The 57,671-nt window shown below is 59.8% G+C and carries 58 protein-coding genes and 2 pseudogenes (1 of these 60 running past the window's edge); 31 read left to right on the top strand and 29 right to left on the bottom strand.

The window, feature by feature from the left end:
• A protein-coding gene (locus AC629_RS02090; RefSeq protein WP_143198849.1) for an ATP-grasp domain-containing protein crosses the window boundary here: on the bottom strand, positions 1–342 show its start. It extends 777 nt beyond the left edge of the window; only the first 342 of its 1,119 coding nucleotides appear in the window; it begins with the start codon at positions 340–342; its stop codon lies off the left edge, out of view.
• 879 nt (positions 343–1,221) lie between these two features.
• On the opposite strand from AC629_RS02090, the gene AC629_RS02085 reads away from it, so the two are divergent.
• The gene (locus tag AC629_RS02085; RefSeq protein WP_084803113.1) at positions 1,222–1,659 is read left to right on the top strand and encodes a hypothetical protein; all 438 of its coding nucleotides are present in this window, start codon (positions 1,222–1,224) and stop codon (positions 1,657–1,659) included.
• Here the strand turns inward: AC629_RS02085 and tnpC are convergent, their stop codons facing one another.
• From tnpC to AC629_RS02040, 6 genes are all read right to left on the bottom strand, one after another.
• The gene (tnpC, locus tag AC629_RS02080) at positions 1,660–3,243 is read right to left on the bottom strand and encodes an IS66 family transposase (RefSeq protein ID WP_084803112.1); all 1,584 of its coding nucleotides are present in this window, start codon (positions 3,241–3,243) and stop codon (positions 1,660–1,662) included.
• A 99-nt stretch (positions 3,244–3,342) separates the two neighbouring features.
• Entirely contained in the window at positions 3,343–3,693 is a 351-nt protein-coding gene (gene tnpB, locus AC629_RS02075; RefSeq protein WP_084803111.1) for an IS66 family insertion sequence element accessory protein TnpB, read from the bottom strand.
• Complete coding sequence (tnpA, locus tag AC629_RS50385; RefSeq protein WP_168195369.1) at positions 3,690–4,142, bottom strand: IS66-like element accessory protein TnpA; 453 nt, start codon at positions 4,140–4,142, stop codon at positions 3,690–3,692. Before tnpA ends, tnpB begins: the two co-directional genes overlap by 4 nt.
• Positions 4,143–4,792: 650 nt before the next feature.
• A complete protein-coding gene (locus AC629_RS50380; RefSeq protein WP_502692998.1) occupies positions 4,793–5,272 on the bottom strand; it encodes a helix-turn-helix domain-containing protein in 480 nt (159 codons plus the stop codon).
• 1,732 nt (positions 5,273–7,004) lie between these two features.
• A complete protein-coding gene (locus AC629_RS02045) occupies positions 7,005–7,328 on the bottom strand; it encodes a hypothetical protein (protein WP_084803106.1) in 324 nt (107 codons plus the stop codon).
• Between the two features lie 225 nt (positions 7,329–7,553).
• The gene (locus AC629_RS02040) at positions 7,554–7,892 is read right to left on the bottom strand and encodes a hypothetical protein (RefSeq protein WP_245331672.1); all 339 of its coding nucleotides are present in this window, start codon (positions 7,890–7,892) and stop codon (positions 7,554–7,556) included.
• A 142-nt stretch (positions 7,893–8,034) separates the two neighbouring features.
• Between AC629_RS02040 and AC629_RS46445 the strand changes: the two genes are divergently transcribed.
• Positions 8,035–8,181, top strand: a complete 147-nt coding sequence (locus tag AC629_RS46445) for a hypothetical protein (RefSeq protein ID WP_168195364.1) — start codon at positions 8,035–8,037, stop codon at positions 8,179–8,181.
• A 1,191-nt stretch (positions 8,182–9,372) separates the two neighbouring features.
• Here the strand turns inward: AC629_RS46445 and AC629_RS02030 are convergent.
• The 6 genes from AC629_RS02030 to AC629_RS02010 all read right to left on the bottom strand — a co-directional run bounded on the left by AC629_RS02030 (position 9,373) and on the right by AC629_RS02010 (position 11,784).
• On the bottom strand, positions 9,373–9,564 hold the full coding sequence (locus tag AC629_RS02030) for a hypothetical protein (protein ID WP_168195363.1): 192 nt from the start codon (positions 9,562–9,564) through the stop codon (positions 9,373–9,375).
• Positions 9,565–9,571: 7 nt separating this feature from the next.
• The gene (locus AC629_RS02025) at positions 9,572–9,742 is read right to left on the bottom strand and encodes a hypothetical protein (protein ID WP_245331678.1); all 171 of its coding nucleotides are present in this window, start codon (positions 9,740–9,742) and stop codon (positions 9,572–9,574) included.
• Positions 9,743–10,078: 336 nt separating this feature from the next.
• Positions 10,079–10,249 carry a hypothetical protein gene (locus AC629_RS02020; RefSeq protein WP_245331671.1) on the bottom strand — a complete coding sequence of 57 codons (171 nt, stop codon included), beginning with the start codon at positions 10,247–10,249 and terminating at the stop codon, positions 10,079–10,081.
• Between the two features lie 132 nt (positions 10,250–10,381).
• A complete protein-coding gene (locus AC629_RS46440; protein ID WP_168195367.1) occupies positions 10,382–10,540 on the bottom strand; it encodes a hypothetical protein in 159 nt (52 codons plus the stop codon).
• Positions 10,541–10,992: 452 nt separating this feature from the next.
• Positions 10,993–11,247 carry a hypothetical protein gene (locus tag AC629_RS46435; RefSeq protein WP_168195366.1) on the bottom strand — a complete coding sequence of 85 codons (255 nt, stop codon included), beginning with the start codon at positions 11,245–11,247 and terminating at the stop codon, positions 10,993–10,995.
• 84 nt (positions 11,248–11,331) lie between these two features.
• Positions 11,332–11,784 (bottom strand): Hsp20 family protein, encoded by a 453-nt coding sequence (locus AC629_RS02010; RefSeq protein WP_084803102.1) that lies wholly within the window; start codon positions 11,782–11,784, stop codon positions 11,332–11,334.
• 298 nt (positions 11,785–12,082) lie between these two features.
• Here AC629_RS02010 and AC629_RS02005 point away from each other — a divergent pair, with 298 nt between their 5' ends.
• Positions 12,083–12,289, top strand: a complete 207-nt coding sequence (locus AC629_RS02005) for a hypothetical protein (RefSeq protein ID WP_084803171.1) — start codon at positions 12,083–12,085, stop codon at positions 12,287–12,289.
• 9 nt (positions 12,290–12,298) lie between these two features.
• Positions 12,299–12,505, top strand: a complete 207-nt coding sequence (locus AC629_RS02000) for a hypothetical protein (RefSeq protein WP_084803101.1) — start codon at positions 12,299–12,301, stop codon at positions 12,503–12,505.
• A gap of 48 nt (positions 12,506–12,553) precedes the next feature.
• On the opposite strand, the pseudogene AC629_RS01995 reads toward AC629_RS02000, so the two are convergent.
• From AC629_RS01995 to AC629_RS44765, 3 genes and pseudogenes are all read right to left on the bottom strand, one after another.
• A pseudogene (locus AC629_RS01995) lies at positions 12,554–13,318 on the bottom strand (ISL3 family transposase); the annotation flags it as partial.
• 696 nt (positions 13,319–14,014) lie between these two features.
• The gene (locus AC629_RS44770) at positions 14,015–14,389 is read right to left on the bottom strand and encodes a hypothetical protein (RefSeq protein WP_143198847.1); all 375 of its coding nucleotides are present in this window, start codon (positions 14,387–14,389) and stop codon (positions 14,015–14,017) included.
• Between the two features lie 82 nt (positions 14,390–14,471).
• Positions 14,472–14,729, bottom strand: coding sequence for a hypothetical protein (locus AC629_RS44765; protein WP_143198846.1), 258 nt, complete (start codon positions 14,727–14,729; stop codon positions 14,472–14,474).
• Positions 14,730–15,000: 271 nt separating this feature from the next.
• Between AC629_RS44765 and AC629_RS01985 the strand changes: the two genes are divergently transcribed.
• Together AC629_RS01985 and AC629_RS01980 are read left to right on the top strand one after the other, a co-directional pair.
• Complete coding sequence (locus AC629_RS01985; protein ID WP_084803099.1) at positions 15,001–15,243, top strand: DUF6894 family protein; 243 nt, start codon at positions 15,001–15,003, stop codon at positions 15,241–15,243.
• A gap of 837 nt (positions 15,244–16,080) precedes the next feature.
• Entirely contained in the window at positions 16,081–17,010 is a 930-nt protein-coding gene (locus AC629_RS01980; RefSeq protein WP_245331674.1) for a catalase, read from the top strand.
• Positions 17,011–17,036: 26 nt separating this feature from the next.
• Here AC629_RS01980 and AC629_RS01975 read toward each other — a convergent pair whose 3' ends face one another.
• A complete protein-coding gene (locus AC629_RS01975; RefSeq protein ID WP_084803097.1) occupies positions 17,037–17,966 on the bottom strand; it encodes a helix-turn-helix domain-containing protein in 930 nt (309 codons plus the stop codon).
• A gap of 473 nt (positions 17,967–18,439) precedes the next feature.
• Here AC629_RS01975 and AC629_RS01970 point away from each other — a divergent pair, with 473 nt between their 5' ends.
• Complete coding sequence (locus tag AC629_RS01970; protein WP_084803096.1) at positions 18,440–20,329, top strand: PAS domain S-box protein; 1,890 nt, start codon at positions 18,440–18,442, stop codon at positions 20,327–20,329.
• A 37-nt stretch (positions 20,330–20,366) separates the two neighbouring features.
• Here the strand turns inward: AC629_RS01970 and AC629_RS01965 are convergent, their stop codons facing one another.
• Entirely contained in the window at positions 20,367–20,744 is a 378-nt protein-coding gene (locus AC629_RS01965) for a response regulator transcription factor (protein ID WP_084803095.1), read from the bottom strand.
• Positions 20,745–20,994: 250 nt separating this feature from the next.
• On the opposite strand from AC629_RS01965, the gene AC629_RS01960 reads away from it, so the two are divergent.
• From AC629_RS01960 to AC629_RS01910, 11 genes and pseudogenes are all read left to right on the top strand, one after another.
• Positions 20,995–21,633 carry a response regulator transcription factor gene (locus tag AC629_RS01960; protein ID WP_084803094.1) on the top strand — a complete coding sequence of 213 codons (639 nt, stop codon included), beginning with the start codon at positions 20,995–20,997 and terminating at the stop codon, positions 21,631–21,633.
• Between the two features lie 351 nt (positions 21,634–21,984).
• On the top strand, positions 21,985–22,935 hold the full coding sequence (locus AC629_RS01955) for a helix-turn-helix domain-containing protein (RefSeq protein WP_084803093.1): 951 nt from the start codon (positions 21,985–21,987) through the stop codon (positions 22,933–22,935).
• A gap of 74 nt (positions 22,936–23,009) precedes the next feature.
• Positions 23,010–23,783, top strand: coding sequence for an SDR family NAD(P)-dependent oxidoreductase (locus AC629_RS01950; RefSeq protein ID WP_245331670.1), 774 nt, complete (start codon positions 23,010–23,012; stop codon positions 23,781–23,783).
• Positions 23,784–24,108: 325 nt separating this feature from the next.
• Positions 24,109–25,133 (top strand): annotated as a pseudogene (locus AC629_RS01945) (IS110 family RNA-guided transposase).
• A gap of 431 nt (positions 25,134–25,564) precedes the next feature.
• A complete protein-coding gene (locus AC629_RS01940) occupies positions 25,565–25,846 on the top strand; it encodes a hypothetical protein (protein ID WP_084803092.1) in 282 nt (93 codons plus the stop codon).
• Positions 25,847–25,965: 119 nt separating this feature from the next.
• Positions 25,966–27,183 (top strand): NAD(P)/FAD-dependent oxidoreductase, encoded by a 1,218-nt coding sequence (locus tag AC629_RS01935; RefSeq protein ID WP_084803169.1) that lies wholly within the window; start codon positions 25,966–25,968, stop codon positions 27,181–27,183.
• A gap of 80 nt (positions 27,184–27,263) precedes the next feature.
• Positions 27,264–28,061, top strand: coding sequence for an acetoacetate decarboxylase (locus tag AC629_RS01930; protein ID WP_084803091.1), 798 nt, complete (start codon positions 27,264–27,266; stop codon positions 28,059–28,061).
• 32 nt (positions 28,062–28,093) lie between these two features.
• Positions 28,094–29,269, top strand: a complete 1,176-nt coding sequence (locus tag AC629_RS01925; RefSeq protein WP_084803090.1) for a DUF3734 domain-containing protein — start codon at positions 28,094–28,096, stop codon at positions 29,267–29,269.
• 42 nt (positions 29,270–29,311) lie between these two features.
• Positions 29,312–30,094, top strand: coding sequence for a 3-hydroxybutyrate dehydrogenase (locus tag AC629_RS01920; RefSeq protein WP_084803089.1), 783 nt, complete (start codon positions 29,312–29,314; stop codon positions 30,092–30,094).
• Positions 30,095–30,515: 421 nt separating this feature from the next.
• The gene (locus tag AC629_RS01915) at positions 30,516–31,436 is read left to right on the top strand and encodes an HlyD family secretion protein (RefSeq protein WP_502692997.1); all 921 of its coding nucleotides are present in this window, start codon (positions 30,516–30,518) and stop codon (positions 31,434–31,436) included.
• Positions 31,433–33,025 (top strand): MFS transporter, encoded by a 1,593-nt coding sequence (locus AC629_RS01910; protein WP_084803087.1) that lies wholly within the window; start codon positions 31,433–31,435, stop codon positions 33,023–33,025. The genes AC629_RS01915 and AC629_RS01910 overlap by 4 nt, the downstream gene beginning before the upstream one ends.
• A 217-nt stretch (positions 33,026–33,242) precedes the next feature.
• Here the strand turns inward: AC629_RS01910 and AC629_RS01905 are convergent, their stop codons facing one another.
• Positions 33,243–33,440, bottom strand: a complete 198-nt coding sequence (locus tag AC629_RS01905) for a hypothetical protein (RefSeq protein WP_143198845.1) — start codon at positions 33,438–33,440, stop codon at positions 33,243–33,245.
• A gap of 186 nt (positions 33,441–33,626) precedes the next feature.
• On the opposite strand from AC629_RS01905, the gene AC629_RS01900 reads away from it, so the two are divergent.
• From AC629_RS01900 to AC629_RS01875, 6 genes are all read left to right on the top strand, one after another.
• Positions 33,627–34,169 (top strand): hypothetical protein, encoded by a 543-nt coding sequence (locus tag AC629_RS01900; RefSeq protein ID WP_084803085.1) that lies wholly within the window; start codon positions 33,627–33,629, stop codon positions 34,167–34,169.
• Between the two features lies 1 nt (position 34,170).
• Positions 34,171–34,707 carry a hypothetical protein gene (locus AC629_RS01895; protein ID WP_084803084.1) on the top strand — a complete coding sequence of 179 codons (537 nt, stop codon included), beginning with the start codon at positions 34,171–34,173 and terminating at the stop codon, positions 34,705–34,707.
• A 4-nt stretch (positions 34,708–34,711) separates the two neighbouring features.
• Positions 34,712–34,906, top strand: a complete 195-nt coding sequence (locus AC629_RS01890; RefSeq protein ID WP_084803083.1) for a hypothetical protein — start codon at positions 34,712–34,714, stop codon at positions 34,904–34,906.
• A 3-nt stretch (positions 34,907–34,909) separates the two neighbouring features.
• Positions 34,910–35,734, top strand: coding sequence for a metallophosphoesterase (locus AC629_RS01885; RefSeq protein WP_084803082.1), 825 nt, complete (start codon positions 34,910–34,912; stop codon positions 35,732–35,734).
• Positions 35,735–35,745: 11 nt separating this feature from the next.
• Complete coding sequence (locus AC629_RS01880; protein ID WP_245331669.1) at positions 35,746–36,297, top strand: hypothetical protein; 552 nt, start codon at positions 35,746–35,748, stop codon at positions 36,295–36,297.
• 460 nt (positions 36,298–36,757) lie between these two features.
• Positions 36,758–38,467 carry an AAA family ATPase gene (locus tag AC629_RS01875; protein ID WP_245331668.1) on the top strand — a complete coding sequence of 570 codons (1,710 nt, stop codon included), beginning with the start codon at positions 36,758–36,760 and terminating at the stop codon, positions 38,465–38,467.
• A 2,081-nt stretch (positions 38,468–40,548) separates the two neighbouring features.
• On the opposite strand, the gene AC629_RS01860 is transcribed toward AC629_RS01875, so the two are convergent.
• Entirely contained in the window at positions 40,549–41,298 is a 750-nt protein-coding gene (locus tag AC629_RS01860; protein WP_084803078.1) for an SDR family NAD(P)-dependent oxidoreductase, read from the bottom strand.
• A 123-nt stretch (positions 41,299–41,421) separates the two neighbouring features.
• Here AC629_RS01860 and AC629_RS01855 point away from each other — a divergent pair, with 123 nt between their 5' ends.
• The 6 genes from AC629_RS01855 to AC629_RS01835 all read left to right on the top strand — a co-directional run bounded on the left by AC629_RS01855 (position 41,422) and on the right by AC629_RS01835 (position 46,632).
• Positions 41,422–42,312 carry a LysR family transcriptional regulator gene (locus AC629_RS01855; RefSeq protein ID WP_084803077.1) on the top strand — a complete coding sequence of 297 codons (891 nt, stop codon included), beginning with the start codon at positions 41,422–41,424 and terminating at the stop codon, positions 42,310–42,312.
• Positions 42,313–42,353: 41 nt separating this feature from the next.
• Positions 42,354–42,479 (top strand): hypothetical protein, encoded by a 126-nt coding sequence (locus tag AC629_RS49705; RefSeq protein ID WP_283845214.1) that lies wholly within the window; start codon positions 42,354–42,356, stop codon positions 42,477–42,479.
• Positions 42,480–42,616: 137 nt separating this feature from the next.
• Positions 42,617–44,266 carry an amidohydrolase gene (locus tag AC629_RS01850; protein WP_084803076.1) on the top strand — a complete coding sequence of 550 codons (1,650 nt, stop codon included), beginning with the start codon at positions 42,617–42,619 and terminating at the stop codon, positions 44,264–44,266.
• A 574-nt stretch (positions 44,267–44,840) separates the two neighbouring features.
• A complete protein-coding gene (locus tag AC629_RS01845) occupies positions 44,841–45,842 on the top strand; it encodes an ABC-three component system protein (RefSeq protein WP_210418985.1) in 1,002 nt (333 codons plus the stop codon).
• Positions 45,830–46,348 carry an ABC-three component system middle component 2 gene (locus tag AC629_RS01840; protein WP_084803075.1) on the top strand — a complete coding sequence of 173 codons (519 nt, stop codon included), beginning with the start codon at positions 45,830–45,832 and terminating at the stop codon, positions 46,346–46,348. Before AC629_RS01845 ends, AC629_RS01840 begins: the two co-directional genes overlap by 13 nt.
• 41 nt (positions 46,349–46,389) lie before the next feature.
• Positions 46,390–46,632 (top strand): hypothetical protein, encoded by a 243-nt coding sequence (locus tag AC629_RS01835; RefSeq protein WP_210418984.1) that lies wholly within the window; start codon positions 46,390–46,392, stop codon positions 46,630–46,632.
• A 110-nt stretch (positions 46,633–46,742) separates the two neighbouring features.
• Here the strand turns inward: AC629_RS01835 and AC629_RS44760 are convergent, their stop codons facing one another.
• The 9 genes from AC629_RS44760 to AC629_RS01790 form a co-directional block, all read right to left on the bottom strand.
• On the bottom strand, positions 46,743–47,159 hold the full coding sequence (locus tag AC629_RS44760; protein WP_143198844.1) for a hypothetical protein: 417 nt from the start codon (positions 47,157–47,159) through the stop codon (positions 46,743–46,745).
• Between the two features lie 73 nt (positions 47,160–47,232).
• Entirely contained in the window at positions 47,233–47,592 is a 360-nt protein-coding gene (locus AC629_RS44755) for a hypothetical protein (protein WP_143198843.1), read from the bottom strand.
• Between the two features lie 46 nt (positions 47,593–47,638).
• The gene (locus AC629_RS01825; protein WP_084803073.1) at positions 47,639–48,316 is read right to left on the bottom strand and encodes a hypothetical protein; all 678 of its coding nucleotides are present in this window, start codon (positions 48,314–48,316) and stop codon (positions 47,639–47,641) included.
• Positions 48,300–50,210, bottom strand: coding sequence for a T6SS phospholipase effector Tle1-like catalytic domain-containing protein (locus tag AC629_RS01820; protein ID WP_084803072.1), 1,911 nt, complete (start codon positions 50,208–50,210; stop codon positions 48,300–48,302). The genes AC629_RS01825 and AC629_RS01820 overlap by 17 nt, the downstream gene beginning before the upstream one ends.
• A gap of 389 nt (positions 50,211–50,599) precedes the next feature.
• Positions 50,600–52,486 (bottom strand): bifunctional metallophosphatase/5'-nucleotidase, encoded by a 1,887-nt coding sequence (locus tag AC629_RS01810; RefSeq protein ID WP_084803070.1) that lies wholly within the window; start codon positions 52,484–52,486, stop codon positions 50,600–50,602.
• A gap of 8 nt (positions 52,487–52,494) precedes the next feature.
• A complete protein-coding gene (locus tag AC629_RS01805) occupies positions 52,495–53,697 on the bottom strand; it encodes a metallophosphoesterase family protein (protein WP_084803069.1) in 1,203 nt (400 codons plus the stop codon).
• A gap of 79 nt (positions 53,698–53,776) precedes the next feature.
• Complete coding sequence (locus AC629_RS01800; protein WP_084803068.1) at positions 53,777–54,451, bottom strand: DUF2278 family protein; 675 nt, start codon at positions 54,449–54,451, stop codon at positions 53,777–53,779.
• Between the two features lie 50 nt (positions 54,452–54,501).
• The gene (locus AC629_RS01795) at positions 54,502–56,364 is read right to left on the bottom strand and encodes a GMC family oxidoreductase (protein ID WP_084803067.1); all 1,863 of its coding nucleotides are present in this window, start codon (positions 56,362–56,364) and stop codon (positions 54,502–54,504) included.
• A gap of 47 nt (positions 56,365–56,411) precedes the next feature.
• The gene (locus tag AC629_RS01790; protein ID WP_143198842.1) at positions 56,412–57,017 is read right to left on the bottom strand and encodes a hypothetical protein; all 606 of its coding nucleotides are present in this window, start codon (positions 57,015–57,017) and stop codon (positions 56,412–56,414) included.
• Between the two features lie 405 nt (positions 57,018–57,422).
• Here AC629_RS01790 and AC629_RS47595 point away from each other — a divergent pair.
• Positions 57,423–57,671, top strand: a 249-nt coding sequence (locus tag AC629_RS47595; RefSeq protein WP_210418983.1) for a hypothetical protein, incomplete at its 3' end; no start/stop codon positions are given.

Genomic DNA, 57,671 nt, shown 5'->3' with positions numbered 1-57,671 from the left:
GTGGGACTTGTCGCGGCAGATTTCGAGCACGGATGCGCGTGGCAGGAACAGGTACTCACTCAGATGCTTACGCACGCGCGACAAGCTGTCCGGATCAGAATCAACCGTAGGAACAATGAGATCCAGCCGTTCTGTTTCGACAATCCATCGCAGTGCCTGGGACCATTCCGGATGGTCCACGGGCGGAACGAGATAGTGTCTGTCCGCGTCGGATTTCTTCAGAGTGAACTGGTCGTCATTACAGCCGACAATGAAGACAGGCTCGCCCCCTCTTCGCAAGCTGCGGGCCAGATTGTTGCTCGGAGCGTGACCAGCGTTCGTAAAGAGCAATCGCGCAGTCAATGAACTTCTCCTGCGTCTCACAGCGATATGTCGCGCTTAGAAAAAGACAGTATGGATCATGCGACACAAAATAGACATTCAATTTCAAATAGAATTCAAATTTCCACTGGGCCTTCGCCGCCATCGGATCGGTGCCTTCCCGGCGATCGGAGCAGCCACTCCTCTAAGGAACGGAAGGACGACTGGGGGCTCGCCTACTGGTTCGCGTCGGTCAACAGCCTCCTCGGCGGCCAGCGGCCACGGGACTTGCTGCGAGCGCGTCGTCGCGGCGGCGGAGGGGTGGCTGGCGCATTCGATGGCTAGGAAGAGGTCCGGGCGGGCGACGGCCCGCACATCTACGCAAATGGGCAATGTTGGCGGGGTTCCCGATGGGATCCACGGGCCCACCAAAATAGTGGGTCATACGTGGTCGGCTCTCGCAGGAACAATCCCCTCGTCTCTGGATGAGCGCTTGATCGTAGGTCAGTCCTACTAGAAAACTTTCGCAGTATTTGACGACGCCTTCGCGATTATTGCGGGACTGTCCACTATATGGACCGTCGAGCAATTCTCGAGAATCTAATGCAAGGACAATCAGGCACTTGAGCCGCCTTGTCAAATTCAGATTGAGAAACCTGCAAACCATTAGCTGCGAAAAACCCGAGACTATCTATCATATATTGCGAAAGGTTTCTCATCGCATAGTACGCCCCTTCCTCCTGGAAGTACTGCCGGCAGTCGTCTAGAATGCGCAGCTTGAATGTGAGCGTCACGAGAGGATCACCGTGCCCGGCCTTGACTTGCGCGGAATGCTTTGGATTGCCCGATCGAGGTGATTGACGCTGCCGTTGCGTGATGATGGGGTGATCGCGGGTTGGAGTGGGCAACGGGGACCTCGGAATGACCAGCGAGTCGCAGCTACGCGAGAAGCTTCGGAAGATCGAGGCGTTGTTCGCGGGTGCCGGAACTGCCGGTGAGCGCCTTGCGGCGGAAGCTGCGCTACAGCGGGTGCGTGCCCGGGTCGAGGAGCTGGCTCGCCACGATCCGCCGATCGAGCAGCAGTTGTCATTTCCTGACCAATGGTCGCGGCACCTGTTCTTGGCGCTTTGCCGCCGGTACGGGCTGCGGCCGTTTCGTTATCACCGCCAGCGCCGCAACACGGTGATGATCCGTGCGTCACGAGGCTTCGTCGACAAGGTTCTGCTGCCGGAGTTCACCGAGCTGGAGAGGGCGTTGCAAGTCTATCTGCACGAGGTGACGCTGCGCGTGATCCGCGAGGAGATCTATGACGACACCAGCGATGCGCAAGAAGTTCCAGATGCCCTGCCGTCGAACTGATCAGGCGGCGAGCTTTGCCTGCGAGCTGTCGCGCTCGGCCTTCCAATTCCACGGCAACAGCATGTGCAGCTGATTGATCTTTGTCCGTCCGGAGACGATGCGCTCGAGAACATCGGTCAGATAGTGCCGCGGGTCGATGTCTTGCAGCTTTGCCGTGTTGATGAGCGACGCGAGAACGGCCCACGTCTCGGCGCCGCCTTCACTGCCGGCGAACAAGTAGTTCTTCTTTCCCAGGCCTATCGGCTTGATGCTGCGCTCGACCGTATTGCTGTCTATTTCAATGCGTCCGTCATCGATGAAGCGCGTCAGGCCGTCCCAATGGTTGAGGGTGTAGCGGATGGCTTTTCCCAGACCGGACTTCTTCGAGACTTCCAGCAGTCGCGCCTCGAGCCAGGGTTTGAAGTCCTCGATCAGCGGCCTGGTGTCGGTTTGCCGCACCGCAGCCCGATGCGCCGCCGGCAGACCGCGGATGCGATCCTCAATGGCGTAGAACATCGCGATCCGTTGCAGCGCTTCCGCGGCAATCGGCGACTTCGTCGCGACGTGAACGTCCCAGAACTTCCGCCGCGCATGCGCGAAGCAGAACGCCAGCTGCACCAGCCGGCCGCCGTTCTTGATCAGGCCCTTATAGGCGGCATAGCCGTCGACCTGCAGGATGCCGTGGTAGTCCCCGAACAGCTGCTTGGCGCGGATCGCCTTGCGATCCTCGGCAAACATGTAGACCACCGCCGGCGGCGCCAGGCCGCCCCACGGACGGTCATCGGTGGCGATCGCCCAGAACTGGCAGACTTTAGTCCTGCCACGGCCGGGATCGAGAACCGGCAGCGGCGTCTCGTCGGCAAACAGCCGCGGGTAGGACATCACTGTGTCGCGCAACAGCGTGTGAAGCGGCTTCAGCCACCAGGCGGCGCGGCCCATCCACGAGGCCAGCGTCTGCCGGTCGAGCGTGATGCCTTGCGCGGCGAACATCTGTTCCTGCCGATACAGCGGCAGCTGGTAGCCGTATTTCATCACCGCGATGTGGGCCAGCAAGGCTTCCGTCACCATCCCGCCGTCGATCGCCTGGGCCGGCGCGGGTGCCTGCAGCACACCCTGGCGGCATCCCCGGCAGCCGTACCGCGGACGCACAATGCGCTTGCCCCGGTACTGCATCGGAATGACGTCGAAGGCTTCCTTGACGGTTTCCCCGATCTTGTGCAGCCGCTCGCCGCAGCAGGGGCAGATGTGGCTCTCGATATCGATCACGACGTCGATGCGCGACAAATGCTCCGGAAGCTTCCCCCGGTTGCGTCGCGCCGGTCGCTTTCCACGGCCTTCCGCTCCATCAGGCAGCCTGCCTCCGGTCACGTCGTCGTTGGCGGCAGCACCGGCCGCCTGCGCCGTAATAGTGAAGAGAGACAGCTGTCCGGGATCCAGTGTCTCGGAGCGGGGACCGAAGATGGTGCGCTTGTACTGGGACAGGATCATCAGGAGCTTGTCGTTCTCCTGGACCGCAGCGTCGCGTTGGGCGATCGCCGCATCACGCTCGGCCGCCAGCGTGCCGCAATCCGCCGACAACGCCGCAAGCCGTGACGATAGCGCCATCACGGCTTGTCGGAGCAATGCTGGATCGGAAGGCAAATCAATCATGCAGCGGAATCGTACAACAACTCCGCATGAATGACGAACTACTCTTGATAAGGATCAACCAGCTCGTGCTGGCTGATCCACAACACGCATCGGCACACGCTTCCAGTCTGAGCCGTCGAGCAGCACCGAGAGCTGAGCATGAGATAGCGGCATGACGCCTTCCTTGATCGGCGGCCAGGTGAACTGCCCCTCGATTCTCTTGTAGTAAAGGACAAGGCCGCTTCCGTCCCAGGTCAGGATCTTCACGCGATCTCGGCGCTTGGAGCGGAAGATATAAAGTCCGCCGTCGAACGGATCGGCTCCAAACGCCTCGCTCACCAGTATCGCCAGCGAGTCCATGCCGCGACGGAAATCGACCGGCTGCGTCGCGATCCAGATCGACAACCCGGGTCGCAGCCCGATCATCGGCCAACCGTCCCGACTGCCGCCAGCACCTCGCACAGCGCCCGCCGGTCGACCGTCCCCCTGACACGGATGCGAACCGCACCGACCTCGATCTCGATTGCCGCCTGCTCCTCGCACGACGGCAATTTGCTCCCGCAGCCGGTGATCGCGACCGGCACAAAGCCAGGTGGTACGTCTCCGGCCCCGCGCTCCGCGACCTTCGCCCGCGTCGTTTGACGACGCCACAGAAACAACAGGCTTGGGCTGATGTCATGTCGCCGCGCCACCGCGGACACGCTTGCACCCGGCGCAAAACTCTCCGCGACAATCGCCCCCTTCGCACCGGTCGACCAGCGCCGGCGCCGGCCGGTCCCGGTGATGATCTCGACACGCTGCAGCGTGTCGGCGCCGTCTTCGAGGATAGGCGTATGCCTATCCTTATCGCCATCCTTACGACTATCCTTTGACATGGTGACCTCGTGACCAACCATTCCACGAGATCTTTCTAACCCACCAGATCAGCCCTCAGCACGTGGTCCCTGGATGACGCTCACGCTTGAATAAAGACAGCTAGATGGCCTATTGCAAATCGGTCACCGGACCTCCGCGGGGCGCCTGGAATGTGATCTGCCGTCCTCATAATGAGCTACTCATCGTCGATGAGCGAGGGCAGACTATTCACGTAAGCAGCACGGCCGAACCAATCCAAGTTCGAGACGTCCTCGACCTCATCAAAACTGCTATCGATAAATCTGCCGCGCCAGCAGTAATCAGAACCGATGCGAGCATCTTATTCGCTCGCCGTGACTCCTTCAGTCTGCTGACTGACTTTGACATCCAGCACGAGATTGTACCCGATACACTACATCACCTCCGCTAAAGGAGACGAAGGCGAATACTAGAGCCACTTTCTCCCTTAGGCTTCCTCTTCGGCACTTCGATGTGACGCACCTTCTGATCAGACGCTGAAACACTGGTCCCATTTTTGGTAGGTACGCACTTCAATTGTCACCGACACTCTGCCTTTCGGGAGATGAAAGTTGGGACTTGATAGCGCAAGTATGTCGATGAAATCGAGCCACCGACCCCTTCCATCGGCAATCCGACAACTGGCCACAAGTCACTGAACGTGGGTGACGGCCCCACTCATGCCTGCTTTTGACTTGGCGACATCCTGAGGGCCCAATCCGCGATACTTTGCATCAAGAAGTGCCGTTGCGCGGCCACGACGCCACAATCCGAACCGGCAAAGACCGCAAATCCAAGCCGCACTCGAAGATAGGTCCCTGGAAATTCTCCGCGGAGTTACGGAGTAGGCTTCTGCAAGTTGATTTGAACTAACGTATCTTCGGCAAAACGAGACCAGCTCTTTTTCTGAAAACATCCGCCGGCCTCTGTGCTTGGGACACTGCGCAAACCGCAAAAGACCGTTTCGCGTCGCGGCTCGAACGCTACTTTCGCTCATACCTGCATATTGGGCAGCTTCTTCTACGGTATAAAATCCGGGCGAGATTTCGGGGAATAGTCTTCTAAGATCATGGGTATGCACCAAAAATCGGCGCAGACCGCGCTGCCTTCCCTCTTTCCTTAACAGCGACATTTTTCCAGCAAGCGCGTATTCTAATACGTCCGTAAGCTTGGCTGAGCTCACGCATAATGTTTGACGAATTTCTACCCTCGCGCGACCTGGTTTCACCGGTATCGCGATCGCTGCCAACCTGTCCAAGAAATGCATGATTGAGGAAGCGCAGAGCCAAGCCTTCCCGCGATGGGACAGCGTCTTGATGTAACCGACCCCACTCGAAGGCTGGTAATCCTCTAACGGCAGAAAGCTAAAGATGGTACCCTTGGGCGAGGGCTCCAGCGAGGTGACGCTATGGATGAGTTCAAGATCAAGATCGCGCGCATCGAGATGGTTTCGCCCAACGAACGGGGGGGAGGACGTTTGCCTCGCGTTTCAAATCGAGAGCGATCAGATCAGTTTTTCACTGCCAGTTTTCCTGAACTCGCGCGAATTTGACGACACCGAAGTCGTCGCAGTTGCGCGAAGCAAGCTGTATGACGTTTTCAGGCAGCTTTGCAGTCAATGCAAGGGTTGGAAGTTGTCGGATGACGAGCGTCGCCAGCTCGCAAGTATCAGCGCACGGCCAGCTTCGTAGGCTCGCGCGCGAAATGGGGAACGGCCCCAGATAGAAGGAATAGCGCCTGTTTTATTTGCTTCGGTGTCGATGTGACCATTCGAACCGTCAGACGCGAATTATATCGACTCCCGGATGAAAAGGGTGTCTAGTCCCTCGCACCACCGCTCAGCCCATGGCCTCTATCGGTGATGAGAACGCCAGTTGCGCTCCCGCCCAATCAAACAGGGAGCAGCGGCAATGCTAAAACGGCGACGTTTCGGGTCTTCCTCATCAACCTTCGAATTTCGCTTTAGCGCGAGACGCAATCAACTTGCGTAAAGAGCTGACGGCATACCGCGCAGCATCCGCCGTGACGAGCCCCTGCGGGAAGGCATTCCAGATAGATGCACGCAGCGAAGTCGATAAGTGGCATTTCCGGGCTCAACAGCATGCGCGGTCCATCAGGCGCGCGGCTTTCTCGGCATAGAGGCTGTCAGCGACGTACGTGTTGCATGTCGTCCCTCATGGACGCCAGCTCTGCCCGGAATTCGCCCAAGGACAATCGACATGAAGTGGAACAGTAGAATTCTCCGTTCCTACAACCACAAACTCGAATGTGCTTTGCTTATTGCGCTGCTGATCACTATTTGTCTTTGGCTCAGCATCTGATCGCGAATGGGAGCCCCAATCGCGCGACGGCTTCACGAAGCTTCTGTCTGTGCGCCATCGACGCGCTTGCTTTCTGGGCGGTACTATTTATTTCACCCAGACTCTGCTTCTCAGCTTGCACCTGAGGCCCAATCTCCTTGCGACGCTTAATTTGCGGCGCCTCTTCAGCAGCCGACGACCCGCTGCGAGCCAGATTCTCGTTCATCTCCATCAATTCGGCGCGGAACGGGTTTCGATCTGAGGCCGATCTGTTGTTTTTGGCGGCGGTTGATGGTTTCGCCATTGCTTGCGCGCGCCCAAGGGATGGCAGCCCAAATCTCTACAGCGGTGAACCTTCGCATAGTCCGTTCAGACCAATCTTTACCGGGGATTTGTCTTCCCTCCCGGGGCTGGTAAACCGCCGCCTGCGCTTCATTTAAGCGGGCGGCGTTTTTGCTGGTGGACCAAATCGACACACGCGACGGCGCGTAATGCGGCCGCTAGCGACCAGCGTGAACAGGCGGGTAACGAGGATCTATCGGCCGAAAGCCAACTGGGCACGACTTACTTCGATGAGATTTTATAAACATCGCCAGGCTTGAGGTTGAACTCCTCAAATGTTCTTCGCTGCTTTTCCGTCAGTTGCATGTTCAATAGTTCGGCCGTCCATCCTTCAGGCACGGCTGCAAGAACCAATGGATGGCTCCGGGCGGCGTGATTAAGCGCAAGGTCGCCGTCAAACCGCTGATGACGTTCAAGCAACGTATCTGTCAGCGCCTGACTCGGCTTAGCCAGCGCAATCCAAATCTCCGTCGCGGGCTCTTCCGCCAACGTATCGTCTGGGGTGAGCTCAACGATGGAGAAAGAGTCGCCAAAGGATTCCGCCATGAAGGCGTTCTTCCAACGATTGGATCTGCTCGATACGGCGGCGCTACACCATGGCGCTGGTCCCTGTTTGAGTGGGCCGGGAGCGCTGTGATGGGGCGTCCTCAATCACCGATAAATGCGAAGGGCGCTCGGCGATGGTGAGAAAGCTACGCCCGGCACAGAAAGATCGCCAGCGATATGTTTCGTTTCTATCTAGGAACCATCGCGGAATTGCTCTGCCAACGATCACTTGCGCCGGTCGTGCTCGGCTCGATTGGCGGTAGCAAGTTTGTCGCGGATGTACTCTGCGAGATCTCCGACCTCGGTTTCCAGGGCTTCCCGGGTGATGCCTTGGCCCTTGGCGCCCTCGACAAGGCGGTCGACCAGTTCGTCGACGTTCTGCGAAGCGCCCTTCAGGCCGGGCTGCTCGGCTGCGTGAACGCTATTTTCGAGCCAAAAGTCTACGTATTCGCGCGCCGCCGTTGGCATGTGATGTTCCCCGTGGACAAAGCCGTATCCCGCGTAGGGGGCGAAAGTTGCAATAGGAAAAACCAGCCAGCTCAAAAGGCCGGCGGGGTCTATCATAGCTCAACGCGAGCGGGCTTCCGATCGCCGACGGAATATGTTCGGACCATGCTGCTCCTCGGGGGCGCTGCCCGATAGGAACGTTTGGGTCCCCAGAGAGTCGGATGGCGATAATCCGCGGCGTCGCCCGATGGAAAAAGCAGTGGCATACGCGATCTCGGCCCTCATCCTCGGCTTCGGTGTCTGGATCTTTGTCGCCGGCCTGTCCTCGAGCTCGCCTGCCCTATGGTCCGTCGTCGCCCTGGTCCCCATCGTGATCGGGCTCGTAAGCGCCTTCGGGCCCATCTAGCGATTTCAGCACCGCGGGCGCCTCGACGCGTCTGCCCCCAGAGACCGGCAGACGTTGTCGCCCTCGGTCTCTTGATCCTGTAGCCGCAAACCGCCCCAAAGTTTTCACGGTGTGGGTGGCGAGGAACCAGGCGAAACAAGCCAGCTTGAGAATGTTGCTGGCTGCCCGCGCGGAGCCGGGCGTGGCCCCGGCACCACCCCAGACACCCCTCTGCGAGCCGGGGCCGCTCTCCTTCCGACGTTTGAGCCGCGCCATGCCTTCGAAAATTCAGTATTGATTGTATATTATAATATATTCTACCCTACCGTTCGTGGGCAGGCGGACTCTGATGGGGAGAAATCGATGCTCAACAACACTGATCGCAACGCGAAGCTGGCTCAGCTGTCGCCAATTGGCTGGGCTCTTCTTTACTGGGGCCTCTTTCTTTTTATCGGGCTCTATGTCGGCTGGTGATTGACGCCGTTGGGTCAACACATCTTGCTGGAGAAGCCTGAGGCAGCTCTTGCCGGCGCGACAATTCTGCCAAAGGGATGCCGCTGGCAATCAGTCGGGGCAATATGGCCTTGCAAATGCCCCGATGCCTTTCCGCAAACGAACGCCGCCTTACTTCATGAAAAGCAAAACGGCCGTCGCCGCGACCGGCACGCAGCCGGCACCGATCACCAGCACGCGATATAGGATCTCTCTGCTCATGCCGTGACTTTGGCATAGGTTAAGTCCGGAAGGATATGCACTTTGCGCCAGTTTCGCCGTCGGGCTTTTACGGATGTCCGAAGGCGACGTAGACCAGGGCGCCGCCCGCCACCGCGCACCAGCAGTACCAAGCAATCAATATCAGGGTGCTCCGTCGCATGGAGCAACAAAGCGCTGGGCGGTGCAAACCGGTTTGATCTAGCTCAATCCCGGCGGCCGAAACCCGGGCGAGCGCACCCACATCTCGCATCGGCAGGCTCTCCTCAGGGCCTGATCTCGCGCCGCACCAATCGGGAGTTCTTCGGCTTCTTCGCGCAGTCGTCTGGCTTCGGCGGCTAGGCGCTTTTCCAAATTTTCCGTCTGCTTGATCCGGCGGCGGTGCGCTGTCATCGCGTCACTCCTAGGGGAGCCCCGCGCCTAACGTCTCCGAACTGCAACGGTTTCCAGCGCTCCTACAAATTCGAACAGCCGCTGGCTCACCGCCCAAGCCATCTTAGCTCAGGCCCGCCCAACGCCGGGCGCATCGGGGGGACTTTCATCTGGAAACGGCTCTTGGGTCTTGCGACCCAGCAACGTATCCCCGGCCCCGCTCATCGCGCGCTCAACCTCAGTCGCCAACACCTTGTAGTGCTCGGCCAGCTTGCCGAACAGCTCCCGTTTGGACGGGTTCGTCGCAAGGTCACGGATCATCTCGCACTCAGCTATCTGAGTGCGAAGCTTCTCCAAGTGCGCCTGTATGTCTTTCATTTCGTTTCCCCTGCCGCTCGTTCGCCTCCTGCTTCGCCAGTTGCTCCTCCACGTTGAGGACGACCATGCGCCGGAAGTCCAGGTCGGTTATTTTCTCAAAGGCCTTGATCAAGCGCAGCATCTGCAGATCTTCGATACAACTAGGCATGCAAAAACCCCATCAAGAAACTGGCAGACTAAAATAGGGAAAACTATGCAACGGTTCTCATCGAATAGGAACAGGGAATATCGCCGAAGGTTAAAAACCTGCCGGCCCCCGCCGAGCTGGCGGAGCGGCCCCGGCGATACCCCAAGCGCCTCTGCGCGCCGGGGCCGCCTCTCCGCTCACTGAGAGAGGCTGCCGCTCACGAAAGTCCGCTAATCGACACCGTTTACTTCGGTGAGATTTTGTAGACATCGCCCGGCTTGAGGTTGAGCTTCTCGAACGTACTTCGCTGCTTTTCCGTCAGTTGCACGTTCAATACTTCGGCCGTCCATCCTTCAGGCACTGCAGCGAGAATGTCAGCGCCTGGCTCGGCTTGGCCAGCGCAATCCAAATCTCCGTTTCGGGCTCTCCCGCCGATGCATCATCTGCGGTGACCTCGACGATAGAGAAAGAATTGCCGAATGATTCCGCCATGACCGTCACAATCGATCTGGGAGTCGTTTGTTGCAATGTGGTCCGCGAAGCGCCAGCCAGAGCAGCGTGACATCGACTAACAATGAAAGAGTCAACTCCACCTGCTTCACCACGCACAACCCGCCGCGCCCACCTATGCTCTCATCCAAGCGCCAGCATCATGTCCACCACACCCCAGAAGAAAACCGGTTGCAGTTTGGCATAGTAAATTGCTTGTTGGTCATCGTCGCACATAATGACATGCGGCGGCCCTGTGACGTGGCCGTTTTCATCAAGGACGTATACCCGATAGCTAGACACCTACCGCTCCCCCGGTTGGCAATCATCCTGTTCTTGGTAGGCGGGTTTCAAGGGCGAGCGCCATCAGCTATGTGAATCAAGCGGAACAACTGGAGACCTATGCCGCGACGAGCCGATGTTCGGGTCCGGCCAGAAGCAGAAACTAGACCGTGCAACACCTTGGTCGGGACCTCCTCGGGCGTCATTGATTAGATGAGGAGGCTGGTAAAGAATTGTTCGGTGATCTTCTCAGTCACTGACGGCTTCTTCTCGTCAGAAGTTGCGACGGTGACAAATTCGTTTTTGCAGTCCCAGCAGTGCCAAAGCTCCTGGACTTCCTGCGGATTGACGCGTTCATGCCACTCGAGGTGAACTGCCCCAGAACCACACCGGGGGCATTTTTCGTCATATGGTATTGAGACCGATGCCATGTGGAACCTCCCTCGTTTTTCCAAAGGCGGATGAAAGCTCGATTAGCGTCGTTCTGCTTCAGCCTCTCGCTCCAATCGCAAGATATGCGCTCGTAGCGCGCCGAACGTCTCTTCGGCCGCCTCGCTAAACAGCGGATCTTCGGGATTGGTCAGATCATCAGCGACTTCAGATCGCGATTTCTTTCCTGCCGCCCTCAAGGCTCTAAAGCCCCAAGATTGGACGGAGATCGCTTCGGCGATGTGGTGAAGAAGAGCATTGAAATCGAAGACGTTGTCGTGTGCGGGCGTCGTCCGCATGGCTAACCTCCGATCATAAGACGCACTAAGGTAGCCGCGCGGGAGAACCCGCGCGGTGGCGATCGGAACCAAGCCGCGGGTTGGTCAGGCGGCCTTGCCCTCGATCTGCTTGACCTGCCCCGCGCTTGCGCCCGTGATGGCGATGCGCCGCGGCTTCATGGCCTCGGGAATCTCGCGTTGAAGCTCGATGACCAGCAGACCATTCTCGAAGCGAGCGCCCTTGATCTCGACGTGGTCGGCAAGGGTGAACTGGCGCTTGAACGAGCGTGTCGACATTCCTCGATGCACAAAGGTCTTCTCGTCCTTCTCGGCTTTATGGCCTTCCAGCGTCAGGACGTTCTGTTCCACCGTAAGCGTCACCTCGTCCGGTGTGAACCCGGCGAGCGCTACCGAGATTTGGAAGCGGTTCTCGTCGAGCCGCTCGATGTTGTAGGGGGGATAGCTCTCTTCGGCGGTCCGCTGGACCTCGTCGAGAACGTCAAAAAGGCGGTCGAAGCCAATGGTCGATCTCCACAGGGGAGTCCAATCATACCTCATAGCCAAATCCTCCAAAGAGCAAGTTGGGTACGAGCTGGCACCGGACACCTTCCGGCGCCCGCCTTGATTTCGGGGCCCGGCAGGCGCCCCGGCCGCATCTCTGCGACGCCCAAAAAATCGGCAAATCCAAAAAAAAGTTCAAGAGGGTCTGAAAAAAAATTTTGGCCGCTGCTACGATTTGGCTAAAGGCCGACGGCCTCGTCGGGCTCTTGACAGCGCGGTCATCGCCGACAAAATTTCACGCCGGGGCACAACCCCGAACACAAAGGACAGCACGACGCCCGTCAAGGAGACGATGATGATCGATGAGAACCTTGCGCGACTACGCGCGCACCGCAACAACATTCACCGTTACCGCCGCCTGCTCGCGACCAGACTTTCCGAGCTTGAGCGAGCTTACATCCTCAAGCGGTTGCAGGATGAAGAGGCCGCTTTGCAGGCCTTGATGCAAACCACATTTCCTCTCAGCCTGCCCTCGGTGCGGCAATCGTCACGCGCGGCTTAGAGGTGTGTCATGTCCGAACTCGAAGCTTTCACCGTTCGCGGGCATCAGAAGATCGTTGAGCATTATCGGCAGCTGCGCGATTCAGCCAAATCGGACGCCGAGCGCGAGCGCTTCCAGAAACTTATGGATGAGGAGGAGATCCTGCTGGGGAGGTTTACCGAAGCCGCCTCAGCTGGACCTAGCAGAGGCGGAACGGCATCTCATGCTGAGCGATAAGCACATCGCCTTCCCAGTCGAGATCATCATAGGCTACAACGCCGCGGGTATCTGTCGCATCGATTTGCGGACGGCATCAAGGAACGCTCGGCTGGCGTTCTCCATCAGATGCCACCGATCCGCGACCTGTACCGCGTGCGGCAAGGCCTTTGCCGCCGCTTCGCCATACCCACCGCCACGATCGCGGGCGACGATCGAGATCGCGGGATGAGCAGCAAGCCAGGCTTGGGCGGTCGCAGGCTCCCGATCCGGTAGCAGGGTGACGACCCGGCGGCGTTCCAGGTTGCAGATGATGCTGGCGTATCGGTGATTGCGTCGCCAAGCCCAATCATCAATGCCGATAACTCTGAGCGGATCAGCCGGTGGACGGCTACGGCGCCGGACGACGCGCAGCAGTGTATCCTTGCTCACCGGCAGCATCAGCCTTTTTGCGAAGCCTGCCGCCGGTCGACCACCAAGCGCCAGGCCGAGGTGATGAACGATAGACTCCATCCTTGCAGTGCGCCGCGCCGATGGAGCCAGTACCCCTTCGGCGAAGCGCTCCGTGAAGATCTGGCGTCCGCATAGGACGGCGTCACAGCGGAAGCGGCGGGCGATTACCAGGAGCTGGACGATCCGCCCCGAGAGCGGCAGATCGGACACACGTCGCCGATATCGGCTGTGGACACGCCGGGAAACCGTTCCGCACGATGGACACAGACCAACGCTTCCCGACGCCCGGACCGCAATAACGGCCTTATCACCTTCGAAGTACGCACTCTCTACAACAAATCCGCTCGGCACCAAATTGGAGCACAAGAGTGCTTGCTGCATGGCGCTGATTCTCCCCCCAATCAAAGCGCCAGACATCCCTCAAACTGCATCAAAAGTGAGTCAGAGCCAAAATTGGAAGCCGATGGGGGGGGGTCAAGTTTGGGGCAGTTGTTGCGTTGCACAATTATCGGCTGAGGGACCGAAATGTGGGACAAGGACATTCGGTGGTGCCCAGGGGTGCTTTTCCGAATGCCGCGAGATCGTCATTGCAGATCATCCAGCTCATCCCAATTGCGGCCCCCGGCCAAGCCCACCTTAGCCGCTACGCGCCGAGATATTTCCCGGAATGGCGAAACGCCGGTCTAGGGGGACTGTTGCCTCCACGGCGGCGGAATCTTCGCGAGGAGCGGGACAGTCACCATCGCGGCCGGAGCGGCGTAACGCCCGCTTGGTCGCGATCTATCTAATCCCTCCAAGCAAGAGAAACACCATGACCAGGTACAAGCCAACCTTTCCGCAATTCGTTGAATTTGAGAGACCAGGTACAGGTCAAGATTCTGCGCAAGAGGCTCAAGCTGACGGATGAGCAGTTTTACCAGCGTTCTCCGCAAATCGGGCACTTCGATCTCGGCTATCGCCAAGGATGCCTCTACTTTGAAACGAACAGCAGCGACGGGCATGTAGATGCGTGTTGTCGTCTTTGTCTTGCGTCGATTGATTGTCATGTCGATAGTCCGCTCCGATTGTCCTAGTAGATCAATCGTGACAGACGCTTCCAGATTCGTCGGCGTATCGCCAACGATATAGCGCTCGGGCAACCGGATCACGCGGCGCGAACATGGCTGGGTTACTGATTGCCGGCCGGTCATCACTCATTGAACACCAGCCGTCCGCCTTAATGCAGATCTCGACTCGAGCATCCCTTTGCGCTTGATACGGATTATTTGTCCCACCGTTGTGAGCTTCCGTCCATTTTGCCGCGTCGGAGGCCGTTAACTTGTCCGCATCATTCTCGCACTGCTGCGCGATCTGAATTAAACGGTCGCGGGGAAAGGCATAGTATCTCACGGCGTGGGGGATCAGCGCGAGCGCAATGGCTGCTGCCAACATGACCTTGATCAATCTCAGCAAATGGCGCCCCAGCCAGCAAACAAAAGAGTAGAAGAATGCTCGAGAGACTTCACCTCGGGGCCGCTCGCTGCGCCGAGGTATTTCACCGCTTCACAGGCTCAGTCGGTTTTGCGGTATCCCACGGGCGTTTGCCGGACACGTCTCGATCCCATGGGCGCGCGACCGATCCTGCTTTCTCTTCCAAGTCATTTTTAGCGCGTGCAGCCTTGATCTGGTCGCGAATTGATAATTCGGTTGCGGCTGTCGCTTGTTCGGCCGATCGAACAATAGCACTGGACGACAGGAAAAGGACCGCGCTGACCAATAAGATAATTTTCATCAATGCCGATAGCACGATCACCCGCTGTTGTCCGATTTATCTTCGGCCCCAGCGCCGAGCTGATAACAACGATCGCCTTTCACGCAACGCAGTCAACGAAGCGCTCGTCCCGGAAGGCTGCTGTGCAGCTTACACAAGTGCGCCCGGCTAGAAAGGGAACTTTCGCATCCTCGCGCCGGCTGTCGGACCAGCAACCATTTGCTGCCACATCTGTTGTCCTCCATCCGATCGAGGTTGCACAGGGACATCGGTCGCCGACACATGGAGCTCCCGTCTGTCTCCGGAGCGCGTCATGACCCGATACTACTTCGATCTCATCGACGATGACGGCCTGTTTATTGACGAAGAAGGTCTGGAGCTTTCGGACTTTCGGTCGGTGCAAGTTGAGGCCGCAAAGTCATTGGCCGACATGGCACGAGATGCGACGTATGACCCTTGCAGCTCTTCAAAGCGCTATATGGCGATTGAGGTACGGGACGACGCCGGTCCCGTGATGCATGTCGGGCTCGAATTTGGGGACGAAAGGCGGCAGTGACACGGGTTGTGGGTCCCGGCGTCGCTCCTCGATCCATCTTCGAGCATCAATGAGGTGGCGCCCTCGCCGCCATAGCGATCCAGCTGAGCTATGCGGAATTTCGGCGGCTATGGCTTCTTCGGGCAGCCGTGTCGGCTTACACGCACAGGCGACAACTGCTCGACCGGCATCGCAGCTTCAGACTCGACTCTTAGCCAGGGTTGATGCTTCGCGCGTCACTTCGGGCCGGGGCACGCATGTAGTGAAGCTTGGGCCGGTAACTATCGCGTATGTCCATAACCAGGCTGTGAACGACGCCGGCGAAGTCGGAAACTGCCTCAACCGTCTTACAGGCAACACCTGACATTGCAGACCAGCGCGCAGAAGCAGGTGCGATCCCACGGTGTCTGACGATGCTCTTCCAGATCATCTTCTTTCTCCGTTCGGTTGAATATCGGCACCATGATGATCTAGCGGATCGGAGCTGCGGCTGCGCCAGAGCAATTGCCGTACCTGTCGAGCAATTGCTGCTAATGCCTGCGCTTCGCTCATGCGCTGCGGCTTCGCACCTCCGCGGCGCATTCCACTCGGCGATTCCGCGGGGACCGGTGAGACGGCATGCATTGGCATAGTCGTCCAGCGATCTCCTTGGACGGGGCGCGTGATCCAAAGCTCGATATCTCGATTGGGCGCGTCAGCGCTGTTGTCCTTCAACGATTGGGAGCAGCGCAAACGTGGCAGGAACGCCGTGAGGACAGCTTTGCAGCAGCACCGGACAAGACATGGCCGCTTCGGGAAAGACGGCAGACCCACACTGCGCAAGACTACTGCCGCGACGTTACAACCCAAGGCGCCACCCTGCCCAAATTCCAAAGAGGCCACGCCAACCCCGCATCCGTCGTCGATGCCCTAAGGGCCCTAGCGGGTGATCTGCCAGCGGCACGCGGGAGTTTTGCCAGAGGCCGCTGCGTGCGCGGCACCTATGTCCCGTCGGATCAGGCTGGCAAGATCACGAGATCCCGGAGCTTTATCAAACCATGTCGTGTGCTGGCGCGCTTCTCGATCGGCGGCGGCAATCCGATGGTGGCGGATATAGACCACGCCGCGTCGTTGCGCGGCTTCAGCTTCCGGATCGGCAACGATGACCAGCTCTCGGACATCTTCACGCAGAGCGCGCCGGTGCATTTTGCAAGGACGCTCGACCAGATGCTGGCTTTCCTGAAGGCGCGCCTCCCCGGATCGAATGACGAGCCCGATGCGAAGAAGATCAAGGCTTTCTCCGCCGCCAATCCAGAAACGCTGCATCAGGCCCGATATCTCGCCGCGCAGCCGCTGCGAGCGAGCTTTGCCGGCACGACCTATTGGGGCGTGCACTCTTTTCCTGCCACCAATTCGGACAGCAAGATACGGTTCATCAAGTTCAAGATCGAGCCGGTCGGCGAAAAAGTCACGCTGACCGTGGACGACGCCAGGGCGCAGTCCGCCGACTTCCTAAACGACGACCTTGATTTGCGGATCGCGGCTCACGCGGTGAGGTTCAGCGTGATGGCGCTGCTCGATCGCCCCAGCGACCCCGTCATGGACGTAACCATCCGATGGCCAGATGAGGACGAACGCGAAGCGGTGCGGCTGGGGACGATCGTCATCACAGGAGTTGAGCCAGATGATGCATGCGACGAAGCCATGTTTAATCCGGCCAATCTTGCCGACGGCATTGGTCATCCGCCGGACGAGATATTTGCGGCTCGCCGCGCCGCCTACGTCATCTCACAGAGAAAACGCCGATGAGCGACCCACGCCTCCGCCATGCTCGATCAGGTTTCGCTTTCGCGCCCACCGCCATTCTCGCGGCGCCATGCGCCCGGGCTGATGCCGACCATCGACGTGAACACCCGCGTGAAGTGGCTTTGATTGGCAAAGCCGGCCGATATCGCGATGTCGGACAGAGGCAGGTCGCGAACCATCAGCAATTGCTTCGCCACCTTGACGCGCTGGCGAAGAAGGTACTGGTGCGGCGGCAGGCCGATAGTGGTTCGAAACGCGCGCGAAAAATGGCGGACCGAGAGGTCAAGCTCGACCGCGATCTGCTCCAGTGAAAGCCGCCCGCCAAGGTCGGCCTCGAGCCTTTCGCAGGCGCGCTTCGCCTGCCACGGCGCAAGACCGCCGCGCACCGCTTCGGAGACATGCAGTCCACCATAGGCCTGAGCGACATGCGCAGTGAGCGCAAGCATCATGTGATCAATGACGAGCTGGTTGGCTTCGGATGGCCGGCGCAGCCCTCTCAGTAGCGACGCGCCGATATGATACACGGTCTCATCGGAAAAGCCGGTACCGAACTGACAGTCGAGTTGGCCGACCCGCCGCGCCCTGTACTGTTCTGCAACGCCGTTGAGCGCCGCAGCCGGAATGTAGAAGTGAAGAGAGTGGAACGGCTTATCGATCACAAAACGAGGATCGCACTTCATGTCGTACAGATATGTCGCGCCGGGCCGGATATTGGTCTTGGTCACACACTTGCCATGCTCCCAGTATTCGCAGTCAGGGTACTCGCGAAGCTTCAGGCTGACGATGTAAGCGTCCTCGGGGACAATTTGGCCGCAGAGACCGGGGACGGGATTATCATCCCGCGTTTCGGTGGCCACGATCTCGACGCCACGCAGGGACCGCGTGATCACCGATGACGGCGTATCGCGAAGGTGCAGAAGGTCCTTCCACTTCTGACCGTGAAAACTGCTCTGTGCCATGGGCCGGTCCCATCGTAGGCGCCCTGTGGCGGGAAAATCGCCACCGTTGAATGCTCTGTTGTTATTATCGTGCATCAGCGAGCGGCCGTCCAGCAACGCACCGATGCACTGCCCTTCGTGCCGCGGCAGGTGTAGGCGTGAAATGCGTGGGAGAATTAGCTGACCGAGAGGTCGGCTCAGCGATGATTTGCTGCAATGCAAGCGCTGCGTCAAACGAGAGCCAGCGCTGTCGTCCCCCCCAAACGACACCCGCCGCAGGCTATCGCAGCATCAACATTCGGCTCGGGCAGCAGTAGACCGCGACCATTGGTCACACTCGACTATCGCCTTGACTATACACGGCGACGTGTTGGCGGCCTACGGCAGGATCGGACAAGTCATGGCCGCTTTAGGAAAGACCGCAGACTGGAACGGCGACTAAAAAAAACGCCAAAACGCTCAAGCGTGGCCCGTTCACCGACGAGCATAAGTCCGTGAGAAAACCGCGTTTGCGAGATACTTCGCAGCATCAGCCAGATACGTCCCGGACGGTCCGATCTCGAAGCAATGAAGGTCGGTTGCGCGAGGCGTTCGACTTGATTCCGCACTTGGTTTGGTGCGCAGGTCCCGATGGGCGTCTGAAGTTTTGCAACAACAATTGGCTGGGCGCGACAGGGCTCGCCTGGAAACAAGTGAAAGGCACGGACTGGACCTCTGTCCTGCACACTGAAGACGTGTCCAGAGTTCAGAATTCCTGGCAGTCGGCGCTGGCGGACGGCACCTCGGCGGAAGCCGAGGCACGAATCCGCACCGCCGATAGCTCATATCGATGGCACCAGATCCGCGCAATGCCACAGTTTGCTCGCTCGGGACGGCTCCTCAACTGGTTTGCCACCGCCACTGACATTCACAATCGAAAATTGGTCGACGATTCCTTGCGCGAGTCGGAGGCCAGATGGAGATCTGTGTTCGACAGCTCGGCGATTGGCGTTGCGATTACGGATATGACCGGGCGCTTCTTGTGGGTCAATCCGACGTATGAACGGTTTTTGGCCTACTCTCAGGAAGAGCTCCGAAACCTGCGGTTCATCGAAGTGACCCATGAGGCATTCCGCTCTCACAATACGGACCTGATCCAGGAATGTCTCGATGGGAAGCGAAGGCAGTTCCAGATCGAGAAGCTCTATCGTCGCAAGGATGGCATTCCGGTTTGGGTCAGGAACAACGTAAGCATCATACGTGATCAAGCCGGCGCTCCGCGGTACATCATGGCGCTTGCAGAGAATATCCTGCTTCAGCGACTGGCCTCCATCGTCGAAGAGCAATACGACTTCCTCGCCATAGCGGATTTGGAGGGGCGGCCTCTGTACGTGAACCGCGCCGGACAACAACTGGTCGGACTCGATAGCGAGAAGGAGCTACGAGATACCGAAGCTAAGCAATACTTCTATCCTGAAGATTGGTCGTTGATAACGCACGCAATCAAAGATTCAATCCTGACAAGCGGATCTTGGTCCGGTGAAACCCAATTCCGCCATCTAAAGACCGGAGAACGCCTTCCCGTCCTGTATCAGGGCTTCCGCGTCGACGATCCCGAAACCGGCGCCCAAAACAATATCGCCATTCTCTGTCGCGACATTTCTGCGCGGAAAGAGGCTGAATTGGCGGCGCAAGCGGCCCAGACGGAACTCGCACGTGTGAACAGGCTGACGACGATGGGAGAAATGGCTGCGTCCATCGCCCATGAAAGCAACCAACCGCTGACAGCGATCATCGCAAACGGCGGAGCCTGTCTGCGTCTTCTGGCCCATCGGCATCCGGATCTTGGCGAGGTGCGGGCAGCGCTGGAAAGCATTATCGACGACGCGAGCCGCGCGGCCGAAATCACGCATGGCATCAGGAATATGGCTAAGAAGATCGACTCGGAGCGCGTTCCAGTTGATCTCAATGAGGTAATCGACAAGGTTCTTTTTCTGACCCAAGGACAAGTTCGCTCTTGGAGCGTGGCCGTTCAGACCGACCTTGAAGCAGGCCTGCCTTATGTAATTGCAGATAGGGTCCAGCTACAGCAGGTCATATTGAACCTGGTGATGAACGCAATCGAGGCGATGGCTTCGACACAGGACGCCCTCAAGAAGCTGGTAATCAGCACTCGGTCGCAGCAGGAGGACCACGTCCTGGTTTCTGTCAAGGACTCAGGAACTGGGATCGCGCTCGACTCCACTCAGCGCATCTTCGAACCGTTCTTCACAACAAAGTCGAGCGGCGTCGGCCTCGGCCTCTCCATTTGTCGTCGGATTATCGAAGGGCATGGAGGACGTCTTTGGGCGATGCCAGCAGAGCCGCATGGAGCCGTGCTTCAATTCACGTTACCACCTCGGTAGTGCGCTGACGACCGGCCGCCACATATGGCTTGTAAGTCTACTTCATTTCTCCATCCTGAGAGAAGATGGCCGACTGAACGCAACGCAACAGTTCATCGATGCTGACGGGCTTGCGCAGGTAGGAATGAGCTCCCTCCTTCAAAGCGCAATCGCGGTCTTTGTCATCGGGAAAGGCAGTTATGAAGATTATGGGAATACAGTAACCGGCGCTCTTGAGCGCGCGCTGCATATCGAACCCGGATGCCTTCGGCATCTCAACATCTGCAATAATGCAACTGGTGTCCTGAAGTTGTCCGGAATTGAGAAGGTCATCAGCCGATGGGAACGCCTCTGCTCCGTAGCCGGAGGACTTCATCAGCCGCTTCATCGACGCGCGAACAGAAGCGTCATCGTCCACTATCGATATCTGCGGCATCTTGCGCAAAACGCTGGCCCCGCTGTGCGGTGACACATGTCCAGGTTCAATATACGTTGCAGCTCCTCCAAGTAACTCAGCCAATGGTTGGCGAGATCTACTACGATAGTCGAGGTCGTCCAGCTATCCCGGACGGGATACCCAGACCGAACCGTCTGCAACCATCACCGACGGTCCGCAAGCAGCAGTTTGACCCTCCTCACTTCCTGGAGAAACACCAACGTAATAGCTCTTTGGGAGCGAAACAAAAATGAAACAACCGCCCGGGATTGTTCTGATCATCGATGACGATCAGTCAATTCGCACCAGCCTTCAGCGTCTTTTCAATTCGGTAGGATTGGCTACAAAAGCTTTTGCATCGGCGGAGGAGTTTTCGTCGGCGGCCGTGCCCGACATTCCGGGCTGCCTGATCGTCGACGTGCGCCTGCCTGGCCCGAGTGGGCTGGAACTCCAGGATCAACTTGTGCGGGCGGGCATTGCTATTCCGATCATCTTCATCAGCGGGTACGGCGATGTCCGCACGACTGTTCGCGCGATGAAGAGCGGCGCAATCGAGTTCCTCACCAAGCCACTGCACGATCAGGAATTGCTCGATGCGGCTCACTCGGCGCTTCAGCGAGACAAGGCACGCCGCGAAGAGGACGGTGTCCTTTCGCAGCTGAGAGCGAAATTCAATTCGCTCACGAAGAGAGAACACGAAGTTATGGCGCTGGTCGTGACCGGTCGACTCAACAAGCAAATTGCTGCCGATTTGAAGATAACCGAGATGACGGTAAAGTTGCATCGAGGACAAGTCATGAGAAAGATGAGCGCGAAATCCGTTGCCGATCTCGTTAGGATGTCCGAGCGGTTGCATTCAATGAAAGTCGGTCTCGGCCGCGGTCAATAGTCGAGCAACGCCATCACCCCGCAGCCACGTTCTGACTCCGCCTCAACAGCAATCTCGCTCAACCCTTTCGAAATTTTATCGCCGCAATAGACAGCGATGGGTCGGGGACAGCTTGTCGATGCTGCATTCCGCCTTTCGATCTCCCCCTTGTAATCCAGCCAAGTATGTTGGGCGATTTCGTGCGAATTCAAAAAACAACTCATGCGTCACTATCCTAAGGTAGAGGTCGAACTAATCTCAGAACTAATGGAACTCGGCAGACTGTACGATACCGCAAAGTGATGTTTGTGGTCATTATTGCGAGCGTTCCCGAGGCAGCGACCTTGAGCCTCCCTCACGCGAGCATCTGGCATGAGCAGTCCGATCATCAGCAAGTGTTCTCAACATTCGTCGTTGGCACCCAGCGTGCAAGAGAACGCTCTTGAGAACGCCGAACGTTCTCACGCCGATGCGGAAATGACGCGCGTACTCAAGACGGCACCACTCCACATGGCGTCCGACCCATCCAGCGGGGTGATCACCTTCTGGCGACATGATCCTCTCCACGACGTCGTCCGCCCCATGGCCGACCACGTCATCATGACGTTCCCCGCCGAGCCGGTGCGGTTCGAGCGTCGCGACGGGAAGGTGCTTGTGAACGGAATGACACGACCTGGGACGGTGACGATCATTCCGGCCGGTTCAACCTCACGATGGGACATCTACCAGCCTCTGAGTGTCCTTCAGCTTTATCTTCCGCACAGCACGCTCGACCGCGTTGCCCACGAAGCCGGCACAACCGCTCCCGGCGACCTCGTGGAACGGACTGCGCATCCCGATTCCATTACATCTCGATTGCTGCTGAGCGCGGCCGACGCCCTGGAAGGCTCTGCGGCGCTGGATGCGCTGTTCAGACACCAACTGACGGATCTCCTGGCTACGCGCCTCCTCGCGGCGCACGCGGGCTCTTCGGCAGCGGTTCAGCCGGTCACAGGTGGCCTGTCGCCAAACGTGCTGAGACGCGCCATCGAACGCCTGCGTTCAGGGCGCGATGCGGACGTATCGCTTGCTGCGCTAGCCGCGGATGCGGGGCTCTCGCGCTTCCACTTCTGCCGCGCCTTCAAGGAAAGCACCGGGCTGTCGCCTCATGCCTGGCTGCGCCAGCGCCATCTCGAGCAGGCCATGAGCATGCTGCGCGACACCGACGATTCGATCGTGTCGATCGCAATCGCGCTCGGCTATTCCTCGCAGACTGCCTTTGCTGCGGCATTCAGGAAGTTGACGGGCGAGAGCCCCAGCGATTGGCGGCGACACGTGCGGTAAGCATATCCTTCGCCGACGCCCGCTTCTTGAACAGGAAATACTGGGTAGCAACCGGGTATTTAGGCGCTGATTGCATGACGGACCGGCCAAACGTGCCGAAAGCGCCAGCGTTTCCGACATTGGGCGTGTCGCTTCGGCCCGATGCCATCACCGACTTCAAGCGCAACGCCGAAAGGAATCATGAGATGAAGACATTTCTCAGTATCGGAGCGGGCCCAGGGATCGGTTTCGCGACTGCCGAACGCTTTGCCAAAGAAGGTTTCCAAGTGGTTCTAGCAGCCCGGAGCGTCGCCAAGACACAAGAATTGGCAGAACGGCTAACAAGGAAGGGATACAAGGCTAGTTCTCGCGGAGTAGACTCGGGCGATCCGAAGAGCGTCACGGACCTGATCGGTGCGCTTCAGAAGCAGCACGGCTCAATCGAGGTCCTACACTACAACGCCGCATCCATGCGCAAGGCGGCTCTCTCAGAACAGCCGCGCGACAGCTTCAATAGCGATCTCGCCGTGAACATCGGAGGAGCGCTTGTTGCCGCTCAGGCGGTCGCCCCGAGGATGGAAGAGCAAAAGTCCGGCGCGATCCTGTTGACGGGGGGCGGCTTCGCACTCGCCCCAAGCCCGGACTATCTCTCGATCAGCATCGGCAAGGCCGGCATTCGTGCTTTGGCTCACGGACTTTTCGAGCCGTTCCGGGAAAAGGGAATTCACGTCGCGACAGTGACTATCTTTGCCTTCGTTTCCCCAGACTCGAAAGAAGCCTCGTCGGTGGCCGAGCACTTCTGGCAGCTGTACAGCCAACCGAAGGATTCCTGGACGGTCGAAGCGAATTACGGCCTCGCGACCGAATGACCAGGGAAGCAATTCCGGCTGTTGTCGACATCACTGTTGAGCACTGTCGGCATTAAGGCCCTGGACCTACCGGCACTCTGGTTGGCAGCGTGCGGCGACTAGGTCGGCCGCACGTCAGGTTCTCTATTGACCGAAGTTGCCGCGTAGGTTGCTCCCCCCGGGGCCGTGGGAGCCTCAACCTTGGCCTCTCGTGCGCGTGGAGGAGCCGTCCACATGGGGTAATCGCGGGAGCGAGTCGCCCCTGAATCAGTGGCTGTTCCCCGATAGGATGGAGATACGGGCTCACGACTGGACGCCGGGCCCAAGCATCGAATTGAGAACAGCCATGGAAGAATATATTGGTCTCGACGTGTCGATGAAAGAGACGGCAGTCTCGATCTGCCGAGCGGGTGAACGGATCTGGCGCGGCAAGTGCGCATCTGATCCCAGCATTATCGCCGAGCTCATCCGGAAGCGGGCGCCATCCGTGAAACGCGTGGTATTCGAGACCGGACCGCTGTCGGTATGGTTCTATCATTCTCTGCGCACCGAAGGGGTGCCGGCGATCTGTATCGATGCGCGCCATGCTAAAGCAGCGCTCGATATGGCGACGAACAAGACGGACGCGAACGACGCCGATGGTCTGGCGCAGCTCGCGGAAGCCGGGTTCTTTCGTGAGGTGCGTGTGAAGGGATTCGACAGCATGCTGACCCGCACGCTTGTCGCAGCGCGGACGCGGCTGGTCCGAATCACTACCGAGCTTTCCAACCAGATCCGCGGTGTCATGAAAACCTTCGGTCTGCTCGTTCCCGCCGGAAAGGGAAGCACCTTCGAGAAGAATGTGCGGAGGCTTCTTGCCGACCAGGACAGACTTGCATCCATCGTGCTGCCGATGCTGGAAGCTTGGCGTGGCATTCGCGTCCGCGCCGCCGAACTCGAACGCCAATTGGTGCGGGACGCGCGCCAAAGCCAGGCTTGCCGCATCCTCATGTCGATTCCTGGCATCGGTGCGATCACCGCAACCTCCTTTACCACAGCCATTGAGGAGCCTGGCAACTTCAGGAGATCTCGATCTGTTGGTGCGTGGATCGGCCTAACAACGCGCCGCTACCAATCCGGAGAAGTCGATTATGACGGCCACATATCCCGACGCGGCGACCGCCCTTTGCGAGGGCTGCTCTACGAAGCGGCGGCGGTCATTCTGACGCGCAGCTCAACCCGCAGCACACTGCGCACATGGGGTCTGCAGCTCCGGGAGAGGATCGGCTTCAAAAGAGCTGCCTGGCCGTGGCGCGCAAACGGGCGGTAATAATGCATACGATGCTTAAGACCGGCGAGCTATTTAATCCGAATGCCGGAGCCGCCGCATGAGTCCCGATAGCGTTCAGAACCTGAACGCCTAAGGTGTCCCTGCCGGGACGTGGGCCGAGCCATTCCGCTGATGCTGTTGCACTGCTGACTCAGCAAAGTGCGTCGTCCACATTGAAGGCTCGTCCCGCGAAGCTCCATCATGCGGCGGCTAATGTCGACCGCGAAGACAACCATGCACCCGGCAGCGTCTCCTCGGCGAAACTATATGCTTGACGCCCAAGCAGCGATTAGACAACAGCATCAAAAGCGAAGAGCACAAGCCAGCCAGCAACTGGCAGAGCCATCCGCGGGTCAGCGACCTTAGGGCGATTGACGGAGGCAGAAGCGTTAGCAGCAATCGCTCTACACGGACGGCAATCGCTCTGGCGCAGCCGCAGCTTCGATCCGCTAGAACACCGCGGTGCTCGCATCCAACCGGACGGAGGACGAAGATGATCTGGAACAGCATCGTCAGATATCGTGGGATCGCACCGCGACGGCGACTTGCCGCAACCACACTCGTACACGGACTTTCGCTCGCTGTTCGCTTCACCTCAGCAACCGGCGAGCAGGTGGAAATTCCGGCGCAATCCGTGCAGGCGACCAATCCGGTGATGTCCATCATGACCAGAGATGGCGCTCAACTGCCCTACGACGACTGGGGCCCGAGCACCGCGCAACCGATTTTCCTTCGCCGCAGCTGGCCGTCGATGCCGGACTGCCGAGGTCGTTGAGAACTAGCGACTTCGTTTCACGTCTTCGCGTCGTTGTCGAACTCAAGAAGCTCTCCCGGATGGGGGCGGCGGTGGTGACGCGCATCGTCCGAGATGTTCAAACCAAAGGAGCAGATCACGTGCGACTACTTATCATCGGCGCCGGCTTCGCCGGCATGTACGCTGCACTTTCCGCCGCCCGTCTGCGCGACATCCAGGGCGTTTCGCCCGAAAAGCTCGAGATAGCGCTGGTTGCGCCCGAGCCGACGCTGGTGGTCCGCCCCCGGCTCTACGAGCCGAAGCCCGAGACCTTGACGGCGCCGCTGCTTGACGTCCTCAAGGCCATCGACGTCGTCTATGTGCAAGGTAGCGCCGAGACTGTCGACACCAAGTCCCGAACGGTGCAGATCGCGACGGCCGACGGCTCGCGAAAGACACTCACCTACGATCGCCTTGTTGTGGCCACAGGCAGCCGGCTATTCCGTCCGAGTATCCCTGGCCTTGCCGAGCATGGCTTCAGTGTCGATTCGCTCGACGATGCGCTCGCTCTCGACAAGCATCTGCAAAGCCTTCCCGGGCGGCCGGCCGTGAACGGCCGCGACACGGTCGTCGTCGCCGGCGGCGGCTTCACTGGCATCGAGGCGGCTACCGAAATGACAGCGCGCCTGCGCGATATCTTGGGCAAGAATGGCATGCCGCGCGTCATCATTGTCGAGCGCAGCCCTGCGATCGCTCCCGATATGGGCGAAGGTCCCCGCCCGGTCATCGAGGATGCCCTGCGCAAGCTCGGTGTGGAGACCCGCCTCGGAGATTGCGTCGCCTCGCTCGACAAAGCCGGCGTCACGTTGACCTCCAGCGAACGCATAGAGGCCGAGACCGTAGTCTGGGCAGCCGGCATTCGCGCCGCGCCGTTGACGCAGCAGATTCCCGCCGAGCGCGACAATTTCGGCCGGCTGCTGGTTGATCGCGATCTGCGCGTGCCGGGAGCGCCGGGAGTCTTCGCGACCGGCGATGCCGCCCGCGCCGCCTGCGACGATGACGGCAATTACGCACTGATGTCATGCCAGCACGCCACGCGAATGGGCGCGTTTGCCGGCAACAACGCCGCCGCCGAGTTGCTGGGCGTTCCGACCAAACACTACCACCAGACGGGCTACGTCACCTGCCTGGACCTGGGCGGAGCCGGCGCGCTGTTCACGACCGGCTGGGAGCGCAAGGTCAAAATGGTCGGCGACGTCGCCAAGAAGACCAAGCAGGAAATCAACACCGTCTGGATCTATCCGCCGCGGGCCGAGCGTGCCGCCGCGCTGGCCTCGGCCGATCCCGAACGTGTGACTGATGTGACCGGCTTCTTCTAGACCCTTCACGCGAAGCGGGCCGCGCTTCCTCCGCAGAAGCGCGGCCCGCTCACCTCAGATCACTCTGGAGCTTGACCACGATGAAACACGAGACCGTGCGCGCAACAGCGTTCGCGATGCCGCTGACGAGCCCTGCATTTCCATCCGGCCCTTATCGCTTCATCGACCGCGAGTATTTCGTCATCCAGTACAGGACGGACCCGGAAGCGCTGCGCCGGATCGTGCCTGAGCCGCTGGAGTTCACCGAGCCGGTGGTGAACTACGAATTCATCCGCATGCCCGACTCGACCGGCTTCGGCGACTACACCGAAAGCGGTCAGGTCATCTCCGTGCGCTACAAGGGCCAGGCCGGCAGCTTCGTCCACCAGATGTTCCTCAACGACCATCCACCGATCGCCGGTGGTCGCGAGCTGTGGGGCTTTCCCAAGAAGCTGGCGCAGCCGAAGCTGGCGGTCGAGATCGACACGCTCGTCGGCACCCTGAACTACGGGTCGGTGCGCATCGCGACTGGCACCATGGGCTACAAACATCGCGCCCTCGACATATCAGTCGAAGCCAGAAAGCTCGCCGCTCCCAATTTCCTGCTTAAGATCATCCCGCATGTCGACGGCACCGCCCGCATCTGCGAGCTGGTGCGTTTCCATTGTGAGGATATCACCGTGAAAGGCGCCTGGACCGGTCCCGCGGCGCTCGATCTCTATTCGCATGCGCTCGCGCCCGTCGCCGAGCTGCCTGTGCTGCAGGTGCTGTCGGCGAAGCACGTTGTCGCCGACTTGACCCTCGGGCTCGGCACTGTGGTTCACGACTATCTGGGCTCGGCGGTTGCGCGATGGCGCGGGGCCGGCTCCGAAACCTTGATCGAGACCAACGCCGGCTGACCGGATAGGCTGCCATGCAGGGAGTTTTGGCAATGTTGAACGTGATGCGCGAACAGAGCAGTCCTGTGCTGCAGCAGACCAGGCAGCTGCCTTACGACGTTGTAGCGCTGGTGCTGCAGGGTGGCGGCGCTTTGGGGGCCTACCAGGCCGGAGTCTATGAGGGCATCCATGAAGCCGGTATCCGGCCAAATTGGCTGGCCGGCATTTCGATCGGGGCGCTGAATGCGGCCATTATCGCAGGCTCCCCCGAAGACGAGCGCGTGGACCGGCTGCGCGAGTTCTGGGAGCTGATCTGCGCCTATTCGATAGAGTTGCCCGCCGGCGAAGGGCTGGTCGACGCCCTGCCCTTTGCTTTCGATATCAAATCGGTCCGCAACGTGCTGGCGGCAATGCGCGCGCTGGTCCAGGGGCAACCAGGCTTCTTCAAGCCGCGCTTTCCCTCGCCGCTCTTCTCGCCGTTTTCAGGAGATGCCGCGACCAGCTTCTACGACACGGCACCGTTGCACCGGACCCTGGAGCGGCTCGTCGATTTCGACCGGCTCAACGCGGGCGATGTGCGCGTCAGTGTCGGCGCGGTCAACGTCCGCACCGGCAACCTGACCTATTTCGATACTGCCGAACGCCGGCTGGGACCGAAACATTTCATGGCTTCAGGCGCGCTGCCGCCGGGATTCCCCGCCGTCGAAATCGAAGGCGAGCACTATTGGGATGGCGGCGTGGTCTCGAACACGCCTCTTTCTCACGTGCTCTCCGGGAAACCAAGCGACACGCTGACATTCCAGGTCGACCTCTGGTCGGCAAAAGGCCGCGTTCCTTACGACATGATGGAGGTATCGAGCCGGCAGAAGGACATCCAGTATTCGAGCCGCACGCGCGCTGTCACCGACCAGGCACTAAGGATGCAGAAGATGCGCCAGGCGCTGCAGCGGACACTCGATAAGCTGCCGGATAGCGCAAGGCAGGACCCGGAAATGCGGGCCATCGCTGATCTGGCCCGTCACCGCTCTCACAACATCATTCACTTGATCTATCAAACCAAGCTCCATGAGGGCCATTCGAGGGACTACGAATTCGGGCTAAGCGCGATGCGCGCGCATTGGCAGAGCGGACTGGAGGATATCCGCCGCACGCTGGCCGACGGGCGGCGCCTCGACCCGCCACCTCCCGAGCTCGGCATCGTCACCCATGACATCCACCGCCGCGATTGAGCGCCCGGCCGGTTTATCTCTCAAGCATCGAAAGGACTTCTCATGTTGAAGGGCAAGGTCGCGATCGTCACCGGGTCAACCAGCGGCATCGGGCTCGGCATCGCCGAGGAGCTCGCCAAGGCCGGCGCCGACGTCGTCTTGAACGGCTTTGGCGACGCCGGAGAGATCGAGAAGATCCGCAGCGGCATCGAGCGTAAGCACGACGTGCATGTCATCTACGACGGCGCCGACATGTCGAAGGGCGGGGCCGTGCGCGCACTGATTGACGCGACGATCGGGAAGTTCGGACGCCTCGACATCCTCGTCAACAATGCCGGCATCCAGTTCACCGCACCGGTGGAGGAATTCCCGCCCGCCAAGTGGCACGCCATCCTCGACATCAATCTGTCTGCGGCATTCCACGGCATCGCGGCCGCGGTGCCCCAGATGAAGAAGCAGCGCTGGGGACGCATCGTCAACATTGCCTCCGCGCACGGCCTCGTCGCCTCGACGCACAAGGCGGCCTATGTCGCGGCCAAGCATGGCCTGGTGGGTCTGACGAAGGTGGTCGGCCTCGAGACCGCCGGCAGCGGTGTGACCTGCAATGCGGTCTGCCCGGGTTGGGTTCGTACGCCGTTGGTCGAGAAGCAGATCAACGACATCGCAGCCGAAAAGCGCATCAGCCAGAAGGAAGCAACCAACCAACTCCTCGCTGAGAAGCAACCGTCGTTGGAGTTCGCCTCTCCGGAGCAGCTTGGCGGCACCGTCTCCTTCCTGTGTTCGGCCGCGGCGGATCAGATCACGGGTACCGCGATCTCTGTCGATGGCGGCTGGACCGCGCGTTAGCCCGGGAACCTTAGGTGTCCGAAAAGATCGTCAGCACCGCGCCGTGCCTGGGCACAGTGGCGATCCCCAGCTTCGGGCGGCTCCGCCCAGACCGAGAAAGGGAAGCAACATGGATACCGTGACCACGATCTCCGAAGCTGTTGCGATCGGGCGCTCCGAAGCTGGCCAGGCCGCCGCAGCGTTCGTGGAAGCTAAGGCTGTTCCAGCCGACCATCGCCCCGCAAATCTGGCGCCCGCGCAGGCCAAGGCTCAACCCGCCGCCCCAAACGAGCCCGGTCCAGGCGCCACATCGCGTAACCGGAGACGCCTGATCATGCCGCTGATAGCGGTCGGCGCGGCGGTAGCGCTCGTCCTGGTGACGTCAGGCCGTTGGAATGCCTGGGTGGGAACGGCCGCAGTCCAGACCACCGACAACGCCACCGTGCATGCCGAGATGACCCGATTGAGCGCTCGGGTGAGCGGGAATGTCAGGCGGGTTGCCGTGCATGATTTCCAGCAGGTCAAAGCTGGCGAACTGTTGATGGAGATCGAACCGGCGGACTACGATGCGATCGTGTCCCAGGCCGAGGCGAGTGTCGCCGCAGCACAGGCCGATCTCGACAACCTGGAAAACAAGAAGACCCATCAACGCGCCGTTATCGCCCAGGCCGAGGCGCAGCGCCGATCTGCCGCCGCCCGCGAATTGGAAACGCAGCAAGAGCTGGACCGACAGGACAACCTTCTTCGCGGCGGCGTCGCCGGCACTCGGCAGCGGCTGGAGCAAGCGACAGCCGCGCACGACACGGCCACCGCCACGCTTGCGGCGAGCCAAGCGACGATCGAGGCGCAGCGCAGCCAGCTCGAGATTCTGAACGGCGATGAGAACTTGCTGCGTGCGAAGCTCCGCGTTGCCCAGGCTGACCTCACGACGGCCCAGCTGCGTCTGGGGTACACGCGCATCGTGGCGCCGTTCGATGGTGTCGTCGGCGAGCGCATGGTCCAGGAAGGCACCTACGTCAATATCGGCGCCAATCTGATTGCCGTCGTGCCGCTGCCGGAAGTCTACGTCGTGGCGAACTACAAGGAGACGCAACTGATGCACGTAGCGTCGGGGCAGCCGGTTGACGTCACCGTCGACATGTTTCCCGATGTGGTCCTGCATGGCCGTGTGAAGCGCATTTCGCCGGCCAGCGGTTCGACCTTTGCCCTGCTGCCGCCGGACAACGCGACCGGAAATTTCACCAAGGTGGTGCAGCGTATCCCGGTCCGCATCGAATTCGATCCCGGCCAACCCCTGCTCACGCAGCTGCGGTCGGGAATGTCGGTCGTCACGCACATCCGCGTTGCAAGAGACGCAACATGACGACCGCAACCATCAGCAACGGCGCCGAAACGGTCGGCCGCCCCTCCCATCACCCGTTGTTGGCCGTCGCAGCCGTGCTGCTCGGAGCCTTCATCGCGAGCTTCGACGTGCGGCTGTTCGCGCTCGGCCTGCCGGACCTGAGAGGCCAGTTCGGCCTGAGCTTCGACGAGGGAGCATGGTTGGCAACTGCTTCAACCGCACCACAGATCCTCATCGCCCCCGCCATCGCCTGGCTTGCCGCGGTGTTCGGCTTGCGCCGCGTAATGGTCTGGCCGAGCCTACTTTATGTCGCGACGGTGGTGGTGATTCCGTTCGTCCGTGACTACCAGTTGCTCCTGGCCCTGCACTTCGTTCGCGGGCTTCTGCTGGGCGTGTTCATCCCGGCGACGATCATGATCGTCCTGCACAATCTGCCGATGGGATGGTGGATCATCGGCCTTGCGGCCTATTCCTTCCGGCTGTCCTTCACCAGCAATGCCGGCGTGTCGCTGGTGGGCTTTTACGTGGAGCAGGTTGGCTGGCAATGGCTCTATTGGCAGGATGCCGTGGTCGCCGTGCTGATGGCGCTGCTGACCTGGTTGGGCACGCCCCGCGAAGGCGTCAATCGCCAGTTGATGGCACAGGCCGACTGGGGCGGCATGCTATTGCTTGGCGCCGGCCTGGCCCTCATCTACGCCGGTTGCGACCAGGGCAACAGGCTGGATTGGTTCGAATCGGGCACCGTGACGGGGCTGATCATCGGTGGCGGCGCGCTCGTCTTCGCCTTTCTCGTCAACGAAGCGGTCGTCCCGGAGCCATGGGCGAGCCCCACGGTGCTGATGTCACGAAACGTCTCCTTGGTGCTGTTGACCCTGATGACTTACATGGTCACGAGCTTGTCCAACACCATGCTGGTCCCGAACTTCCTGACCGTGGTCGCGGGGCTTCGGCCCGAGCAAGTCGGCGGCGTACTCCTGCTCTACGCGGCCTTGCCACTGGTCGTCACAGTGGCCGCCGCCATCTGGCTGCTTCGCCGAGTCGATGCCCGGATCGTGGCCGTGTTCGGGTTTGCAAGTTTCGCGATCGCAGCCTGGATGGGCACCCGCGTCACGCACGAGTGGGCGCCAGACGATTTCATTCCGATGGCGCTCGTGCAGTCCGTTGGCCAGGGCCTCACCTTCACCGGCCTACTGATCTTCGTGGTATCGAATTTGAACCCGGCACGGGCCACCGCTTTCGTCGCCTATATCCAAGTGATGCGCCTGGACGTGATCGAGATTGCGGCGACAGCGATGACCACGTGGCTGCGCGTGCGCGAGCAGGTCCATTCGAATCTCATCGGCCTCTACGTTTCTGCCGGAGACGGCGATGTGGTGCGCGCTCTCGGTGGCCTGACCGGCCGATTTGTCCAGCATAGTGCCGACGCGGAGACGGCCCTGGCGCGCGCCACGACCATGTTGGCGTCGCTCGTGCGGCGCGAAGCCAACGTCCTGTCCATCATCGACGGCTTTCAGGTCGCCTTCTGGGCTGCGATCGTCGGGCTTCTGCTGATCAGTCTGATGCTTGCAGCGCCGGCAGGCCCACTCACGCCGGCACGGGCGAAATCATGAAGACACTGCCTGCCTTCCCGAGACTGATCAGCTTTTGTTAGAACCTTATCAGTGCAAGAATAGGTCCGTTGCGACCATTTACCTCTCGGCGGGATCGAACCCAAGTCTCAGGCACGCTGGCTCCTTGATCACACCACAAGCTTGAGGATACAACTCTTCCCCTTCGCCACGATGACCTCACGGATCCATTCGCCGCTCAGGGATTCCTGAAAAGGAGCTAGCTCTTCCTCTTGGCCTTGCGCCTCTCGAGCCAATCTCTCGCCGCTTGCTCCAGGATCTCTGAAGCAGTGGTGTCGTCCTCAACAGCTGCCAGCTTGAGCGACTTGATCACCTCGCCCGACATCGACGCGAAGAAATTCCGCTTTCCCTCGGTTATCGATCTGCTTTCCTTCGGGGTCTTTCGTCCGTCAGACATGCGTTCTCCAAGCGTGGCCAAGCGGCATCGAGTGCGCCGTGAATCGCCAGTCGATTGATCCTAAGAGGGTTTTTACAAATGGCCATAGGCTGCTCTTCACCTATGTGCCTAGATCCATTTGTGCCTATTGACATCGACTTATGTTCCTGCTTTGTTCTCATTGCTCGACGTCATTGGAGTCGTGTGATGGCAGACATCGTGCGGAGTTGGCGGGTCGATTTCATGCGGGCGCACCCTCGCCTGTTTGACGTCACATGCGACGAACCGGAGCGCTCGCCCGGCCATCTCATTTGCGAGGTCGGCTGGCGCGACATCCTAGAGCGGCTTTGCGCTCGGATCGAACACGCGCTGCGAGAGGATGAGACGATCCAGATCCTCCAGATCGGGAAGAAATTCGCCCAGATCAGGGTGCAATGGCGTGGCGACGTCTCCCCCGAGACAGCGGCCAGGCTGCACGAAGCCTTTGCGCTCGCCGAGGCACGCAGCGCCTACACGTGCGAGCGGTGCGGCGCGGCGGGCCGGCTCTACAGCAATGACGGCATCTACATGACCCGCTGCGCGACCCACGCGCAGGGCGCGCCGGTGCCATCCAAACCCGGCCAGGAGAACGTTCGGCAGATCTATCTCCCAAACTCGGATGGCGCTCTGATCGTCGCGCGCCGCTACGATCGCGAGACCGACCGCTTCATCGATGACTCATCGGACGATGCGGGAATCGTGGAGGCGTGACATGGCTGCCACCATCCAGAACTGGCGAACCGATTTCATGCAGGCCCACCCCCGCTTGTTTGAAGTCATGGATGACGAGCCCGAGCGCACGCCGGGTTATCCTCATTGCGGGATCGGCTGGCGCGACATCCTTGAGCGGCTTTGCACCCGGATCGAACACGCGCTGGCCGACGGCGATCGCTTCGCGTTCGTCTGCGTCGAGCAAAAATTCGGAACTCTGCGCCTCTCCTGGGCTGGCACCCTTTGGGATGAGAGCAATGCCAGGGTTGCGCAAGCGATAGCTTTGGCCGAAGCGCGATCCGCCTGCACCTGCGAAAAATGTGGCGAAGAAGGCCGTTTGTACCGTCATGACGGCGTGTGGATGACGCGCTGCCCTGCCGATGCAAAGGGCGGGTCTGTCCGCATCGAGGCCGGCCTCGAGAGCTTCCACGTCATCCGCGTCACGGAGCTGCGCGATATGCGCGTCTTCTTCTGCCGCCGCTACGACCGCGCAGTTGATGCGTTCGTGGACATCCCGCCGGACGGTCTCGAGGGGTAGCCCGATGGCCCGCTTTCGCTGCCGCACTTGCAAACAGGAAGGGACGTTTGTCTACGACGCCGAGCGCTACACGTGTCCACTCTGCGATTCTATCGACGTGCAGTTCATCATTCACCGGGAGGAATTGCCTGAGGGTGATCCGCTGCTGAACCCTGAAAGCTCCTCGTCCAGGAAGGACGGCAAGAAGAGCGAGGACTGACCGATGCGCTTGTGGATCCTGTCAGACCTGCATGTCGAACTGACCCGCGGCTGGGACCTGCCGTCCGGCGGCGCGCGTCCGGACTTCGATGTGCTGGTCGTCGCCGGCGACCTCATCACGCGCATGGAGCGCGGCGTACGCTGGCTGCTGGAACGAGTGCCCGATAAGCCCGTCGTCTACGTCGCGGGCAACCATGAGGCCTACGGTACCGACATCCAACGCACGCTTGATAAGGCCAAGGCCGCCGCCGGCGGTACAAACGTACACGTCGTTGAGAATGAGACCATCCGTATCCGCGACGTCACGTTCGCCGGGGCGACACTCTGGACCGACTTCACCATTAACGGCGACGCTCATCGCGGGATGATGATCGCGGGCGAACGCATGAATGACTTCAAGAAGATCAGGACGTCGACCTACAAGCAGCGCTTCCTGCCGCCCCATGCCCTTACCCGACACATGAAGTCCCTGGTGTTCCTGAAAACCGAGATGCGCAAGCCGCGCGGCGCGGACCGACTTGTCGTCGTCACTCATCACGCGCCGGTACCCCAGATGTTGGACGAAACGGCCGGATCAGCCAACGATCGCGGGCTCGACCCGGCCTACCGGAGTGATCTCAGGTCTCTGATGCTGCCGGCGCCCAACGATGCGCGCGGCGCCCTGCGGCCAGCCGATCTTTGGATCTACGGCCACACCCACGAATCCTTCGACGCCGTGATCGGCGAGACGCGGGTCATATCCAATGCCAAGGGCTACGGGCCCTGGCTACCGAAGTATCGCGCTTGCGACAATCCGCGCTTCGATCAGAACCTCGTTGTCGAAATCTGAAGGAGGTGGTCATGACCAACACCGGTGGCCGATCGAAATCAAGCGATACACCGTGGCTCACCCCTCCTCTGGCCCTACGCCCTACCTCATGGTCAAGAAGGAGGTCGAAGACTTCTGGTGATCTATTCCTTTCAAGCAAGACTGCAACCCCGATCCCGCTGCGACATCCTGCGTCGCACGACGCTCTCATCCAAGCGTCGCTCGATCCACAGGTGCGCTCGATTGTTTCTATTCCATCGGCGAATGCCATTGTTCTACAGCGCGACGATGGTAGCTTTCTACTCGACGTCGTTCCGGCGAGACGCATCCGCACTTCCGAGGAGCAACAGCTCGCGCAAATTGCGTTGGCGGACCTCGGTCTCAAGCCAATAGCGTTGACCGCCGAAGAGATTCGCCGCGAGCCGCGATGCAGCAACGCGCGGCTGGTCTGGTCCTATAGTGAGAGCCCCGTCTCGGTGGGCCTGCGCCTGCGCATCCTGCTGACGCTGCTTGATGAGGGGCCATGCCGCTCGGCGAGCTTCTCAAAAGCATCCGTAGCGAGGTTGACCCCGCTCCAGCAGTGATGGCGCTCGCCTGCGCCGATCTACTCGTCCTCGATTTTGCATCCGAACCGCTGGGTCCCCGCACCATCGCCAGGAGCCGCTCATGATCCGAGAAATCCTCGCGAAGCTACATGCCCGAACCCCGACGAAAGCAGAGAGCCTCTCCTCTGCTACGGTCGATGACGTCCTCGGGCAACGCTTCGACAAGCGGCACGCCGGGAGCGCGCTGGCTATGAGTACGGTAGGACCTCGGGCGGCTCGGGACCTCGCCAATGATGTCGTCGGCAGTGAGGCGCCGGCGTCATGGGCGCCGGTAGCGAGACGGGAGCGTCCCTCTGCTCAATGTTCGATAATAGCGACCGCTTTCTATGCGGCGACCAGCGGCGCGGTCCGGCGGCAGTTGAAGAGCAAGTCGGCGCTCGCAGTGATCATACTGGTGCCAGGGCCAAGTTGGACTAAACCCTTCCGAGAGCTTTTCGTCGTGAAGTTCGGCGATCGATGGCAGGTGATTGCACCGGAAACCTTGAAGACGCAGCAACAGAAGGCGGACAGAAGCTGTGAGGTTGCAGCGGACCTTGCGCGCGGCCTGCCGGTGATCGGTGTCGCCGTCGATCGCGGCGCACTGCCCTCAGCGCTCACGACTGCTGCCGACCTCACGATATGCATCAACACGCCGAGGGGGGCAACGATCGGGCGAGCGATCCGTATGTTCACCGGACAGCCGGTGCCGTCTGGCATTGACGAAGGGATCGCCGCCGGCCTCGAATTCCACGATCTTGTCGCAGCGTTTCGGGCCAACTCCTCGCCCGCCGAGATCATCGCTCGTCTGCGAAACGCCACCGTGGCCGGGAGCGGTGCCGGGACGACGGAGCGCTTGCCGAAGCTTGAAGACGCAGTCGAATACGGTGCAGCCCGGATATGGGGCATGAATCTGGTGCGGGATATCGCTGATTACCGCTCTGGCCGCCTGGATTGGCAGGGCGTCGACCGAGGTGCGGTGCTGTATTCGGAGCCCGGGCTTGGCAAGTCGCTGTTCGCACGGATCCTGGCGAAGGCATGCGGCGTGCCGCTTGTTGCTTTTTCGATCGCCGATCTCTTCGCGAGCTCGCCGGGTTATCTCGACTCGGTGATCAAGGCGTCGCGCGCGATGTTCGAACGGGCGGCTGCGGTCGCACCTTGCATCCTGTTCCTCGACGAGATCGATGCGCTGCCGAACCGCGCCACGATGTCGCCTCGGGGCGCGGATTGGTGGACCCCCGTTGTGACGGACTTCCTGCTCAGCCTGGATAATGCCGTCATGGGAAAGCGTGCTGGAATCGTAGTGGTTGGCGCCACGAACAACATCAGTGGTGTCGATGCGGCCGTGTTGCGTCCAGGCCGGCTGGAGCGGGCGATCGAGATCACTCGTCCCGACCATGCCGGCGCTATCAACATCTTGCGTTATCACCTGGCCAGGGACCTCGCGGGCGTTGATCTGACCGCCATCGGCCACTTGATGGATGGATCAACCGGCGCGGAGATCATGATGGCGGTGCGCGGAGCACGCCGGATCGCCCGCTACGCTGGGCGGGCCCTGGAGCTGAATGACCTCATTCTTGCCACCGCGACGGTCGAGGAAGTCGCGCCTGCCGTACTCCGCCGCACATGCATTCATGAAGGTGCGCATGCGGTGACTTCGATCGCTCTTTCTTGCGGCGTACTCAAGCGATGCATTGTGGGGAGGATTGGCACGTCGGCTGGAGAGACGCGGATCCAGTGGGAAACGGACGACCTGCCAACACGCGACTCGATCGAACGACGGGCCGTCGTCATGCTCGCAGGGCGCGCTGCGGAAAGCCTCCTGATCGGCAATATGGCGGTCGGAGCGGGTGGAAGCGATGACTCCGACCTCGCACAAGTCACCCAGTTCGTGACGACGCTGCATGCTTCCACGGGCCTCGGCGACACGCTGACTTACATCGCCTCCCATCACGATGCGCTGAAAGCGGTGCGCCGCGATCCCGAGCTTCGGTCTAAGGTCGAACAGCACCTACGGGCCCTGCAGAGCCTTGCCGACGAGGCCGTACTTCGCCACCGCGACGCGATCCTCGCCGTCGCCGACCGACTCGCTGCTCAACGCCAGCTTTCGGGCGAGGAAATCCGTAGGATTTTTGAGGTGAGTGATCTGTGCGGCCTCGGAAGGTTGCCATGATCTAAACGATTCGGCGCCGATCCACGGCGGTGCGAGCAATGAGAACGCTCGCTATCACTCGAACGGAAACGAGGAAAGTTTTCACGTTTCCACCACGATGGCAGCGCCAGAATTCTCACCACAACCGAGGAGTACAACGTTTGGATGCGCGAGGCCAAGCCGTTGCAGCGTTCGCGGCCAGGGATATCGCCGGTCGCGTCGTTCTATCCGCTCGATTGAGACGGCAGGGTTAGGCCGGCAAATCGCGCCTTGATTGAGTGAATGCGTCGAATATGCGTATCTGAAGCATCGGGAAACGCCTCTTCAGCTCGATAGCACCGTGCTCCGCACCTTCCTTGGTACTGAATTCCGTCTTGAGAAGTCCGTCTATCTCGATGGCAAAACCGGTTTTCGGCAGTTCGGTTGTTCGGCCGGGCATTAGCGATCCGTTGTCTCAGACATGCGCTCGGCTACTAGGTACGGTGAGTCTGTTGCAGTCGACAAGACGGTTTGCGGAACCAAGGCCGCATCTGCAAAGGACTGCCGCTTGGCTCCCTCCGCACGCAAGAAACTTTCCAGCTACGTGGCTGACATGTCGTTATTCTTTGAAGCGGCCGTCCTCGGGATGTCGGTGGCGATGGTGCACCACTACGCCAAGGAGGTCCCGAAATTCCGTTCCGTTGTGCGATGAACGTGCTGGAAGCCGGCTGGCAGGCGCGGCACGTGTTCGTCTCGGCAGGAAAGGAGGACCCATAGCAGTTGGCAAACGCCCTGCTCTTTTGCCCGTTATCGCGCATTAGCTCCAAAAAAAATTGTCAACCGCATTCGTTGAAATCATAGAAGAAAATGCCTTGAAGATCATTCTTTTAATCACGGGGTCCTGGGTTCGAGCCCCAGCGCGCTCACCAAATAATCAAGTTATATCAATCGTTTAGCTCTTCGCCCCACGTCTCACAGATCCGATGGTTTGACAATTTTTGCTCCCGAGTTGGCAAACTAGGTTCGCGATCCGTTTTCAGGAGAGGGGCGCTTACCGACCCCAGCAACGCTGGGGCACAGTAAGAGTCCTGCACGGATGGAGTTTGCTGAACGCAGCAAGGTGGGCGCCAATAGTTGATTGTCTGGCTGTGCGCCAGCCGGATTGCCAAAACAGTAGCCCGACACTCGACTCAACGATCCGGCTACGCCTGTTGCCTGCCCTACCTACTTCACGCTGGTGCGGTATGGCGCCTGCATAAAGTGCGTCAGTCGTGGAAGTACATCGCGGTGTCGATCGGCGCGCCGCGCAACTTTGTTGTAATGCACTGCAGCCGCGGGTGCGGCGACGGGCATAACGCGCCCCCTACTAAAACGCCCTCTACTTAAGTAGGTACCCCCGGCGCGCAGCGCCGGGTGCGCCGGCAGGGGAAGGGGTCCCCTACTCTCGTAGAAGGAAAGGCCCCGCTAGCAATGGCGGGGCCTTTGAACTGATCGGACGCAGCGTTCGGCCACGTTTGGTAAGACTTGTAGCTCAATGGTTAGAATCGACCGCTCATAGCGGTCTGATTGCAGGTTCGAGTCCAGCCGGGCCCTACCGCGGCTGTTGGACGACGCCACCACATAAGTTTGGACTTGTGCCACCCAGGCTGGACTCACCGCCAGGTAACTCTGGACTGAAGAGCGAATGCCGCTCTCCTCCACGCGGCTCAATGGTTAGAGCCGGCCGCTCATAACGGTCTGGTTCGAGGTTCGAGTTCTGTCGGACCCACTACTTGAGCCTTCTGTCGGCCTTGATGAGATTAGAACCAATCTGTAAGTGCCTGCCAGAAGCCTTTGATCGCGTCCCAACGGCGCCCCCAAAATCCTCGCTCTCTCCTGTACCGATCGGCGTGCGCCTGTTGCCGTACGCGCTGATCGCTGACGCGGTACGCCGCTATCTGCGCGGGTGTCAAGCCGTCGCGTATTTGCGGGAGATATAAACCACTCCATTGTCGAGGACTTTGGGGATGCGATCAACGAACTCGGGTCGGATACCGTGGTTCAGATACGGGGCGCAGGAGCGTTGATGTCGCTGGCTCGGATCTGAACGTCCTTCAGATCCGAGCTTTGCTTCAGATTCGACTTCAGATCTGAACCTGGCCGCCGTCGACGAAGAGTTCGACGCCGTTGACGTAGCTCGCGTCGTCGGAGGCGAGGAACAGCACCGCCTTGGCGATCTCCTCGGGCTGGCCGACCCGGCCGGCGGGAATCTGGCTGGCCAGATAATCCTTGGTGCCCTTGGCCTGGTCGCCGCCGCCGAACAGCTCGTTCAGTCCGGCGGTCTCGGTTACGCCGGGGCTGATCGCGTTGACGCGGATCCGGCGATCCTTCAGGTCGAGGATCCAGTTGCGCGCGAAGCTGCGCACCGCGGCCTTGGTGGCCGAATAGACGCTGAAGGCCGGCGTGCCCGCGAGGCTCGTGGTCGACGAGGTCAGGACCACCGAGGCGCCGTCGCGCAACAGCGGCAGTGCCTTCTGCACCGTGAACAAGGTGCCCTTCACATTGGTCGCAAACGTCTCGTCGAAATGCGCCTCGTCGATCGCGCCGAGCGGGGCGAAGCTGCCGCCGCCGGCATTGGCGAACACGACGTCGATCTGCGCGTGCTGCTGCTGGACCGCATCATATAGCCGATCGATGTCGGCGAGCTTGGCCATGTCGGCGCGCACGCCGGTCACCTTGCCGCCGATCGACTTGACCGCGGCATCGAGCGCTTCCTGGCGGCGGCCGGTGATGAATACCGAGGCGCCTTCCTGCGCAAACGCCTTGGCGGTCGCGAGCCCGATGCCGCTGGTGCCGCCGGTGACCACCACGACCTTGTTTTCGAACCTGCCCATCGTCTGTCTCCTTCATTCCCGGCGAGACCGCCTCGCCGCATGCAAGGGAGATAAATTCAGAACACTGATGCATATAGACGGCAAATGTGGCACGTACCGTTCTATGTATAGAACAGTGAGTGCATGATGCCCGACCTGAACGACTACGCCTTCTTCGCCGAGGTGGTGAAACATGGAGGCTTCGCCGCGGCTGGCCGGGCTCTGCGCCTGCCCAAATCCAAGCTGAGCCGAAGAATCGCGGGACTCGAGGCGCGGCTCGGGGTCCGCCTCATCGAGCGGTCGTCGCGGCGCTTCCGGGTCACCGAGGTGGGAGGCGCGTTCTATGCTCGCTGCCGGGCGATGCTTGAGGAGGCCGAGCAGGCAGAAGCGCTGATGCTGCAGGCCCGCAGCGAGCCGCACGGGCGGGTCCGGTTCAGTTGCCCGCACGGCATGGTGGAGGTGTTGTCGCCGGGACTTCCGGCCTTCCTGAGCCGCTTCCCGAAGGTCAGGTTGCAGATGATCGCCACCGACCGTCCGGTCGACCTCATTGCCGAACGCATCGATCTGGCGCTGCGGGTCCGCCTCGAGCTGGTAACCGACGCGTCCCTGACCATGCGCACGCTCGGTCATTCCCGGCGCATCCTGGTGACAAGCCCGGCCCTGGCCAACAGCATTGCGGTCGACGATATCGCCGGGCTGGCCCAGTTGCCGACGCTCAGCTCAACCGATGAGTCCGGTGAGATCGCATGGAATCTGATGGGTCCCGACGGCGCCACTCACACCTACCGGCACGAGCCGCGGATGACCTGCGGCGATTTTTCCGCCCTGCGGGACGCTGCGGCGGCCGGACTAGGAGTGACGTTGTTGCCGGACCATATCTGCCGCAACGATCTGGCGAGCGGCAGGCTGGTCCGGATCTTTCCCGACTGGAGTGGTCAGAACGGCATCGTTCACATTGTTTTCACCACTCGGCGCGGACTGCCACCGGCCGTTCGCGCCTTCATCGATCATCTGGCTGCAATGTTTGCGGCCTAGTCCCGACGCCGCCGGCATTCGAATCCGCGGCTATTAAGATCGTGGCCTGGCTCAGTGCCGGAAACGCCAAACCAGCGGCCGATGACTTCGCCATGCTGCGCTTGATGCTGTTTGCGCTATTGCCGCAAATCGTTGGCATCTTGCTGATGATTGGTCGGGCGCGCTAAGGGGAAATAGCTCTGACGCTGCCCGACATGATATTCGTCGGCGCGCTTCAACCCTTGCCCAGAACCTAGCGTGGCGGCGGATCTGTGGCGCCGCTCCTGCCTCTCTCACTCCTGCCTCTCTCATTTCGGGACTGAACATGCGCAAACTTCTGGCGATTTTGGTAATCTCGTGCTGGGCGACTTCGGCTTACGCACAAAAGGCCGACCTCATTGTCACGAACGCAAAAATCGTGACGCTGGATCCCGCATCGACGATCGCGCAGGCTATCGCAGTCCGCGAAGGCAAGATCGTTGCAGTCGGCGGCAACGATGCCATGGAAGGCCTGATTGGGCCCGCGACGCGCCGCGTCGACGCAGGCGGACGCACGATCATTCCGGGGTTGATCGATTCCCACATTCATGCAGTGCGCGCCGGCCTCACCTACGCAACCGAGGTCAACTGGATCGGCGCAAAGACCATCGGCGAGGCAATGGAACGCTTGCGCCAGGCGGCAAAAGCGCGCCCGGCGTCCTGGATCATCGTGGCCGGCGGCTGGAGCGAATTGCAATTTGCGGAGAAGCGGCGGCCAACCCTGGCCGAGGTGATGTCGGCCGTTCCAGACAATCCGGCTTACATCCAGCTCTTCTATTCGGCGGTGCTGATGACGCCGAAAGCGCAGCAAGCCCTCGGAATTTCAGCGGATCAGTTGCCGGCCGGTATCACGACCGAACGCGCTGCATCCGGCGAAACCACGGGCTGGTTCAACGGCTCCATCGTCAGCATCTCCGCGCTGTTCGATCGCCTGCCGAGGCCGAATTTCGAGGAGAATGTCGCCGGGACCCGGCAGTTCTTCACGGAGCTCAATCGTCTCGGAATTACCGGGATCGTGGATCCCGGCGGCTTCAGCATTTATCCCGGCCACTACGCCGCCTTGCAAAGGCTTTGGCGCGAGAAATCGCTTTCGGTGCGGGTCGCCTTCAGCCTCTTCGCCCAGAATGTCGGTGCGGAATTCGAGGAGTACAAGGCTCTCACGCCGTTCCTGCCGATGGCATTCGGCGACGACATGCTGCGATTCAACGGAATCGGCGAGCGGATCACCGGCGCCATGTACAACAACAACGCGCCCGACGCGGCCACCAAGGACAAATTCCTCGAGATCGTTCGCTGGGCGGCAAAACAAGGGCTTACGGTCACCATCCACTGGCAGGAAGACAAATCCGTCCATCAACTCCTTGACCTCTATGAAGAGGTCAACAGGGAGACGCCGATCGCGCCGCTGCGCTGGTCCATCGCCCATCTCGACAACGCCACACCCGAAACGCTGGGCCGGATGAAGGGCCTTGGTATCGGCTGGACCATGCAAGACGCCATGTATCTCGGAGGCGACCGTATCGTGGCGCAGGCCGGCGAAACCGCGCGCAGCATGCCGCCCATCGTCACGGCGCTGCGCAAGGGCGTCCATGTCGGGGCCGGTACGGATGCGCATCGGGTCGCATCCTACAATCCGTTCGTTGCGCTGCAGTGGATGCTCGACGGCAAGACCGTCGGCGGACTATCGACGCGCGGCCCGGACGAAACACCCAGCCGCGAAGATGCCTTGCGGCTGTATACCGTGGGAAGCGCCTGGTTCTGCTTCGACGAGACGCGGCGCGGCACGCTCGAAAACGGCAAGCTCGCCGACTTCGCGATTCTCGACCGGGATTTCATGTCCGTCCCCGTCGAGCAAATCGGCGCCACGGCGTCCCTGCTGACGGTCGTGGGCGGAAAGGTCGTCTACGCAGCTGATGCTTTCTCGAACGCGAGATAGGAGCTGGAGGGCGCCGGCCGCTCATAACGGCCTGGTTGCAGGTTCGAGTCCTGCCGGGGCCACATTCAGCAGGATCGGTATCGGTTCGCAGCGGAGCGGACTCGGATTCGCAAGACTCTGACTCCCTGCCGGCCGCGGATTGCTATGAATTAATGAATCCGCGTGGATTCCAATGCGGACAGCGCGGCAAATCTTTCATTCACATAACGGTGGAGCGATCGTGCGCTTCGGCGTCAATTTGCACTGCCTTTGCCCGCACAAGCGGCCGGAAGGCATTGCGCGTTGCACCCGTGGCCACAGAGGTTTCCGCGGTACAAGGTCTGAGCAACCGAAATCAGATAAAGAGACACGCGCGCTCTAAAGATTTTAGCCCTGGCCCACAGAAAGAGATTTAGGGCGTGTGCTCGCCAACGCGCGGATGTCGGGTTGGGGGTAAGCAGAAACGCTCCGTTCGATCAGAACAGAGCCGGAAGGATACACGCGTCAATTGCGAATATCGATCGAATCGCGCATTTGTAAATGAAGGCATTGTGTCGTAATTACCAATTGAAATCCTTATGTTTGGAGCTCTGCATTGCGCCCCAATTACGCCGTCCTGGTTCGGTCCTTGCCTGCGGATGGCCTCGAGGATTTCGTTAACGATTGGCTCGCCAAGCGGGTTAAAGACTACCATAGTCATGAGCTTTGGCGCGGCACTGGCGACATGGGTCGCGACGTCACTGGCTATGTCACCGAGCGGCGGATGGAGGGTCCTTGGGATAACTTCCAGTGCAAGCAGCTAAGTAAAACGCTGTCAGAACCAGCGGCGTTCGTGGAGCTCGGCAAGATTTTCATGCACGCGGCCGCGGGGGAGTTCTCGCTTCCACGCGCCTACACATTCGTTGCTCCCCGCGGCGTGGGACGGGCCGTACAGGCCTTCATTGCCCATCCCGAGCGATTCCGTCAGGCATTTCTCGATCGATGGGACACCGATATCGCCAAGCGTCTCGTGGATAGACAGGAAATCCTCCTCACGCCCGAGATAAGAGCGATGATCGTGGCATTCAACTTCAACGAAATTCACTGGTTGGACTCCGCGCGCCTCGTCAACGATCCTGCGTGCAAGCCAGCATTGGTAAAATGGTTTGGCGACGATCCCGGCCCGTCACCGCGAGGCATGGTGCCCGACCAGATTCAGTCCGAGGAGTCACCGTATGTCGGGCAGCTGCTACGGCTGTACGAGGAGAAGGGGCCCGGCAGATATCCGGATGCGGCGGCAGCGTTAGCCAGTGCTGAGCACGGGACACATCTGCGCGACCAGCGCACCCGCTTCTTCGACGCTGTGGCCTTCGACCGGTTCTACCGCGACTCCACGCCCGACGACTATCTGATGAACTTCAAGGACGAGATTTATCACGGGGTGGTTGAAACCCACGGTGAGCCCCAGGTTAGTGGTCTAGCAAGGCTCACTCAGGTAATGAAGCTGGCTGCGATCCTGCAACCATCGGGCATCCTAGGAAAGCACGCGGGTCCGCCGGTTAAACAGGGGACCTGTCATCAGTTCGCTAATGAGGGACGTCTGCCATGGCATCGCTAGAGCGAAGCTCTCCAAGCGGGCACCCCTTCAACAGCACCCTTGAGACCGGTATCCGGGCGTTGGTGGTGCTCGAAGCCTTCTATCCTCGACACTGCGATTTGATGGAAATGACTTGGTTTGATCACCTAGTCGTCCACACTGGAGACCTCGACGGTCAGGACGTGCCTGAAAGTCTGCACCCAGATCTTCCCAATCGCATGGGCGAGTTGCTCGTTCGTCGCAAGCTTGTTGAGCGAAGCCTACGGATTATGCAGCAGATTCACCTCGTCGACGTGTTCGACACCGAAACCGGTATTCAGTTCTGCGCGAGTCAAGAAGCGCCGAGCTACCTTGACCTCCTTCAGAAGCCCTACTCCATAGAGCTCAAAGCGCGGGCGAAGTGGATTGCTAATCGATTTGCCCGTTTGTCGAAGGCGCAGATTCGGGAGCTTGTCGAAGAAAAGATAGGTCGCTGGACGGCTGAGTTCAGGTCGGAGGAGACTTCGACAGGGTTGTCGACATCATGACTGGCGTCCGTCTACGTCACCTCACCTTCACTGGGCCCTCCGTGAATCCTGCCGAGCTAAAGTTCGGAAACGGGCTCAACATTATCTTTGGCGCCTCGAACACCGGGAAATCTTTCGCTTCAAAGGCAATTCTTTTCATGCTGGGCGCGATTAAGTCTCTCCCCGAAACGGAAGAGATCACCGCCTATGAATCTGCGTGGCTGGGCTTGACCCTGCCGGGTGGACGTAACGTAACGCTGTATCGCCCCACGCGTGGTGGACACTTCAAGCTTACGGCGCCCTAAGGATTCACCGATCACGCTGAGCGAGCGCCAGATCGCTGCCTCGCGGGGCGTGCGGGGGCTAGTCGCGACGAAATGTTTTTGACTAGCGCCGACGCACGCAATCGCGATCGTCATTGCTCCTTAGACAGAGCCTCCTCGAGGCTGATCGGCAGCAGCTTGTTGGCCATTTCCGGGCTCATTGCGTGTACCTTGACGATGTCGGCGAGAGATCGCGCTTCATCCCCAACGGCCTGCTTGCCTTCCTTCGTGACGGCCTCCAATTCTGCCTTGATGGCCTGCACGACGCGCCGTCGGTCTCCGACGGCAAGGTCGTCGGACTGCCAGGCGGCGGTGATCGTCATGACGCGAAAGGCCTCGGCTTCCTTGTCTTCCCCTTTGAGAAGCGCTTCGGAGATGTCCCTCAAGCGCCAGTCGTCCCGTTCGCTGTGACCTTCGATGCGCAACAGTATGTAGTCGTAGCCCGTGAGCGGCTGCGTCGCTGCTCCCGCGCGCGGGGCGTAGAGGAGTTGATCGTCCTTGACCGACAAGCGCTCCTTGGCGATGTCCGTCGTGGGAGCAAGCACGACCGCCAGATAGCCGGGAACCAACGGATTCGCACCGTCACCTCCAGCCCAAGTGAATGTCTGATGAAGCCCCAAATGTACGCCGCCACTGGCATCGTCGAGGAATTTTTGAATCCCGGTCTGGACCTTTTGCGCGATCGGGATGGCTCGCCCAAGCGGCGCCGCGATCAGCGAAGAGAAATCGCTCAGCGTGCCGACAGCGGCGCTGAGGAGATTGTTGCCAGGCACGGCTAACCAGCGCGGCGGCGATCTCGACCAGGCCGCCGTTGAACGGCGTCAAATCCATGAGTCTGTAGTTGAGCTTCACACCCTTTGACACGGCGCTTTTTGGCGCCTCCGTGATGGCATTGAGCGAGATTTCCTGATTGGCATATTTCAATTTCACAGTGCCGGTCACTGATGGATACCATTGTGTGAACCACTGGTCTGATGCAGAGTCATTCTCAATCCGCAGGATAGCTGATGCTAATCTTCGCTCTTCCGGAGTTGCCAATCCATCGAGAAACGCCGAAGACCGGCTTGTTCAAATAGACGAATAACTCCCCATCCCGCTTCGGCTTGAGCTTCTCACCCAAAGCCTCCTGGTCGGGAATCTTTTCGGTCGTGCCCGGGAAGAAGTCGTCCGTTTGCGGCGGCGGAGGACGGTCCAGGAAATCCTCCTCCAAGCCTTTGTTGCCAATCCGCAGGATGACGGCACCCCAAGGACGGTCAAAGGTCCGGCGCAGCGGGAACATCGCCGCCATTAAAGATTCCTTGTACCAGGGCAGCCGTGAAATCGGTTGCGCTCCCATGAAGGAATTTTCGCCAAAGAAGGTCCACTGCTCGCCATCGCGCACGACTGAGACGCGGTAATCTGTTCCCGTACTTAGATAGGTACCGGTCGATAGGCAGTCACCAGAGCCGTTGTCGCTGGTGTCGAGCACAAGCTCCTTGGCCCAGTTGCCTCCGCGGCGCTCGAAGCCGTGCCGGCTGTCTGATTTGAGCGCTTCGTTTTCGGTACAGGCAAAGCCGAAGCTGTCGACAACGTTGAAGGCGTAGTGCGCGCTCAACTCGATGGCGAGGAGAAGCAACCCGAACGCTGAAAGGAACGGCAGGATGTCATACTTAAAGGCCCGCAGCACGGCCTGATAATGAGGAGATTGCCTGAGAGTCCTGATCCATCGCCCCGGCAGATAATACGCAATCACATAGAGCCCGACGATCACGTTGACCGGGGGGGGCAGTGTAGGCTCTGAGAGCCTCGCCGACGCTCGTGATGTCTTCACCGAGCTCGCCTGAAATTGACGGCAGTGCGACGTAACGAGACAAGACTGGAAAGACAGCCAGGAACACCAGAAGCGCGAACACGATAGAAGAGCCAATGGTCACGCCAGTGGTTGCTGGCACCGGCGCCGGTGGCGCCTGAGTCTGGGGCAAATACTTCACCCAGATGTACCGCATCTTGTCCTTGATCAGGGCTCCGAGATTTGAGCTGGTCGCGGTCAGGAGAACCACAAGCGCGCTTGCCACCAGGAACCAGCCTGGCTCCCTTGCATAGGCATCGATCCATCGGCCTGCGGTGCTCGGCAGAGCGGACCCGATCAGCCGGATAGAATCAGAAACGATCCGAAGCCGGGTGCGCAGCTCCTCGAACGCGTATGTGTCGCGGAACAGCGGATACAGCAGCAGATAGCCGGTTGCGAAAACGGTGAGAAAGTAGATGACGCGCTTGCGCCAGACCAGATCCCAGACGTCCTCTTGCGCAAGATGACGCACAGGTGCATTCGGGCCCTCCGTCGCCGGTTGCGCGTTGGGCTGGATCATCGCTGGAGGCGTCGTAACGCTCGGGGGCAAAGGATTGTAGATCACCGAGGTGTTGCCACCCGTGACGACCTCGTAGTCAGCGGGCAGGCCAATCGGCGCGTAGAGGTGAGCACCCACCTTTATCCGCCCGAACACACTTTCATGAACTTTGGGAATTAGTTTGCCCGGTGTCAGGCCGGCTTTAGAGGCCGCGGTTGCCATGGGGGCATAAAAATCCGATATCTTGCGCGGGCTGTACCTGTAATAGCCGCCGACGCCGCTACGCGAATCGTAAAGCCGTCCGTCCTTGTCCTTGGCCGAATTGGCGGAGAGCAGTGCATCGGGCTCAGCATTTTTGATTTCCTTGAGCACCAAGCCCGACTGCTGCGCTTCGGCCATCATCCATGAAAGGGATACATTTGCGAGGGCATCGTCCGGATAGCCACCGCCGACGTTGGCATGCATCCCGGTAAACCACACCTGCAGGAGCTGCTCCCCGCTTGCCGGACGAGCTTGTCCGGCGGGCTGCGTGTTGGTTTCGTTCTCGTCCCACAACACGGGGTGGAAAGTGGCCCGCTCGTCATCGATCGCCAGGGCGTGCCGCGCCTTGACGATCGCCGGGTTGAAATGGGTGTTCGGAAGCTCGAGCGGCCAAATCCACTGGTCGACGCCCCTTGTCATCTCATCGACCGGCAAGCCATACGCGGCAACGGTATCCCACACACCCAGAAACTCGATGCTGGGTACGGGACGCTGATGAGGCTTGTAGAATCTTCGATCCATCAAGGCCAGGACGAGCCGGAACAGATACTGCAGATTCCAACGTGAGTATTTTTCGTGTCGATAGGCGCGGAAAGCAGCACGAACCTTTCTGTCCAGATCGGCCTCATTGCCGAAGCTCACGAGCCCCTGGTTCAGAATCAGCCCCGCGACGATCCGGATCGTGAAGGCACCTCGGCTGAAGCCAAAGCCGTAGATCCTGTCCCCGGTCTGGTAGTTGCGGCAGACAAATTTGTAGAGAGCGAGAACATTGCGCTTGAGGCCGAAGCCGAATGCACCACCGAGAATGGCGAGCAGCTTGAACGAGGAGGTCCCCACGCCATCATCATAAATCGCGATCTGGCTTGAGTCGGAGAGATCGATTGATTGGAATAGGCGCCAGACATTGGTGCGCCAAACCTTCGCTGCAGAATTACCGGTACCGTCCGAGAGCAGGATGATTTTCTTGGCCATACTCTCCTCCAATCCTACTTTTTCTCCTTGGCTACGGCCGCGCTGCTCATCCCCTCGCCTGCTTAAATCGGGCTCAGGCGTAACCAAGGAGCTCGCTGGCAGTCACTCGGAGCCGGCCAGGTTCGAGACGGCCTTCATCCGCGCGCACCGCTTCAGGAGCTGGGATCGACTCATTGATACCGACGCCGCCGATTCTGCCCCAATCAAACAGGAACAGATCATGATAGTAACGGGCGATGTCCTGATCGAAGAAACAGGCTTGCGTCGCGATTGAGCGTTGTCCCGGTCACTGCAAGAGCCTTGGCTCACACTGCTTGCGATCCTGTGGGAGGAAGCTTTTCGAAATCGCTGCGACATGACAGCCATCGGAAGGCTACCCACCATTCATACTAATTGGGAGGAGGCTTATGCACTGCCCAGCGTCCGTCCATGTCGTCGGGCTTGAACGTTTTTGGCGCGTTGATCAGCAGATCCTTCATCTTCTCCCGGACAATGCCGATATCCTTGATCTGGGGAACGCCCTTGAACATGTCATAACCCGAGCCACCCGCTGCAAGGAAATCCAGCGTGGCGACCGTCAGCATCGGATCTTCGCCCGGGGCGGATGCCGGGCAAGCCCCCGTAGCATCGAGCAGCACTTTTCCGCCGAGTGTCTCAACATGAGTCAATTTGGCCTTCGGATCGATGTGATCGCGGTTTGCCGGCGCGTCGCAATCCTTCTCAATCTCCACCTTCAAGCCGCTTTGCATCAGTGCGCCATAGGTTCCGCATGTTTGCGCCGATTGGCTCAGGGCCTTCAACAGTAGGGAGGCCCGCATCGGGCCGATCACGACGCCGTGGTTGTTGAAGGGGATGACGCGGAACAGCGCCTCGTAGGTTACGTCACCTTGATCGAGCGGCGCGCGAATGCCGCCGGTGTTCATTAACGCGACATCAGCCGCCGAGATCCGGCGCAGAAGGTCGGTGAGCTCGTCGGCAACTGCGCTCTCATCGACACGATTGACAACAACCTTGGCCGTCGCGTGGCCCAGCACCTGTCCCGCGAGCGGAGCGATCGCCTGCCTCTCCTTGGCGATGAGCTGGGCAATGCTATCGTCATTCTGGAAGGGCGCGCCCTCGTACATCACGACGTGAGTCACCGCATCGACAGTACAGTAATCCATGGCTGTCTCTGCGCATTTGTTGAGAAATGTCTTGACTCCCGCATACGACTTGGTCTTCGCCCGATCGATCCGTCCGAGCTTGGGATCGTAGACTAAATCGATGCGCCCATAGGCGTCGCCCCCAAAACCCGATTGAATGACCGGCACCTCGCCGACGGTCCTGTTGTAGGTGAAGTGTGTATGCCCCGATATCACCGCATCGACGACCGCTCCGCGCTTTGGCTGTGAAGAGGATATAAGCAACTCGACGAGCGCCGAGAGGTCGTTTGTGTCCTTGGTGTTGCCGTCGTGGATCAGCAGGACGAACACGTCGGCCTGGCCATCGAGCTGACTACGAACCCGGAGATAAGCATCAGCTTCGCGATCGAAGCAAAGGTCGCTCACGTCGGCGGCCGTGGTCGTCGTCGGCGTGAACACATTGTCGATCCCGATGATGGCGACGCGTACCCCCGCGACCTCCTTGATCAGGTACGGCTTGAGAAAATCGGGGCTTGCCGCCCGGTTCCAATCGATCACTGGCAGGTGGTTACCTTGAACCTTCGGAACGCAACCTTGCTGATCGACCTGCACTTGATTACCCGCCGCGTCCTGCAGCGATGAGCGCAGAAAAGTGTTGGCCGAGATCAGCGGAAACTTTGCATGGGTCAGCGCTGCCTTGAGCGCACCACGCGGATCCTGACCGGGCGTGGTGGGCTCGTCCGCAAGCCAGCCCACCGGGCCGAAATCATAGTCATGATTGCCGGTGATAGCCACGTCGTAGCCGACCGCGCTCATCGCCTGAAACACAAGCTGGCCTTCGTTGTGGTTGCTGATGAGCGTACCCTGAAACTGGTCGCCGGCATCGAGAACCAAGACGCCAACCTGCTCTCCAAGCCTGGTCTTCAGGCCCGCCCTAATGGCCTTGACGGTGCCTGAGAACGCCGCCAGGCCACCTTCTATCGTGCCATCTTCGGCAACGCTGGGTTCGATGCCGCCGTGGATATCGTTGGTAGCCAGGATCGTGATTTGGGTTGGCTGCGCGGCGCAACCGGAGACCGCGATCGCTGCGACAACGACGATTACCGCAAGGGTCCTCGAGAGGTTACTCATTGTGCCCGCACCGAAGATAGTCATTTCGAACGCTACTGCACGCGATGATTCGCAATGTCGACCGTCACGGTGTCGAACAGTTTCTTCGCGCCACCGGTGGTTTCGAACATCTGGATGATCAGCTGGTTCGCATTCACAGTCATCATCAGATAACCGTATCCCTGCAGCGATTGTTCGAAAACTGTATCGCCGATCTGTTGCTTATGAGCAGCAACAACGGTCGATTCGGCATGACCTCCACAACCTGCGACGATATAGGGAATTTCGACGGCTCCGGTCCCGAAATTAACGGTCCGGGTATAACGCTGATAATTGTGAGAGTGACCGGCCAGCATCGCATGCGGCGCAAGCTTGTTGGCTTTGCAGACGCCATCGATTTGGCTGAGCATCTGCTGGCTGGGACTATGCCCCCCGGAGCTAAAGGGCGGATGATGGGTGGCAATAACGAGTGCTCTTTTGTCTCCAGTCTGTTTCAGGTTCGCCAGAGTCCGGTCGAGCCATTGCAGTTGCTTCTTGTCGTTGTTGGCGCCCAGAACGCTTCCTGGACCTTCGGCGATATTCGAATAGAGGCCAATGATGTTCACGAAAGGAGACGTGAGCAGCCAGTAAACGCCCGGCTGAGTCATTGTCTCGCGGAAAATACGGACATCGTTCGCGATCTTCGGAAGGCTTGCGGTTGGAGCGCAGAAGTTGTCGAGAAAGGCCTTTAGCGGCTTGGTATCTGTTTGCGCAAAGATTTCGCCGTCGTGGTTTCCGGGGATCGCTACGATCTTGCCGGGATACTTCATGTACGGACGATAAAATTCGTCACGATAGAGAAGGTCCTTGTTGTGCCCGTAAATCACGTCGCCTAGATGTAGGAACAACGCCGGACTATGCCCCGCAGCGGCGGGGTCGTAGTCGGAAGTCATGGCATTCGCTATCTGCTCTTGCGAGGTCGTATCGCCTGCGGCCCGTCCAGTGTCGCCAACGGCATGAAACCGGATTGCTCCGGTAGCTTTGATTTCATCAACGCCGGGTTGTCCAATGATCTCGCTGAGGTCCATGACCGGATTGCGTGACGGCGGTGGTATCGGCCCGAGCCTCGCGGTGGCAAATTGCGACATGCTCCGCGCGCCGGTCTTGGGATCTAGCTGTCGCTGGTCCGGCGGAGTGGTCGTGAAGAATGGTTGAGCAAACCGCAAGACCGGGGGCTTACGTTTTTGCACTGCGAGACGCTTTGCCTTCTTGGCCATGGAATCCCCCTGAGTAATTTCTCTCGAAATGCGGTTGATGACGCCTCCGCCGAAAATGCCCCCTGTTGCACTCCTCGGCCTAACCGATTGGCGCGCCAGTATTGTCGTCCGTGTTCAACGACTGTGTCTGGAAGCGCACGAAGAGAGCGACAATTTCCTGCGCATTGTTGAAGCTGAGGAGCAAGGCACCATCGCCGTGCACGCGGTTATCGCTGGCGAACTGTCCGCTGTTACCCTGCATCATATGAATGTCGTGAATTCCCCGCTCCGGCCGGAACCCAAAGTATTGGTCCGGTCCGGCGTCCTGGAAAAATTCGCCAAAGGAAACCACCATGGCGGTGGGGTCTGCCTTCGCCCGTTCAATGTTGGCGTCGAGCAGGTTCTTCAGCGTTACGCCGCTGCCCGCGGCCGGGATCGGTTGCATCTGGTCGATTGGAAAGAGATTGTCGCGCAAATAGTCGAGCCCCCCTTGGCCTGCTGGGCCGGTCCGCAGCGCCCGAAAGCCAGGGTCGCCCGTCAGCAGCGATGTCAGATCCAAGGTACCCGATCGGTCGAACCGGGCATCGAAATAGGCCAGCACCTCGCTGTCATCGACCGATTGGACATTGACGGCAATCCGATAGTCAGCGTCGCCTTTAACCCAGATCTCGTAGTGGGGCGAAGCCCCTTCCGGGCTTTCAAAGCCGTCCACGATCGATCCGACCAGCACGCCATACTGGCGAACTGCATTTGGGGGCTTTCTGCGATGGACCATGTGGAGACTCCGTCTTGAAACAAACTCGTCAACATCCGGCGCCTTAATCGCTAGCTGCCGGCTCTCAGCTGCTTCTCAATCGAATCGGCGGCCCGAAGCGCGAGCGCGGCGACCGTCGATGTGGGATTGGCGTTCGCTCCGGTCGGGAAGACGCTACTCCCAACAACGAAAAGGTTCGGGTGGTCAAATGCCCGGCATTCGGGATCCACGACGGCTTTCGTTCGATCGGTGCCCATCCGGGTCGTTCCCATGATGTGACCCGAGCCAAGGAACAGCCGGAAGGTCGCTTGATCGTCCATCATGAAGCGGTTGGTGACACCGAAATGATCGAACACCTTGCCGTGGAACTGGATGATTTTATGGAAGCACCGCTCGACATAGCCGCCGTCATTGTCGAAGACCTTGTAGGCGATCTGGGGCCGCTGAAGTCCGAGGTCGTCCTTCTTGTCGATGGGCGCAAGACTCACCCTGTTTTCGAGAATGGGCAGCTGCTCGCATGCGCTGTTCAGCGTGATCTGATGCGTGCCATGCTGTGCCAGCTTTTCTTTCAGCTTAGCCCCGGCGTAGCCGAAATCCTTCACAAAGTTGACGATGCTTCCCGGAAGCCAGTCGCCCTGCGCAGCCGATGGAAACCTGCCGCTTCCGCGCGGCCAGCTTGCGATGGTTGACGCCCAGCCATCGTTCTTGATCGAGCATTTGAACGACGCATAGACCTCACGGAAGGCGCCGTCGCGGAAGCCCTCTATATGCGAGGTGGTCTGCGGTCCGCGATATGGAAAGACGGGCGCTTTCGCGAGCGCAAACGACTGCTTCATGGGGTGATCCATGAGGTAGCCGCCCAACACCGGGCCACAGGAGCGCGCCGCGTTGGAGCGCAACAAGATCATCGGATTTTCGATGCCGTTTGCTGCCAGCACGACAATGCGGGCCGTTGCGTACCCGTCTGAAACAACTACCCTCTTGCCGTTCTCTTCGGGCTTAGTGGAGTCCTCCTCCCACACCCAATTCGAATAGTTCACGCCAACGACACGCTTGCCTTCACCGTCGAATTCGAGATTTCGGACCACCGCCTGCTTGCGCAATGTCGCTCCCGCCCGGAGCGCCTTTTCGACATGAAAGACGGCCTCGTAACGAGCCTTGATGGGGCAAAGGGGTACGCAGGAGGTGCGGCCGTCGCAGGCTGGTCGGCCGTCATACTCTCGCGAATTGATCGCGTGGGGTACCGCCGAAACCCGCAGAGAGATCATCTCGCGCTTCATCGGTGTGGGCGCGCCGTCAAGACGGGCGTCCATGTACTCATCGTCGATCGCTTCCTTGAACCTCTGATCGACGTAGCTTTGCGCAAGCGGCTGCATCGGATACGGCTTGCTCATCGGATTATGGAATCGGGGCCTCCTGAAGTCATCCCTACTACCGGATACGCCCATCTCTTCCTCGGCACGAACATAGTAGGGCTCGATATCGGAATAGCTAATCGGCCAGTCCACGGCTTGCTTCACATGGTAGGTGCTGCTGAGCTTGAAATCAGTTGGCAGCATACGAACATACAGCGCCTGCCAGTGCCAGGTCGTTCCGCCGACAATCCGCTCATAGAAGCTCTTGAACATGTCGCCGGAATATTGCGGCGGGTAATACAGATAGTTCGACGTATCCGGCGCATTCGTGTTTTTAGGATCCGGCTGAGTGGCCAGGACGTTGTCGCCACAATAGGGTGTGTCGGTCGCCTTGGAAGTCGACGCGGCGTAGGCCGACAACATTTCATAGCGTCCGATTGATTCTCGCGCGACGCCGCCTGCCTCCAGGATCAGGACGCGAAGCTGCTTTCGTGCGAGTTGGTTCGCGATGAGCGCGCCGCTGACGCCGGAGCCAACAATAATGACGTCGAACTCGGGCTGGGAAATCTTTGTCGCCATGCACTCCCCCTACTGTCGGAAATCTGCAGGCCTTCAATGCAACCGTCCTAAGCCAGATTGGCCTCCCTGGCCCAGTAGTCTCGATGGAAGGGTTTCATAGGCATCATCGGCGCATGCGCACCGATCACCTTCCAGAGTATTCCTTGCTCGTATTGATCGGTCGTCCCGTAAACCCAGGCGGGACCAACGCTGGTATTCAGAAAGAATGCAGACAGGTACCAAAGGTAGATCAGCTGCTCCGCCGCGGCCCGTATGTCCTTGTCATTCATGATTGCGTCGGTTGTCTGATCTCGCGCAGTGAGCAGTTTGCCAAGATCGATCCCGGGGACATTCAGTTTAGCGAACCGCACGAGATACTCGCGGCCGAGGCGAATATCCTGCAATGACGCGAGCGGCATGCCGGTCAGCGTTCGCGACACCTTCATAAAATCGGCAAGCTGGGCGTCGTTGAGATCGTCGCTCAGGACCCGTTCGGGAGCTGAAACGTGACACTGAGCCTCGCCCTCTTCCCAGATGTTCGCCCGGACAGCCGGCGCCAGGAAGGCGTTTCCGGCCACGGCAAGGCCCGTTATTGCTACGCCCTGCAGCAGATTCCTTCGATCAATCGCGATGACAGAATGGTTTGAAGGTACGTCTGAAGCAGATCGGCTCATTGCATGCCTCCGCTAAAACAGACTAGGAAAAGAGAAAACTAATTCACGTACGCAGGTTACTCGCAACGAGATATTCAACGCAAGAATGAGCTTCACTCATTCGAATATTCTGAAAACGCAACCGTCGCGCGAGGCGTCGATTGCGCTATGGAGACCACAACACGATTCGTTTTCTTCCAGTAGTGATGTGCGCCACAAATTGAAGAATATTTTTGGTGTGCGACGCATCGCATGCCGCGGTCGTCCCCTCGCGTACTTACGGCGCGACAGCTCTAGATAGGGAATGGGGCATCAAGGCTGACAGATTGCGACAACGAAATGCAACCGCTTGTTGAATTGATGTCCTGCGCTTCCATATTGGTTTGCTGTCGCGAACGATCTGCTGCCGAAGGAGGTTTCGCGTGGATGGCCAAGCCGAAAACAGAGGTTAAGTGCGATGCATGCAGCGGCACCGGCTCGGAAGCCGTGACCCAACCCGACACGCCGGGACGACGCATCTATCCGCCCAGATGCAAGAAATGCCACGGCAAGGGAGTGATCCCTGTTGAGGTCAGGCTAGCACTACTTTGGCAGAACTTGTTTGTGCAGCGACTTTTCAAGGATTTGTCTTCTGCAGTACGGGCACCGCTGAGCCCGCGGCCGCAGGATGAGATC

Source organism: Bradyrhizobium sp. NAS80.1 (assembly GCF_001908205.1).
GTDB lineage: Bacteria > Pseudomonadota > Alphaproteobacteria > Rhizobiales > Xanthobacteraceae > Bradyrhizobium.
This window is presented reverse-complemented; position numbering and strand designations above follow the sequence as displayed.

Coding starts and splice junctions, on each gene's coding strand:
- AC629_RS02025 (WP_245331678.1), bottom strand. CDS start 9,742: ATGCTGCGCTTGATCAAGGCCTTTGAGAAAATAACCGACCTGGACTTC.
- AC629_RS01960 (WP_084803094.1), top strand. CDS start 20,995: ATGAAACAACCGCCCGGGATTGTTCTGATCATCGATGACGATCAGTCA.
- AC629_RS02030 (WP_168195363.1), bottom strand. CDS start 9,564: ATGATCCGTGACCTTGCGACGAACCCGTCCAAACGGGAGCTGTTCGGC.
- AC629_RS01905 (WP_143198845.1), bottom strand. CDS start 33,440: ATGTCTGACGGACGAAAGACCCCGAAGGAAAGCAGATCGATAACCGAG.
- AC629_RS01820 (WP_084803072.1), bottom strand. CDS start 50,210: ATGGCCAAGAAAATCATCCTGCTCTCGGACGGTACCGGTAATTCTGCA.
- AC629_RS01890 (WP_084803083.1), top strand. CDS start 34,712: ATGGCCCGCTTTCGCTGCCGCACTTGCAAACAGGAAGGGACGTTTGTC.
- AC629_RS01975 (WP_084803097.1), bottom strand. CDS start 17,966: ATGGCACAGAGCAGTTTTCACGGTCAGAAGTGGAAGGACCTTCTGCAC.
- AC629_RS01840 (WP_084803075.1), top strand. CDS start 45,830: ATGGCATCGCTAGAGCGAAGCTCTCCAAGCGGGCACCCCTTCAACAGC.
- AC629_RS01895 (WP_084803084.1), top strand. CDS start 34,171: ATGGCTGCCACCATCCAGAACTGGCGAACCGATTTCATGCAGGCCCAC.
- AC629_RS01985 (WP_084803099.1), top strand. CDS start 15,001: ATGACCCGATACTACTTCGATCTCATCGACGATGACGGCCTGTTTATT.
- AC629_RS02000 (WP_084803101.1), top strand. CDS start 12,299: ATGTCCGAACTCGAAGCTTTCACCGTTCGCGGGCATCAGAAGATCGTT.
- AC629_RS01885 (WP_084803082.1), top strand. CDS start 34,910: ATGCGCTTGTGGATCCTGTCAGACCTGCATGTCGAACTGACCCGCGGC.
- tnpB (WP_084803111.1), bottom strand. CDS start 3,693: ATGATCGGGCTGCGACCCGGGTTGTCGATCTGGATCGCGACGCAGCCG.
- AC629_RS02010 (WP_084803102.1), bottom strand. CDS start 11,784: ATGAGGTATGATTGGACTCCCCTGTGGAGATCGACCATTGGCTTCGAC.
- AC629_RS02005 (WP_084803171.1), top strand. CDS start 12,083: ATGATCGATGAGAACCTTGCGCGACTACGCGCGCACCGCAACAACATT.
- AC629_RS01965 (WP_084803095.1), bottom strand. CDS start 20,744: ATGCCGCAGATATCGATAGTGGACGATGACGCTTCTGTTCGCGCGTCG.
- AC629_RS01955 (WP_084803093.1), top strand. CDS start 21,985: ATGAGCAGTCCGATCATCAGCAAGTGTTCTCAACATTCGTCGTTGGCA.
- AC629_RS01860 (WP_084803078.1), bottom strand. CDS start 41,298: ATGGGCAGGTTCGAAAACAAGGTCGTGGTGGTCACCGGCGGCACCAGC.
- AC629_RS01940 (WP_084803092.1), top strand. CDS start 25,565: ATGATCTGGAACAGCATCGTCAGATATCGTGGGATCGCACCGCGACGG.
- AC629_RS01900 (WP_084803085.1), top strand. CDS start 33,627: ATGGCAGACATCGTGCGGAGTTGGCGGGTCGATTTCATGCGGGCGCAC.
- AC629_RS02040 (WP_245331672.1), bottom strand. CDS start 7,892: ATGATAGACCCCGCCGGCCTTTTGAGCTGGCTGGTTTTTCCTATTGCA.
- AC629_RS01930 (WP_084803091.1), top strand. CDS start 27,264: ATGAAACACGAGACCGTGCGCGCAACAGCGTTCGCGATGCCGCTGACG.
- AC629_RS01805 (WP_084803069.1), bottom strand. CDS start 53,697: ATGGCCAAGAAGGCAAAGCGTCTCGCAGTGCAAAAACGTAAGCCCCCG.
- AC629_RS01855 (WP_084803077.1), top strand. CDS start 41,422: ATGATGCCCGACCTGAACGACTACGCCTTCTTCGCCGAGGTGGTGAAA.
- AC629_RS01910 (WP_084803087.1), top strand. CDS start 31,433: ATGACGACCGCAACCATCAGCAACGGCGCCGAAACGGTCGGCCGCCCC.
- tnpC (WP_084803112.1), bottom strand. CDS start 3,243: ATGGCGCTATCGTCACGGCTTGCGGCGTTGTCGGCGGATTGCGGCACG.
- AC629_RS01810 (WP_084803070.1), bottom strand. CDS start 52,486: ATGACTATCTTCGGTGCGGGCACAATGAGTAACCTCTCGAGGACCCTT.
- AC629_RS01925 (WP_084803090.1), top strand. CDS start 28,094: ATGTTGAACGTGATGCGCGAACAGAGCAGTCCTGTGCTGCAGCAGACC.
- AC629_RS02045 (WP_084803106.1), bottom strand. CDS start 7,328: ATGGCGGAATCCTTTGGCGACTCTTTCTCCATCGTTGAGCTCACCCCA.
- AC629_RS50380 (WP_502692998.1), bottom strand. CDS start 5,272: ATGTCGCTGTTAAGGAAAGAGGGAAGGCAGCGCGGTCTGCGCCGATTT.
- AC629_RS01795 (WP_084803067.1), bottom strand. CDS start 56,364: ATGGCGACAAAGATTTCCCAGCCCGAGTTCGACGTCATTATTGTTGGC.
- AC629_RS01880 (WP_245331669.1), top strand. CDS start 35,746: ATGACCAACACCGGTGGCCGATCGAAATCAAGCGATACACCGTGGCTC.
- AC629_RS02085 (WP_084803113.1), top strand. CDS start 1,222: ATGACCAGCGAGTCGCAGCTACGCGAGAAGCTTCGGAAGATCGAGGCG.
- AC629_RS01920 (WP_084803089.1), top strand. CDS start 29,312: ATGTTGAAGGGCAAGGTCGCGATCGTCACCGGGTCAACCAGCGGCATC.
- AC629_RS01850 (WP_084803076.1), top strand. CDS start 42,617: ATGCGCAAACTTCTGGCGATTTTGGTAATCTCGTGCTGGGCGACTTCG.
- tnpA (WP_168195369.1), bottom strand. CDS start 4,142: ATGTCAAAGGATAGTCGTAAGGATGGCGATAAGGATAGGCATACGCCT.
- AC629_RS01790 (WP_143198842.1), bottom strand. CDS start 57,017: ATGAGCCGATCTGCTTCAGACGTACCTTCAAACCATTCTGTCATCGCG.
- AC629_RS01950 (WP_245331670.1), top strand. CDS start 23,010: ATGACGGACCGGCCAAACGTGCCGAAAGCGCCAGCGTTTCCGACATTG.
- AC629_RS01800 (WP_084803068.1), bottom strand. CDS start 54,451: ATGGTCCATCGCAGAAAGCCCCCAAATGCAGTTCGCCAGTATGGCGTG.
- AC629_RS46435 (WP_168195366.1), bottom strand. CDS start 11,247: ATGCGGACGACGCCCGCACACGACAACGTCTTCGATTTCAATGCTCTT.